The sequence below is a fragment of the Pseudomonas sp. GW456-12-10-14-LB2 genome (genome assembly GCF_002884345.1).
Taxonomy (GTDB): domain Bacteria; phylum Pseudomonadota; class Gammaproteobacteria; order Pseudomonadales; family Pseudomonadaceae; genus Aquipseudomonas; species Aquipseudomonas paraglycinae.
Genome location: NZ_POHV01000015.1, coordinates 108017 through 149362 on the forward strand (window position 1 = coordinate 108017; position 41346 = coordinate 149362).

Consider the following 41346-nt stretch of genomic DNA (forward strand, 5'->3'; position numbering starts at 1 on the left):
GTAGCCGTGTTGTTCGAGAAAGTGGGCGATCAGTGCGGCCAGCCGCTCATCGTCTTCCACCAGCAGGACTCTGCCAAAACCCAGGTTATCCATAACAACCGCCGCCAACCGCTTTGTGAAGTGGGCGACATTATGCGGGCATTCAATGGCGAGACGTTTATCGCAGGCAGCAAAAACCGGCCTCTGGGGCCGGTTTTCGTTGATGTTTCATACTCTTAAGAGTTTTTAACAATTCATGCCGCGACGGGTACGCCACTGTGGAAACGGAATTCCTCGTCCGGTGACTCGATCAGGTCCTGCTCGGCGGCGCGGACTTTCTCGATCACCTGGGCGATGTCCTTGGCGTCACCGTACTGGTAGGCCAGTTTCAGATAACCCTGGAAATGCCGGGCCTCGCTTTTCAGCAGGCCGAAGTAGAACTTGCCGAGTTCTTCGTCCAGATGCGGCACCAGCGCTTCGAATCGCTCGCAACTGCGCGCTTCGATAAAGGCGCCGACCACCAGGGTGTCGACCAGTTTCACCGGTTCGTGGCTGCGCACCACTTTGCGCAGGCTCGAGGCATAACGGCCGGCGTGCAGCTGGCGCAGTTCGATCTTGCGTCGCTTCATGATGCGCATCACCTGCTCGTGGTGCACCAGTTCTTCCCGGGCCAGACGCGACATCATGTTGATCAGATCGACGTGGGAATGGTACTTGGCGATCAGGCTCAACGCGGTGCTGGCGGCCTTGAACTCGCAGTTCTTGTGGTCGATCAGCAGGGTTTCCTGATCGGCCAGCGCGGCTTCAACCCAGGCATCAGGCGTGCGGCAACCAAGGAATTCGTGGATTTCGGGAAGGATCATGGGGCTCACGGTCAAAAGGTGTTCGAGCGAAGGGCGCCGATTATACCGGCCTGCCCGCAGACCACCAGCGGCCCGCGTTGATATGCATCAAGTCGCAGACGGATGCGCAGCAACTATAGTTGTGCAACGCCGTGCCTTTTCATTGCTGGAGACTCACTCATGCAAGCCATTCGCAGCATTCTGGTGGTCATCGAACCCGAACACGCGGAAAGCCTGGCGCTCAAGCGCGCCAAGCTGATCGCCGGGGTGACCCAGGCCCATCTGCACCTGCTGGTCTGCGACAAGAAGCACGATCACGCCGGTATGCTCAGCGTGCTCAAGGCCGCGCTTTTGGCGGACGGCTACAGCGTCACCACCGAACAGGCGTGGAACGAGAGCCTGCACGAAACCATCATCGACGTGCAGCAGGCCGAAGGCTGCGGACTGGTGATCAAGCAGCACTTCCCCGACAGCTCGTTGAAGAAGGCCCTGCTGACCCCGGCGGACTGGAAACTGCTGCGCCACTGCCCTACTCCCGTGCTGCTGGTGAAAACCGCCGGTTCGTGGAAGGACAAAGTGATTCTGGCAGCGGTCGACGTGGGCAATGCCGATGGCGAACACCGTCATCTGCACACCACGATCATCGACCATGGGTTCGACATTGCCAGCCTGGCCAAGGGGCATCTGCACGTGATTACCGCCCATCCGTCACCGATGCTGTCGGCGGCGGACCCGACGTTCCAGCTCAAGGAAACCATCGAGGCGCGCTATCGCGAGCAATGCCGGGCGTTTCAGGCTGAGTTCGACATCGATGACGAGCATTTGCATGTCGAGGAAGGTCCGGCGGACGTGTTGATTCCGTTCATGGCGCACAAGCTGCAGGCGGCTGTGACGGTGATCGGTACCGTGGCGCGCAGCGGTGTGTCGGGGGCGTTGATCGGCAATACGGCCGAACAGGTGCTGGATCAATTGGAGAGTGATGTGCTGGTGCTCAAACCGCAGGAGGTTGAAGACCATTTGGTCGAATTGGCGGTGAAGCATTAAGTATTGCGGCGCCGGTAAGGCCGTCATCGCTGGCAAGCCAGCTCCCACTGGGACTCAGGTGTGTCCAACATCGAGAGCATTACACCATCACTGTGGGAGCTGGCTTGCCAGCGATAGCAATAGGTCAGTCACCGAGGGCATCCTTGAGGAAACCGGGCGCGATGTAGCGCTGATAGTGCGCTTCCGACAGCAGGAAAAATTCCCGATCAATGGCATCGCGCAGTTCCGGCAGGTTCCAGTCGCGAAACTCCGGCAGCAATACCATTCCGTAGGCTTCCAGATTAATGATCACCCGCGCGCCCCGGGCGATCAGTTGATAAGCCCAGCAATATTCCGACTGATGCGGCACGAAGCGGATCTTGCGCTGTTCCAGTTGCAGACGCAGGCGCGCCGGGTCGAAGACCTCGACCTTGCTCGCCATCACTTGTGACAGCAATTGCTCAAGACGCAGCCACACCGCACGCTTTTCTTCCTCGTTGTAACCGTTCCAATGGATCACTTCGTGGTGGAAACGCTTGCAGCCACGGCACACCAGATCACCGTAAACGGTGGAGCAGAGGCCGACGCAGGGGGTCTTGATGGTCTGATTGGGCATAAATGGGCAGAACACTTGAAACGCGGAACAGGTCGGCATGTTAGCCCTTTGTCCGCCATTCATCACCCCTCAAACGTCAGGGGCAAGCGCTGGATCAAGGTTTGCCCGAGCCGCGCACAACGCAACCAAAGTCCAATAGAGCGCGACTTACCTTTAAATTTTTTTTGCCGTAGAATCAGCCAGCCTTTTTAGGCGCCAATGTCCGTTAGAAGCTGTTTTCAAAGCGTCACGAGCACAGTCGTTCCTTCAGAGCGGTGTTGGCGTAGGGTTTTTCCAGCGGGGAAAAGCCCAACGCCAACCCTCATCAGCTCCCCGTTCTGCAGGCGTAAAACTTTGAAAGCAGCTTCTGTAAGGAATGCCCGGTAATTCTGGCTAAGCGGCCCACAACGCCACGCAGCGCATGAGTACGAGCATTTCGGGATGAGCGTCCCGGACACCCATTTGGGACCACTGATGAGGGTAATAACTGTGCTTGAAGCCTACCGCAAACATATCGAAGAGCGTGCAGCCCTGGGTATCGTTCCCCAGCCGCTTAACGCCGAACAAACTGCAGGCCTGGTCGAGCTGCTGAAGAATCCTCCGGCTGGCGAAGAAGCTTTCCTCGTTGACCTGATCACCAATCGCGTACCACCAGGAGTGGACGAAGCCGCCTACGTCAAGGCCGGTTTCCTCTCCGCACTGGCCAAGGGCGAAGTCTCCTCCCCTCTGCTGGACAAGAAACGCGCTGTAGAACTGCTCGGCACCATGCAGGGCGGCTACAACATCGTGACCCTGGTTGAACTGCTGGACGACGCCGAGCTGGCACCAGTGGCCGCCGAAGAACTCAAGCACACCCTGCTGATGTTCGATGCCTTCCACGACGTGGCTGAAAAAGCCAAGAACGGCAACGTTCACGCCAAGGCCGTGCTGCAATCCTGGGCTGACGGCGAGTGGTTCAAGAAGCGCCCTGTGCTGGCCGACAAGATCAGCCTGCGCGTCTTCAAGGTGACCGGCGAAACCAACACCGACGACCTGTCCCCTGCCCCAGACGCCTGGTCGCGTCCCGACATCCCGCTGCACGCCCTGGCCATGCTGAAAATGGCCCGTGACGGCATCGTTCCGGACGAGCAAGGCAAGACCGGCCCGATGAAGCAGATCGAAGAAATGCGCGGCCAGGGCTTCCCTATCGCCTACGTCGGTGACGTGGTCGGTACCGGTTCCTCGCGTAAATCGGCGACCAACTCGGTCCTGTGGTTCTTCGGCGACGACATCCCTTACGTGCCGAACAAGCGCGCTGGCGGTTTCTGCTTCGGCAGCAAAATTGCCCCGATCTTCTACAACACCATGGAAGATGCCGGCGCACTGCCAATCGAGTTCGACGTATCGAACATGAACATGGGCGACGTGATCGACCTGTACCCGCACGCAGGCAAAGTCTGCAAGCACGGTACTGACGAAGTCATCACCACCTTCGAAATGAAGACCCCGGTCCTGCTGGACGAAGTCCGCGCCGGCGGCCGTATCCCGCTGATCATCGGCCGTGGCCTGACCGAGAAGGCTCGCGCCGAACTGGGTCTGCCAGCGTTCGACCTGTTCAAGAAGCCGGAAGCACCGGCTGAAAGCACCAAGGGCTTCACCCTGGCGCAGAAAATGGTCGGCAAGGCTTGCGGTCTGGCAGAAGGCAAAGGCGTTCGTCCTGGCACCTACTGCGAACCGAAGATGACCACCGTAGGTTCTCAGGACACCACCGGTCCAATGACCCGTGACGAACTGAAAGACCTGGCGTGCCTGGGCTTCTCCGCTGATCTGGTGATGCAGTCCTTCTGCCACACCGCGGCCTATCCAAAGCCGATTGACGTGACCACCCACCACACCCTGCCTGACTTCATCATGACCCGCGGCGGTGTTTCCCTGCGTCCGGGCGACGGCATCATCCACTCGTGGCTGAACCGCATGCTGCTGCCGGACACCGTAGGTACCGGTGGTGACTCGCACACCCGCTTCCCGATGGGCATCTCGTTCCCGGCCGGTTCCGGTCTGGTCGCGTTCGCCGCTGCCACCGGCGTCATGCCGCTGGACATGCCGGAATCGATCCTGGTGCGCTTCAAAGGCAAAATGAAACCTGGCATCACCCTGCGTGACCTGGTTCACGCCATTCCTTACTTCGCCATCCAGAACGGTCTGCTGACCGTCGAGAAGAAAGGCAAGAAAAACGCCTTCTCCGGCCGCATCCTGGAAATCGAAGGCCTGGAAGGTCTGACCCTGGAACAGGCGTTCGAACTGTCCGACGCCTCGGCCGAACGTTCGGCTGCCGGTTGCACCATCAAGCTGTCGAAAGAGTCGATCACCGAGTACCTGCAGTCCAACATCACCCTGCTGCGCTGGATGATCGGCGAAGGCTACGGCGATGCGCGTACCCTGGAGCGTCGTGCCCAAGCGATGGAAGCCTGGATCGCCAACCCGCAACTGATGGAAGCCGATGCCGACGCCGAGTACGCCGAAGTCATCGAAATCGATCTGGCCGACATCAGCGAGCCTGTGCTCTGCGCGCCAAACGATCCGGACGACGCCCGTCTGCTGTCCAGCGTTGCTGGCGAGAAGATCGACGAAGTGTTCATCGGTTCGTGCATGACCAACATCGGTCACTTCCGCGCTGCCGGTAAACTGCTGGATCAGGTCAAAGGTCAGCTGCCAACCCGTCTGTGGCTGTCGCCGCCGACCAAGATGGACGCTCACCAACTGACCGAAGAAGGCTACTACGGCATCTACGGCAAGGCCGGCGCCCGCATGGAAATGCCAGGCTGCTCGCTGTGCATGGGTAACCAGGCACGCGTTGAGCCGAACAGCACCGTGGTGTCGACGTCGACCCGTAACTTCCCGAACCGTCTGGGCGACGGCGCGAACGTCTACCTGGCTTCGGCTGAGCTGGCGTCCGTTGCTTCGATCCTGGGTCGCCTGCCGACCGTCGAGGAGTACATGGAATACGCTGGCAAGATCGACAGCATGGCGGCCGACGTTTACCGCTACCTGTCCTTCGACCAGATTGCCGAGTTCCGTGAAGCTGCTGCGAACGCCAAGATCCCTGTCGTTCAAGCCTAACGCTGCAACGCAATGAAAAACGCCGCCCATCGCGAGATGAGCGGCGTTTTTTTATGCCTGCCGGATGGGGCCTCGCCCCGCGCTGATCGTTCCCACGCTCCGCGTGGGAACGATCATCTTGGGAGCGAACCTGCCCGCGAAGATCGCAGGCACAAAAAAGGCCGACCCGCGAGGCAGATCGGCCTTTGTGTTTCACAAGATCAATCGGGATCTGGTGTTGAACCTCAAGCCGTCAGCGAATAGATCAACGCCGAAATCGCCACCAGACCCACTGCGGTGACAAACACGTTCGACATCTGCCCACGATAACGGGCCATCGCCGGCACTTTGCGGATCGCGTACATCGGCATCAGGAACAGGATCGCCGCGATGACCGGGCCACCGATGGTTTCAATCATGCCGAGGATGCTCGGGTTCAGGGTCGCCACGATCCAGCACACCACCAGCATGAACGCCGCCACGATGCGGTCCAGCGCCTTGGCGCCCGGACGCTTGCCGCTCTTGACGATCAAGCCCTTCAGGCCTTCGCTGGCACCGATGTAGTGGCCGAGGAACGACTTGGAAATCGCCACAAACGCAATCAGCGGTGCCGCGAACGCGATGGTCGGGTTGCTGAAATGGTTGGCCAGGTACGACAGGATCGACAGGTTCTGCGCCTTGGCTTCGGCCAGTTGCTCCGGCGACAGGGTCAGCACGCAGCTGAACACGAAGAACAGCACCATCACCACCATCAGCAGGTGCGCGCGAGACAGGATCTGCGAGCTGCGCTCATCCGCGTGAATGCCGTAACGACGCTTCTGGTCCACAGCAAACGCCGAGATGATCGGCGAGTGGTTGAACGAGAACACCATCACCGGAATCGCCAGCCACAACGTGTGCAGCAGCGCGGACGGTGCCGGCACTTGCGAAGCGGTGGTCAGGATGCCGCCGTTCCAGTGCGGAATCAGGTACACCGCCAGGAACAGCAGCGCGACGATGAACGGATACACCATCAGGCTCATGGCCTTGACGATCACTTGCTCGCCGCAGCGCACCACGGCCAGCAGGCCGAGGATCAGCACGAACGAAAGCAGCGCGCGCGGTGGCGGCGTGATGTGCAGTTGGTGCTCAAGGAAACTGGCGACCGTGTTGGTCAGGCCAACGCTGTAGATGAGCAGGATCGGGAAGATCGCGAAGAAGTACAACAGGGTGATCAGCGCGCCGGCCTTGATGCCGAAATGCTGTTCCACCACGTCCGTGATGTCGGCGCCTTCGCGACCGGAAAGCACGAAGCGGGTCAGGCCGCGGTGTGCGTAGAACGTCATCGGGAAGGCCAGCAGCGCGAGGATCACCAGCGGCCAGAAGCCACCCAGACCTGCGTTGATCGGCAAAAACAGGGTACCGGCGCCGATGGCCGTCCCGAACAGTCCCAACATCCAGGTAGTGTCATGGCGATTCCAGCTCGACAGTTCGGCTGGTGCTGCCGCCTCAAAGCGTTGTTCGACGCTATTGGCCTGATCATTCATCCGGTCGGATCTCCGCATTCCGGTCACTTGCCACTCGGTCAGGACGCGTCGGAAAAAACCGACAGACATGCTCCGGCCGAAACAGGGGCGCGATTCTCCGCGATAAATGAGCAGAAGCAAAGACTTAGCTGAGGAATTGTTGTACGGAGCAGATCGGAGGCTTGTCGCTTTTGGGAAAAAGCCTGTCGGCGCCAGATACGCGACATGTCGTTTTATGACATGCACCGGCGCCGAATGAGCCATGGGAAAGCCCGATCAGATCGATCGGGCCAATATGAAGCCGAGGAACATGCAAAAGATGCCCAGACCCATCAACCCCCAGATCGGGCGCATTTCTTTCCTGTCTTTGATACGTATTTTTTCGGCCCACTCATCGTGTTCCCGTTCCAGTTGTTCCATTCTGGCTTTGGCGTCATAGGTGCTCATGTTGATTTCCTTTTGAGTCATGTGTCTGAAGATTGCGAAAACGAACGCTCAAAACTTGAAAAAGACGCCTGCCAATGCCGCGCTTGCCGTCAACACGCCGGCCACCACCGCAACTGGATAAAAATACGTCTCCCACTTCAGCTTCTTCTGTTCCGCCATAAGCTTCTGCCGCTCAGCTATCAGTTTTCGCGTTTCGTTATGCAGCCTGTCGAGTTCCAGGTTTTCGCGGTTGTTCTGAAGCATTGGCCTTCCTTGGCTGATGGCAATTTCCGTCCGGATTACTGCTTCGTCATGAAGAACGCATCCCGTCCTGCTCTCTATAATTCCGCGCTTCTCACCCCGCCGTATAGCGGATGAATCCGGCAGCACTCGTAGGCAACATCCGTAAATCCCGCAGGACGGTGCGTCCATTTCCTAACGTTTTTAAACAACCTCACCGTCTGGCATTTTTCGGCTATACCCAATGGCGAATTGACTGACATCCCCGTCCAGTCCCCCCGCCTGTGGAGCCATCCCATGCCTCTCGTCCGCGTCGACATCAAGAAAAACTCGGACCCGACGTTCGCCAAACGCATTGGCGAAGTGATCTACGCCGCCCTGCGCAGCGAGATCAATGTGCCGGAACACGACAATTTCCAGGTGCTGGCCGAGCACGACGACCAGCACTTCGTCTATGACCCGCAATACCTGGGGATCCAGCGCAGCGACGGCATCGTGTTCATCCAGCTGACCATCAGCGAAGGCCGCACCGTGGAGATGAAACAACGGCTGTTCCAGACCATCGCGCGCAACCTGAACCAGCAACTGGCCGTGCGTCAGGAAGACGTGTTCATCAATCTGGTGGAAGTGAAAAAAGAGAACTGGTCATTCGGCAACGGCATCGCCCAGTACGTGACGTGATCCAGTGACCGCCAGCGCCGACATCACCTGACGAAGCACCCGCGCGCTCCCCGCATCAGCTCCTACACTGCCTGATGCGGGGCCGTGCCAGCCATTGCCAAACCGCTCTGGAATCAGCACTCTGAAGCGACTTTTGCGCCCGAATACCGACGATCACAGGAGCCGAGCAATGCCCGCCACCGTTCTGGTACTGGTTGAAACCATCAATGACTATTTGCCGATCCTCGAACGTCAGGGTTTTCACCTGATTCTCGCGCCGACCCCTGCCGAGCGCGCGCAAGCCATCGCCACCCATGGGGCAAGGATCGACGCAGTGCTGACCCGTGGCCCGCTGGGTTTATATGCTGAAGAAATCGCGGCCTTGCCCGCGCTGAAAATCATCTGCGTGATCGGCGCCGGTTACGAGCAGGTCGACCTGCAGGCCGCCAGCGACCGTGGTCTGACCGTGACCAACGGCGCCGGTGTCAACGCTTCGTCGGTGGCCGACCACGCCATGGCGATGCTGCTGGCGCTGGTGCGCGACATCCCGCGCTGCGATGCGGCGGTGCGTCGGGGCGAGTGGCCGAAGATCATGCGCCCGTCGCTGGCCGGCAAGCGCCTGGGCATTCTCGGGCTGGGCGCGGTGGGGATGGCGATTGCCAAACGCGCGGGCCTGGGCTTCGACATGGAGATCAGCTACCACAACCGTCAGGTGCGCAGCGACGTGCCTTACGCGTTCTGCTCGACCCCGACCGAACTGGCCCGGGCCTCGGACTTTCTGGTGGTTGCCACGCCCGGCGGCATCGGCAGCCAGCATCTGGTGACCCGCCCGGTGCTTGATGCCCTGGGGCCCAATGGTTTCATCGTCAACATTGCCCGTGCCAGCGTGATCGCCACTGCCGACTTGATCGCCGCACTGGAACAACGTCGAATCGCCGGCGCAGCGCTGGATGTGTTCGATCACGAGCCGCAAGTGCCCGATGCGCTGAAAAACCTCAGCAACGTGCTTCTTACCCCTCACGTCGCCGGGTTGTCACCGGAAGCCACCCAAGGCACCGTGGAGCTGGTGGGCAAAAATCTGGTGGCGTTCTTCTCCGGACAACCGGTGCTGACGCCGCTCCAGTTGCCGCCGAAACTCAACAACCAGCGCGTGCACTAAAGCACGCCGAGCAAGGTCCACAGACGCCGGGATTCGGCGTCTGCCGAAATCAGCTCGCCGAGCAACTCACTCAACGGCTTGTTGCCCCACTCCACCCCGCGCCGGATCAGATACGGCACCGGGCTGTGGGGTTCGGTGCGGGCCAGGTACTCGGCGATCAGCAGCAATTGCCGATAAGCCTCTTCTCGACTGGCCGGTTCGCGCGGCACTGGCGCGGCTTCGGGCGTGGCCGCGACAGACGCTTCAACCGGTGAGACTGCGACCGGCGCAGGCGGCGGTGCCGACAGTGGTTGTTGTGGGTGCATGGCGATGAACTCCTGAACCAGTATCAACAACGCTTGAAGGGTGTCCTGCAACGGCCCGAGCCCCGGCCCCTGATCTCCCAGATACGCATCGCACCAGGCATCGAGACGCTGCAGGTGTTGCAGGCTCAGCAGCAGATTGCCTTGATGGCGCAGCCAGAACGCCATGGGCGTGGCACGCACCTGCTCGATGAGTTTCTTGTGCTCGCTGCGCGCCGTTTCGGCCGACGCCTTGGCGCCTTTGGAGTCGTTGGCCTGCACCTGCCGCACCTGAATCCGCCGCCAGGTTTCGAGGGTGTAGCCCTCAAAATCGCTGTTGTTGGCGCCAAATAAAGGCACCCGGGTCAGCAACACTTCGCTGTAGCGACGCACTAGCCATTCCAGCGGAATCGCTCTCCACGACTGGTCACCGTCGTCGGCCTGCGGATGCAGATGTTCGGGATAGCGCTCACACAGACCGGCAATCAGCGCCAGACTGCCCGGCAGTCCATCGAGTGCCTGCAAATGCAGCCAGGCCTCGCCCAGCCAGGCACTGAGCATCAGGTCCTTGCTGCGCTCGAGCAATAACGTGGTGGTCAGCCGCTCGACTTCCGGCCAGTTGGCGCGTTTCAGGGTCGACTGCCAGACACCCGTGGGCAAACTCGCGTCGTCCTCGCGGCGCAGATCGCGCAACTGGTCGTACTCGCGCTCATAGCGCAGATCCGCACCACAGGGCGCGTCGTCGCTGATGGGCGCGAGCAACTGATCGATCAGGTCCGGCAACGGGGTCGATGGCAGGCTCACAAATCCTCCTTCTGGACTTCAAGGGCGGCGGTGGTGCCGGTCACCTGGAACGGTGAACGCGGCGCGCGGGTCGGCAATGGTGGAATCGAAAGCGGCAGTTTCGAGCCCTGGCTCATCAGCGACACGCGCACGAACATCCGGGTGAATTCGCTGGTGACGCTCTCGTTCTGCGCGGTAACCGGCAAACGCAGGCTCAACGGAAAATCGGTGTAATCCATGCTCGGCTGGCGCTGCACCGAGAAGTGCGCGCGCATCAGGCGCAGCAGCGACCACGGCCCGCCATACTCCCAGCCGGCCTCCAGATCACGCACCATCAGGTTCGGTTGCAGCGGATCGTTGACCGGGCGCTCCTTGCCGTTGCGCGCCCAGCGCAGGGTCAGACGGATCGGCTGGCCGGGCATCCAACGCAGGTTCGGCTGATCGGCAGCGGGATAGCTGATCTGCTGATTGCCGGCCAGCAAGCCCCAGGCAATCACTTGATCGGCGCCCTTCTCTTCTTCGCGGTCGGTGCGCCAGCGTACATCCAGCTCGACGCCTAGAATGCCGCTCTTGTCGCGCACGAACAGCGGTGTCAGCCAGACGCTGGCCTGTTTCACCCGGTTGAGAAAATCTTCTGCCGCCAGCCGCTCCGGGGTCTGGCTCAGGACCAGTCCGGCCTGGGCCACCGGCAAGCGCTTGTCGATGATTTCCAGAAAGTGCTGGACCCGCGCCGGGTCGGCATCCTGCGCCTGCACGCCGCTGGCAAACGGAAAGCGGTCGGCCAGGTATTGATTGAAGTAGGTGGCCAGCTCGTTCCACGCGGCGGCCGCCTGTTGCTGTTGCAGAAACTGGCAGCGTTGCAGGGCCGACTGTTGCAACTCCACCGCCCGCATCGCCAGGGTGCCGCGCCCGCCGGTCAGATTGGCGGTCTGCAACACCTGCACACAGGAGCCGGTGTCCATTTCAATGAAGTCGCGGCTGACCAGTTGCTCGATCTGCGCCGGCGAACTGGCGGGGTTGGAATCCTTGTACTTGAGCAATTCGTCATTGAGCGCGCTGAACTGGGTCACGCGCTCGTAATCCAGCGCCGACAGATTGCCCTGCTGGGTCTTCAGCCATTCCAGCGCCGGGGCGCGACGCTCGGTGATGCCGAGCATGGTGTTGAATTGCTGCTTGAGGCTCAGCTTCAGATCCTGCACATCGCTGGCGCCGTAGAGTTGCAGGCCAAGGTTTTTCGAGCCGTCCCACTGGCTGATTTCCGTGCGGCCACCGAACAGCGGCTGCGCGGTGATTTCATCCAGCCCGCCAACGATCTGCGCCATCGCCCGGCGGTTCAGCGCCCCTTGCAGACGTGCCGCCAGATCACTGCGATGGACTTCGATAAAGGCTTTTTGCAGGTTCATCGCCTGTACCGCCTGCACGTTGAACACCGCGTAAGGATGAGTCTGATCATCATGATCCTTGAGACTCAACCACATCGCTTGCGCGGCGGCGGTTTCGGCCGCTTGCAGCAATGCTTCGCGATAGGCCGGCGGAATGCGCGGCAGTTCTTCGGCAACGTAGCTTTTATAACTCGCGAAATAATTCAGCGATTCGTTGAGGTCATCGCCGTCCACGGTCTGGCCTTGCCGGTTGACGCTGTCCTGGCTGGCACGCAGGGCAATCGAAACGAAGTCACGTTTGAACAGCGCCTGCACCGCGTTGTTGAGCTTGACCACCTGATCCTGCAACGCCAGTTGCCCGCTGCCCTGCTGCACCAGCAGATTGCCCCGCGAACCCACCTGGGCGATCCATTGATCGCGAAAACTCTGCTGCAACTTGCCGGCCTGCGCATCGAGCTGCTGTTCGACCGCCGGGCCGAGCAATGAACTCTTGCGCACCTTGTCGAGAAACTCGCGATAACCCGGCACCAGCTCCTGACCCTTGCCGCGACTCCAGGTCGAGTTGGTCAGGGCGATCGCCGCTTGCAGGTCGTCGATCAGCGCGCGCAGGTCTTCCAGTTCGGTAAGGCTGTTGCCACTCCCGGCTTCAAGCTGTTCCAGATGCAACTTGAGGTAGCCGGCCTTGCTGACGAAGTTGTCGGCCAGAAAATACTGATCGAGCCAGCGCTCCATCAGCCCGGTGAAATTACTCACGATCAACGGCCGTTCAACGCTCAGATCCAGCGCCTGCAAGTCGCCGCCATCACTGGCTGCGAGCAGCCGGTTGTAGTAGGCGGCATGGGGCAAGGTGCCGGCGTTGAGGTTGAGTGACAGCGCGCTGTTGCTCAGCTGCGCCAAATCCTCCAGCGGCGTCCGCTGATTGTTCTGCACCTGAGCGAACAACTGGTTCTGTTGTTCCAGACGCAAGGCCCGCTCGACCAGATCCGTGGCCTTCTGATAATTCTGCCACTGCGCCGGGTCTTCGCTTTCGACGCTGGTGCGCCGGTCGGTGGCGCGGATCGCCTTGATTTTCGCGAGCTCCGCGACCAGCAGATCGTGCAGCGGTTGCAGCATGTGGCGCTGGGTCGACTTGAACACTTCCTGTTCGAGTCGCCCGTCCAGCGAGGAAAACCACGACGTCGGAAAGGCCAGCGAAACGTAGTGCCAGTGCGGCGCCCGTTCCAGCACCCGCCAGAAGTTCTGCACGTTGCGCCGGGTCGGCTCGACCCGATGCTCGTCGTCGGTGACCGTCACGTAATTCTTCTGTGCGCCTTGCAGCAGCCGCGCCAGTTCATGAGCGTCCTTGACCGATGCGTGCCAGACCCAGAGCATCGCCACCGCCCAGACCACACCGACCACCAGCGCCACCCCGGCGGTGACTCGCTGCCAGCGCTGGCGCAAGCGCAACAGGCGCGGCACGCCCTGGGCCAGCCCGCGTTCACCGACGATTCGCTGGCGCCACAACTGACGTACAAACGCACTTTGCTGCAGGCCGCTGTCATCGGCAGAAAAACCGTCCGGCGCATCGTCGGCCGGCTGATTGGCCGTCAGGTAAACGCCACGAAAACATGGCGCCTCGCCCTGAGCGTTGCCTTGAAACACCGGCTCCAGCACGTTCTGCAAACCGCGGCGCAGGATTTCCAGACGTTCCGGCAAGGCGTACAGATCCGCACTCAAATGCCCGGACAAGGTGCCGATTTCGATCACCGCTTCCGCCACCGCACGGTGCAACCGATCCAGCGCCTGATCGCTCCATTGCCCCTGCCACACCGCATCGCGGGCATAGGTCGACGACCAGCCCAAGGTGCAATCGCGGGCCTCGTCCGGCAAGGCGCTGATCAGTTCCTGAAATCCCGGCAGTTCTTCCAGCCCGGTGATGACCACGTACACCGGCAGGCTCAGACCAAAGCGCTGCAACAGATCGATGAAACGCCGACGCGCCGCCAGACCGAGCTGCGTGGCTTGCTCCAGATTGCTCAGCCGACTGACCGGTACCGTCCAGATCACCCCGTCCAGCGGCCGCTTGCTGCGCAGGCGCAGGATCAACCCGAGCAGGCGCCACCAGCCGCCGCGTTGCAGGTGCATGCCGTCTTCCGGCAGAAACAGCGCCTGCGGCACCACCAACACCGCGCCTTCGGAGTCCGACCACCAACGGCCGAACCACGCCGGTTTGTCGGTGGGTTGCAAACGCCACTGACTGGCGAGTTGCGCACCCTGGGTTTCATCGCCGAGCATCAGCAGCCACGGCATCTGATAACGGTCGTGGGCGCCCTGCTCCTGTTCCATGTGCCGCACGGCGGCGTAGAAACTGCGGATCGCCGCGCCGCTCTGGGTGCGCAGCCACCACACCGCCACCGCGATGATCACCAGCAGCAGGAGGATGGCGACCGCCCAGGCCACGATCGTCAGGGTACTCATGAGTCTTGCTCCGGCGCCGTCAGCGTGTCGGGCGCCTGCAACACCGGCTCCAGTTCCTGGCGGATGTCGCGCCACAGAAACTGCCCGAGCCCGGTCAGCAGCAGAATCATCGCCAGAATGCCCAGCGCCAGACGAAAGCCATCGGGCAACGCCGTGCGCACCGGCAACTGCAAGGGTGTCGCCAGCGAAGGCTGAACCAGTCGCTGACTGACAGCGGCGTAATCGGCCTCGTCCTGCCAGGCAAACGTGAACAGGGCCCGCCGCCATTTTTCCCGTTGCACCTGACCCTGCTCACCGCGCAGGCGTCCGTGGAAACCGAGGATCAGGCACTGCAAATACACGTTGGCCAGATCGCGAGTGGTGGGCTGCTGTTCATCGAGCAAGGTCTGGATCGCCGCCGGCACTTGCTCGCCGGCCTGACGGCTGGAATACAGTCGCGACTCCAGGGGTTTTTCCTGCCAGGCACTCTGGCCCGGCCACGGGCTGAACAACAGGGTCTCATCGACCAGCGCGACAAAGGCATACACCAACGCCTTGACCTGTTCGGTCGCCGAATCGCCCACTCGGGCAAACGCGGTGCGCCACAACCGTTGCGAAGCCTGGGTCGAGAGTTCGACCACGGTTTCGACCAGCGCCGCTTCGTCCTCGCTGTCCTTGGGCAACTGGCTCCAGTCCTGCGACCACTGCTGCCAGGTGTGGCGGAACGCACTGCTCAGCGGAGCGTCCTGCAACCCGAGGCTTGCGGCACTTCCTTGCGACATACGACGTTCCTTGTGTGATCAGGCACGTTCACTGTTCTGGGCGACAAACAACACCACTTGCCACGGACTGCTGGTCAGCCGGGTGGCCGGCGCGGCGATCATCAGCGGCAGTTGCGCATCGAACCAGCTACCTTCGGCGGTCACCACGAACAACCGGGTGTCGTCGCCGACGCTGTAGGCCACCTGCTCGCTGCGGCTCATGGCCTGATGCGTCAGACCGCTCATGCGTTGGCGGCTGAGCAAGGCAATGTGCGGCGCCGAAGCGATGATCGCGCCCCGCAACCATTCACCGGCCGCCTGCTCGCTGGCACCGTTGGGCATGCGCAGGCCGATGACCAGACGCTGGCTCGGTTGCTCGTCCGGCAACTGAATGGAAAAGCTCTGCTCGCCGCGCTCGAACGCGATGCTGCGGTAACCGGCGCGGATCAGTTCCAGGGTGTTTTCCAGCCAGTCGAGCAACGGTTCGTAACCACGCTGCAATTCGAGAAAATCCAATGGCGCAAAGGCCGGTACGCCCGCCAGCGGATCCAGCGCCGACCACGCACCGGCGAGTCCCAGCAGTTGCACATAAACACTTTGCGGATGAGCGACACGGCTGATCAGCGCCCCTTCCACTTCCGGCAACCGCGCCCACAACGCCGTCATCTGCCGGCGGATTTCCAGCGCGTCATCCTGATTGCCGGCCTGCAGCGCCTGGCGCAATCGCCCGCTGAGAAACAGGCACTTCTCCCGCGCCCGCGCGCAGAGCCCGGCCACCCGTCGACCCAATGGCGATTCCGGCAACAGGACCGGTGTCGGCGGCGTATACGGCAACGGCAGGAAACCGCCGCCCTCCTTGCGGATTTTCAGCAGCGGCAGGCAGATCGAATCGGCTTTGTTCAGTTGCGTACACAGCCGTGGATTGGGACGCCACACCGTGATCGATTCAGGAAATTCACCGCTGGTGAGATCCGGTAACGCCTCGCCGACCACCGATTGCAGACGCCCCTTGAGTGGTAGCAACTGTCCGGCGCGCCACAGCGGACTGATCGCCAGATAAACCGTCACCGTCGCATCGTCCGTGGCGTCGATCGCGGCAGCGACGTCCAGCTCCAGCGTCGGGTCAACGCCGACTTGCAGATTGACCGGCAAACCGTCCGGCATCGTCCCTTGCAACGACAGCACCCGCACCACCCCGGCGCTCATCGCCGACGGGTCGAACTCGATGTGGCTGATCCCGAAGAACCACGGATTGCACGCCTGAGCCAGATGCGCGCCGAGCGCCTCGGCCCGCAGGCCCTGTAACTGAAAATGCTGTGGCAGCAATTGCATGCCTTCATGCCAGCAGACCGCGTCAGGTAGCAGACTCATACGACTCCCTTCGACTGCACCGCGAACCGGCGGCGGACGGTGTGTTTCAGTTTTCCTTGCTGACCAGGCTCATCTCGCGACTGTCGAACTTGAGCCATGCATCGCTCTGATCGTCCAGCCGCAGGCGGTGCGCTCCGGGAGTGTTATAGCTGGCGAAGACCAAAAGTCCAGCCGCCCGCTTGCCCCCCAAAGGGAACGGCTGGCGGTCGATGAATTGCCCCGGCACCAGCTCCAGTCCCCACACGCTCATCAGCTGACGATAGTCGCGCTGATACTGCTCGCGCTCGGCAAACCACTGGCGGGCACTGATGCCCGACAGTTGCTTGAGCAGATCCGGATCGTTGACCGCGATGAAATCCACGGCGATCGGGGTGTCGTCATTGGCCTTGGGAGCGACGTCGAGGGTCAGGCTGTCGAGATCCACTTTCGGCCCGAAAAACGAACAGCCGGCGAGCAGCGCAAACCCGATCGTTAGAAAAAGTCGTGCAGACAAAATGAATTTTCCTTTTCGCCAGTCAGTCCAAAAAAGTTTTTCGCTTGCATTTTTATAGACCTGTTCTAGCGTCTTGGGTAGTTCGGTTCCTACAGCCGAATGAGGAAGGTTTGTCAAAGGAACGACAGGTCATCTGCCACCCTTTCTAACCTGTGGTCCAGCAAGGGAAAGCGATGAACGGGCCTCCCCGATGCATTGCGCCCGCTCATCGCATCGGAGTCCGCCGACATGGCAGAAAGTACCCAGCACAAGCTCGACCGGGTTCGCCCGCCCCGCGTGCAAATCACCTACGACGTCGAAATCGGCAATGCCATCGAGAAAAAGGAATTGCCGCTGGTAGTCGGCATCCTGGCCGACCTCTCGGGCAAGCCGCTCGAACCCTTGGCAAAACTGACCGAACGCCGTTTCACCGAAATCGACCGCGACAACTTCAACGACGTCCTCGCCTCCATCGCCCCCCGCGCCACGCTGCAAGTCAACAACACCCTCAGCGGCGACGACAGCAAGCTCAACATCGAACTCAACTTCAAGCACATCGACGACTTCGACCCGGTCAAGGTGGTGGAGCAAGTCACGCCGCTGCGGCGCCTGTTCGAGGCCCGCCAGCGTCTGCGCGACCTGCTGACCAAACTCGACGGCAATGACGATCTGGACAAGCTGCTGCGCGACGTCATCGCCAACACCGAAGGCTTGCAAGAGATCAAGTCGGCCCGCCCGGACACCGCTGTCCCGGCCGCTGATGCCGAAGCTCCGGCCGAACCGCAAGCCTGATCGTCCACCTGACCGAGGAAGAATTCGCCATGCCCGCCGCCGCCCAGAATCAAGCCAGCGAAAATGCTGCCGCCGAGACTTTATCCCTGCTCGATCGAATCATCGCCGAGGGCCGCATGGCCCATGACGACAGTCAGCAGGATTACGCCCGCGACATGCTCGCGGAATTCGCCACCCAGGTGCTCGACGAAGGCATGGCCATCGACAAGGACACTGTGGCGATGATCAACGACCGCATCAGCCAGATCGACGAGCTGATCAGCGCCCAGCTCAACGAAGTGCTGCACCACCCGGATCTGCAAAAACTCGAAGCGTCCTGGCGTGGCCTGCACATGCTGGTGCAGAACACCGAAACCAGCACCCGGCTGAAACTGCGCCTGCTCAACGTGACCCAGAAAGAGCTGCAGAACGATCTGGAAAAAGCCGTCGAATTCGACCAGAGCGCGCTATTCAAAAAGATCTACGAAGAGGAATACGGCACCTTCGGTGGCCATCCGTTCAGCCTGCTGGTAGGTGACTACACCTTCGGCCGGCACCCGCAGGACATCGGCCTGCTGGAGAAACTGTCGAACGTCGCCGCCGCTGCCCACGCGCCGTTCATTGCCGCCGCCAGCCCGCGCCTGTTCGACATGAACAGCTTCACCGAACTGGCGGTGCCGCGTGACCTGTCGAAAGTGTTCGAGAGCCAGGAGCTGATCAAGTGGCGCTCGTTCCGCGAAAGCGAAGACTCGCGTTACGTCTCCCTGGTGCTGCCGCACTTCCTGCTGCGCCTGCCTTACGGCCCGGACACTTCGCCAGTGGAAGGCATCAACTACGTCGAGGACACCAACGGCACCGACCACAGCAAATACCTGTGGGGCAACGCCGCGTGGGCGCTGTCGCAACGTATCACCGAAGCATTTGCCAAATACGGCTGGTGCGCGGCGATCCGTGGCGCTGAAGGCGGCGGCGCGGTTGAAGGTCTGCCGGCGCACACCTTCCGCACCAGCTCCGGTGATCTGTCGCTGAAATGCCCGACCGAAGTGGCGATCACCGACCGCCGCGAGAAGGAACTCAACGACCTCGGCTTCATCGCCCTGTGCCACAAGAAGAACAGCGACGTCGCGGTGTTCTTCGGCGGCCAGACCACCAACAAATCCAAGGTCTACAACACCAACGAGGCCAACGCCAACGCACGGATCTCGGCGATGTTGCCGTACGTGCTTGCGGCCTCGCGTTTCGCCCATTACCTGAAGGTGATCATGCGCGACAAGGTCGGCAGCTTCATGACCCGCGACAACGTGCAGACCTACCTCAACAACTGGATCGCCGACTACGTGCTGATCAACGACAACGCACCGCAGGAAATCAAGGCGCAGTACCCGTTGCGTGAAGCGCGGGTGGACGTCACCGAAGTCGCCGGCAAGCCTGGTGCCTATCGCGCGACGGTATTCCTGCGGCCGCACTTCCAGCTCGAAGAGCTGACCGCGTCGATCCGCCTGGTCGCGACCCTGCCGCCACCGGTAGCCGCCTGACCTGCCTGCGCCCGCAGGATTTCCTGCGGGCGCGCCCCTGTTTGCCTGGCACGACACCTTTCAGGAGTTTCAAGCGATGGATGCAATCATTCTCGACCTCGGCGGCGACATCAAAGGCGACAGCCTGCTCGAGGGTTACGCTGACAAGATCGAAGTCATGTCCTACAGCCACAACGTGGCGATGCAAGTCACCAACGACGTCAGCAACTCGGAGCGCACCTCCGGCAAGCCTCACGTCGGCGAGTTCACCCTGACCAAATTCGTCGACACCTCCACACCGTCCCTCAACGAATACTGCTGCGCCGGCAAGCCGATCCCGGAAGCCAAGATCACCATCGGCCGTAACGCCGCCGAAGGCAGCGGGCAACTGCTGCCGTTCATCATCTACACCCTGACCAACGTGGTGATTTCCAACGTCAGCGTCAGTGGCGGTACCGGCGGCAAACCGGTGGAAACCCTGTCCCTGAACTTCACCAAGATCAAATGGGAACTCACCGCGCAGAAAGACGACGGCACCAAGGAAGGCACAGCGGCCTCGACCTGGGACATGGCCGCCAACAAGCTCGTCAGCTAACCCGGCGGCGCGGCCATGGCAGGCACCGGCTTCCTTCCACCGCTGTTCGAACGCCTCGCCTCGAGCGAGGACGACGAGGCGCGGGAGTTCGATCGGCAGGATTTGCTCGACTCGGTGCACGCCGAGCTCGGGCGCCTGTTCAACACCCGCCGTGGCCCGCGCCCCCTCACCTCCCCGCCCAGCGTCATCGATTACGGCATCGCCGACTGGAGCGCCCTGCAACAACAACGCAGCGATGACCGGCGTCGTCTGGCGCGGGACATTCGCGAAGCCATCACCCATTTCGAACCACGCCTGCTGCTCGGCGAGGTTCAGGTCAATCCCCTGCCCGAGCACCCGCAGCGTTTGAGCATTCGCCTGACCGGTGAATTGCGCAGCGGCTCGCAGCACTGGCCGGTGGCATTTGTCATCGAGCCCGGCAACGAAGGGCTGGAGGTGCGCCATGAGCGACTCGATTGACCCGCAATTGCTCGACTACTACCAGCGCGAACTGACCTGGCTGCGACATGCCGGCGGACAGTTTGCCGAACGCTATCCGAAAGTCGCACGACGGCTGGAACTGTCCCCCGGCGAATGCCCCGATCCGCACGTCGAACGATTGCTGGAAGGTTTCGCCCTGCTCGCCGCACGCCTGCAACGGCGGCTGGATGACGACTACGCCGAATTCAGCGACGCGCTGCTCGAACAGCTTTATCCCCTGGCCATGCGCCCGTTGCCGTCGTGCGCGATCGTCCAGTTCGAACCGGACCCGAGCAAAGGCAACCTCGACGGCGGCTATCCCCTGCCCCGGGACACGCCGCTGTTCGTCACCACCAGCAAGGGCGAAAGCATTCACTTTCGCACCAGTGCTGCCGTGCGGTTGTGGCCGATAGAAATCAGCGAAGCCTTGTTGCTGGGCAGCGATGAGGCGCAGGCGCTAACTGGCGTTGCGCAGTCCCGTTCGGCGTTGCGTCTGAGCCTGCATTGCCTCGGCGACAGCCAGTGGTCGGAACTTGGCATCGAACAATTGCGCATTCACCTGGCCGCGTCACCGGTCGTCAACGCCAGCCTCTATGACCTGCTCGGCGCCCACGCGGTGCAGGTGCTGGCCGGCTCGCCGGGGAGCATTCCCGCCCGCGTGAAAGGCCTGCCGAAGATCATCGGTTTCGCCGACGACGAAGTGCTGCTGCCGGACGAAGACGGCGTGCATCCAGGTATGCGCCTGCTGGCCGAGTACTTCGCGTTCCCGGACAAATTCCACTTCTTTGATCTGCCACTGTCTGGCGTTTCGAGTGACAGCCAGACGCTGTATCTGTACATCGTTTTTGACCGGGCCCCGGCCGGCCGATTGCACTTGCAGGCCAGCGATATAGCGCTGGGCTGCGCGCCGGTGATCAACCTGTTCCCGCGCACTTCGGAGCCGCTGCGCCCGGACGGCACCCGCAGTGAGTATCGACTGATCGCCGACAGCCACCGGGAAAACAGCGTCGAGATCCACAGCATCCGCAGCGTGCGCGCCAGCTCCGCCAGCGGTGTGCAGCGGCTGCCGGCGTATTTCGGCAGCCAGCACAGCAGCGGTGACCGGCAACGTTACTGGCATGCGCGGCGGGTCAACGGGCAGACGCCGAACCGGCTCGGCAGCGATCTGTTGGTCAGCGTCGTCGACACCCGTTTCGAACCGCAGACCGATCTGCCCGATTACAGCCTGACCGCCGAACTGCTCTGCACCAATCGGCATCTGGCCCAGAGCCTGCCCGCCGGTACACCGCTGGGTTTCGAACGGCCGGGCCCGGTGGCGTGGGCACGCCTGCGCAATCCCCCGAGCCCGCAGAGCCTGCCGCGTCTGGACGGTGATTCGCGCTGGCGGCTGGTCTCGCAACTGACCCTCAATCATCTGTCGCTGGTCGAAGGGCCGCAGGCACTGGATGCGCTGAAGGAAATCCTGACCCTGCACAACCTGCGCGATGAAGCCAGCGCCCTGCGCCAGATTGAAGGTCTGCTGAGTCTCGGTTGCGAACGAGTAATCGGCCATGTCGGCGCCGACGCCTGGCGCGGCTGGCGCAACGGGCTTGAAGTGCAATTGCAGCTTGATCCACAGCATTTCGTCGGCAGCAGCGCGGTGTTGTTTTCAGCGGTGCTCGCGCAATTCTTTTCGGTGTACGCCACGGCCAATCGCTTTGTGCGCACGGTGCTCATGCAGGCAGACAAGGAGGTCAAGGCATGGCAACCCCAAGCCGGCATGCCCCTGTCGCTCTGACCCTTAGCCAGCGCCTGCGCCGTGATCCACAGGCGTTCGAATGGTTGCAGGCGTTGCTGTTGCTGGAGCGCGAACAGCCCCAGGCCGACGCCCTTGGTTCGGGTACATCGCCACAGGCCGAAGTGCTGAAATTGCGCGGGCCGCTGACGCCGTTGTTCGCCGCCAGCCAGATCGAAAGCCTGGAAGAAAACCCCGGTGAACCGCTGACCCTGAACTCGCCGATGTTCGGCCTCGGCGGCCCCGATGGCCCGCTGCCTTACGCCTATCAGGAATGGCTGCAACAACGTGCGCGAGCCAAGGATCATGCGCCCGCCGAGTTCCTCGACCTGTTCCAGCATCGGCTGCTGAGCCTGCTGTACAAGGTGATGCGCAAACACCGGATCGCCCTCGGTTTCACCACGCCCGGCGCCTCGCCCGTGCAGGCGCAATTGCGGGCGCTGACCGGTTTGCTGCCAAAATCCTTGCAGGAACGCCAGGCGATTCCCGACTGCGCCGTTCTGGCCTGCACCGCGTTGTACGCCGATGGCCGCCGGTCATTGGCGGGGTTTGCGGCGATTGTCCGTGAGCAGTTTTCCGTGGCGGTGGAACTGAGCGCTTACGAGGGGGCGTGGCGTGAGATTCCACGTGCCAGCCGCAGCGTCATGAAGGCCGGCGGACGCAATCTGCAGCTCGGCCGCAGTGCTGTCGCCGGTACTCGGGTCTGGGATGAACATGCCGGAATTCGTCTGACGCTGGGGCCGCTGCCATCGACGCAGGCCGCGCGATTCCTGCCGGAAGGCGAAGCGCATCCGGCACTGGCCAGCCTAGCTGCGCTGTATTTCGGCCCGGATCTGGACGTGAAACTGGTGCTGCTGGTACGCGGTGCGGGGCCGCTGCAACTCGGCCGACAAACCCCGGCCCTGCTGAGCTGGAACGGTGGCCTGCAACGCCAGACCAGCCTCGCCGTGCAACGGATCGAAACCCGCCTGCGTCAGCTGGAGATTACCTGAAATGGAACTGGCCAGCCTGATCGGACGCCTCAACCCGGACAACCGCCGCGCCCTCGAACGTGCCGCGCAACGGTGTTTGCAGCGCGGGCATCACTTTGTCGAGATCGAGCATCTGTTGTTGGAACTACTCGATATCGAGGGCGGCGATTTTGCTTTCCTGCTGCCGCGCTTCGGGCTGGAGCGTGATGCGCTGACGGCGGAGATCAACAAGGCGCTGGACCTGTTCAAGTCTGGCAGCACCCGCACGCCTGCGCTGTCTTCGCACACGCTGGGATTGCTGGAAGACGCGGTGGTGCAGGCCAGTGTATTGGGCATCGACAGCATTCGTTCCGGCTTGCTGTTGCTGGCGCTGATCGATCGCGACGAACGCCGCAGCCTGCTGCTCAACAGCGCGTCGTCATTGCTGCGAATTCCGAAAGAAGCGCTGCGCGCAAACCTGCTGGAATGGACGGCAAACTCCCGTGAGCACGTAGGCCCGCGCTCTGTGTCTTCGGGGAGTCCAACGCCACGGCAAGACTCGGTGCTCGATCAATACACCCAGGATCTGACCGCCGACGCCCATGCCGGGCGCATCGACCCGATCGTCGGTCGCGATGGCGAAATCCGCCAGTGCGTCGACATTCTTCTGAGACGCCGGCAGAACAACCCGATTCTGGTCGGCGCACCCGGAGTCGGCAAAACTGCCGTGGTCGAAGGCCTGGCACTGCGCATCGCCGCCGGGGATGTGCCGCCGTCGTTGCAGGAAGTCAGTTTGCGGGTGCTCGACCTTGGTTTGCTCCAGGCCGGGGCCGGGGTCAAAGGCGAATTCGAACAGCGGCTCAAAGGTGTGATTGACGCGGTTCGCAGCGCCGACAAGCCGATCATCCTGTTCATCGACGAGGCCCACACGCTGATCGGCGCTGGCGGTGCCGAGGGTGGCAGCGACGCGGCCAACTTGCTCAAACCCGCGCTGGCCCGAGGAGAGTTGCGCACGCTGGCCGCGACGACCTGGATGGAATACAAAAAATATTTCGAGAAAGATCCGGCCCTCGCCCGCCGCTTCCAACTGGTGCAGGTGGAAGAGCCGGACGAAACCACCGCCGTGGAAATGCTACGTGGCGTCGCCGCCAAACTCGAACAGCATCACGGCGTGCAAGTGCTGGATGCCGCGATCCACGAAGCGGTGAAACTCTCGCACCGCTACATCTCCGGCCGCCAGTTGCCGGACAAGGCCATCAGCGTCCTCGACACCGCCTGCGCCCGGGTCGCCCTCGGCCAGCACGACGTGCCGCCACCGCTGGAGAGCCTGCGCCACCGTCAGCAAAGCCTCAAAGAAGAAGTTGAACGCCTGCGCCGGGAACAGGCCACGGGGCTTGATCACCGCGAGCGCATCACCCTGCTGGAAAGCGAATCGAAGACCAACGTCCAGGCCATCCGCGAACTTGAAACCCGCTGGAGTGAAGAGCGCGTGGCGGTGCGTGAACTGCTCGACACTCGCCGCGAATTACTTGACCTCAGTGAACGCGCCGACAGCGACAAACCGGATGAAGCCACCGACAGCCGCATCGATCACCTCGCCGCCGAACTGCTGCGCCTGGAAGCCGGGCTCGATGCGATTCGCCAGGACGATCCGCTGGTGCCCGAACAGGTCGACGGCAAAACCGTCGCCGCCGTGATCGCCGGCTGGACCGGCATCCCCGTCGGCAAAATGCTCGCCGACGAAGCCCACGCCGTGCGCACCCTCGGCACACGCATGGGCCTGCGAGTGATGGGCCAGAGCACTGCGCTCAACACCATCGCCCAACGATTGCAGGCCTATCGTGCGGGTCTCACCGATCCGCAAAAACCGGTTGGCGTGTTTCTGCTGGTCGGCCCCACGGGCGTTGGCAAAACCGAAACCGCGTATGCGCTGGCCGATGCCTTGTACGGCGGCGAACGCAACCTGATCAGCATCAATCTCTCGGAATATCAGGAAGCCCACACCGTCAGCCAGCTCAAGGGCGCACCACCCGGCTATGTCGGTTACGGCAGCGGCGGCGTGCTGACCGAAGCCGTGCGGCGCAAACCGTATTCGGTGGTGTTGCTGGATGAAATCGAAAAGGCGCATCCGGATGTGCTGGAAGCGTTTTACAACGTGTTCGACAAGGGCTTGATGGAAGACGGGACGGGGTTGGTGGTGGACTTCAAGAACACCGTGATGCTCGCCACCAGCAATGTCGGCGCCGAGTTGCTGCTCGATACACCGACTGCACAACTCGGCTCGGAAGCCTTCAACGAAGCACTGCACAAAGTCCTCCTGCAAGCCTTCCGCCCGGCGTTTCTGGCACGCATGACGGTGGTCGCGTATCGGCCGCTGGATGAGCAGACGCTGGAAGGGATTGTGTTGGCGAAGCTGGAGAAATTGCGCGGCCGTTACAAGGCTGCGACGGGCAAGCAGTTCGAGTTCGATTCGGGAATTGTGAAAGCGGTGCTCGCCAAATGCAGTGCGGCAGGCGCGCGGGATGTCGAGAACGTGCTGATGACGCAGGTGACAGGGAAATTGGCGGAGTGGGTGTTGGAGTAAATGACGTACTGTCATTGAAAGCTAAAAAAATACAGGAGTTAATGGAATGCCGTTACCCAGCGCGCCTCAACAGAGACCTGTTATCAACGTTTTGTCACCGCACAATCCCAACCATCTCTGCATCCTCAGTGTTGTGCTGGGTGTCATCGGGCAGCATGTCACCACCAAGAGCCCGGAAGAGGTACAGGCCTACACTCACCCTGGTGAAAGTACCATTTATGTTGCAGCGAACAAAAATGGCGAGTCATTGATTGCCGCCTGTGAGGTGCTTCTAACCGCCATACACCCCGGTGGTAGTAATGCACTCATGGAAGCGGCCAGAATTCTCCATGTGTTGTTCTCGGAAACGGACCGAGTGATCAATCAGAACATCCCGGAATACGAGTTGCAGGAAAGCTGGCTGAAGAGCAATCAGGTTGGTAATAAAAATGGCAATTGGGCGACAGACGAAAACTCCAAACTGGTCAGATGGAAGTTTCTCGATCGCGCGCCGATCATTCCTGACACCAAACTTTACGTTACCAACATGCCCAGCAAGACCGCGGAGGAAAAGGCAAAGGTCGCCGAAAAAATTCTTGAATTGACCTACAACCCCCGCCTCAACACCAAACAACTCAATAACCTATTGAATTTGGTCAAGGCATTCAAAGAGCAGAAACCATTGCCACGTACGGTGGTGCTGAGCCCGATAACAAAAATAACCAACACTCCTCCAACACCGCATGCCCTGCAATATGTAGAGAATGATGGCTACCATGCGGAAATTTCGCTGATGCGAGCTTTGATTATCGGCAGTGGCTTCAAACCCGTTATCAAGGGAAATCTGGGCGGTAAAAAAGCCGCATGCGCAAAGTGCAGTGCCTGGTTCAGCAAGGTTAAAACGCTGTCGGCGAACCAGATTGATCCTTCTTTTCCAAACGAAGCTGAATTCGGTAATTTGCGGCCACAACGACAATCACCTACCAATTGGGCGGCGCCAAAGTTCTCCCCCCACGTTTTTTCCTCGACTGACTTCACTGTTTTCAAAACGGTGTATGAAGGTGCCGGCAAGGTCACGACAAGCGCAGAAGAAGAACTCATGGAATTCACTTGAGGCTGGTCAGCCCATCACAACAGAGTCGCCAACGTCTACGTTCAGGGAATTTAGGGGATTTAAGGGGACAGATTTATTTATGCGAAACAAATAAATCCGTCCCCTTCAGGAGAGCAGCAAGCCTATTGGTAAATTTTCAAGATTGCAGGCCTTTAACGGGACTAACGCCAATGCCATTGAATCCGGAATACAAATCCACCACTGTCAACGTAAACGGTAGCAACGTCACGGTGCCTCTTTATGCAAAGGCAACTTTGACATCGACCAACATGACCGGCGGCTCGGGTCCGGATCAGTCCTTGCGACCACCGGGATTCGTGTCCGGTACTTGCCCGGAACATCATCAACGAGGGCATCTGATTGGAAACAAGCTGGGCGGCAGCGGAACCGATCTTCGGAATCTGGTAACACTGACCGAAGGTAGCAACCATCCAATCATGTATGAGTACGAAGCCATGGTTTACGAGTACGTGAAGAAGAATCCCGGGATCGAGTTTGTGTATCAAGTCACCGCACAGTACGACACCACGCGCTACTTGGTTGCGCAAGTTGCACCCGGTGGTTCGACATCCGGGGCTGCCAACAATCCTTACTGCCCGCTTCCCTGCCCGGAATCTTTACGAATCGACTTTTTCTACGCAGAAGCACCTGGAAAGTTGAATTACCCATTGATATATCGGGTTTTGACGGAGCACGGTGAAGGCTGGAACACTGGACCGCTCTATATTCTCAACGGCGTGTACAAGTTTCACGAAGGTAGCCCGAAACATGTCGCCCAAGGCTGCTGGGCATCGTGAGGTGACTATGAGCTTCGATATTTTCCCGACACTCGAACACGAGATAAGGCTGAGCCCTCCTGAGCGCGCGGTCACACTGATCGCTGCCTGCAATACCAATGAAATCGGCCGATTCAATGTTCGTGAAACCGTCTATCAAACACTCATTGGTTCCAGACCCGAACAGCGAAAAACTCAGTCCTGGATATTTACCTCCAGTGTGATCCGCGCACAGACGGACAGCCGCGATCGGGTCATGGTGTTTGTCAGCGTCAAGAAAAAATATTTGAAAAAAGTATCTGACTCACTCAATGGATGGAGCTGCCCCCACGGGACGCCAATGCAGGTCATCAAAGTTCAACATGGCATCGCATCCTCACAACTTGTTTTTGCGAATTCTTGATCGGAGGCAATGCGGATGCCCCGCTCCACCGACAGCAACACTACGCTCTCCCTCACCGCCACCTCGCTGTCGGCGCTTTACCCTGAGTCGCTCTCCGGTGAGGAAACCCTGAACAACCTCGGCGTTCAAACCCTCAACGGATTGAATGACGGTACCTCGCTCACCCTCACCAGCGCCGTTGCCACCCACGTCACCACCACCCTGCACAACGACGCTCAATTGCGCCCGTTCGATGCCTTGGTCGCTGAAATTCGCCAACTGCCTGCCGATGCCACCGCCGAGCGCTATCAGTTGGTTTTAAGACCGTGGCTCTGGTGGTTGACCCTGGCCAGCAACAACCGGGTATTCCAGAACCTCGCCACCTCCGACATCGTCACCACAATCTTCAAAGCTCACGGTTTCACCGATTTCAAACTCTCACTGACCGGCAGTTACACCCCACGTGAATACTGCGTGCAGTACGGCGAAACCGATTTCGCCTTCGTCTCGCGCCTGCTGGAGGAGGAAGGCATTTTCTGGTTCTTCACCCACGAGGACGGCAAGCACACGCTGGTGCTGGGTGATAGCAACGATGCTTTCGTACAGATCCCCAACGGGCCGAAGGTCAAGTATCTGGGTCAGCAATTGGGTGAGCGCGAGCTGCACGGCATCCGCTCAGGCCAGGTGTGTCTGCAAGCGGTGGCCGGGGTGTACAAGGCGACGGATTACGAGTTCACCACGCCGACCACTTCACTCTATGGCCAGGCCGAAGCCGTGGCCGGGCCGCGTTCGATCTATGAGCATCCCGGCGGTTACAACGCCAAGGCTCGGGGCGATGCGTTGACCAAGCAGCGGGTCGACGGTTTGCGCAGTGAAGAGAAACGCTTTGTTGGCGAGAGCGACTGTCGCTGGCTGATTCCAGGCCACTGGTTCACCCTCGACGGCCACGAAGACGCGAGCCTGAACATCGACTGGGTCGTCACTCGGGTGACCCATGACGCCAGCCACGAAAGCTATCGCAATCGCTTCGAGGCGATCCCCAAGGCCACGCCGTTTCGTCCGCAACGCCTCACGCCCAAACCGCGCATGCACCCGCAGACCGCCATCGTAGTCGGCAAGTCCGGCGAGGAAATCTGGACCGACGAATACGGCCGGATCAAGTTGCAGTTCCCGTGGGATCGCGACGGCAAGAATGACGAAACCAGTTCCTGCTGGGTGCGCGTGGTGCTGCCGTGGAGCGGCAAGGGCTTCGGCATGCAGTTCGTGCCGCGGATCGGTCAGGAAGTCATCGTGACCTTCATCGACGGTGATCCGGATCGGCCGCTGGTCACCGGATGCGTGTACAACGGCGACAACGCCCTGCCCTACGCCTTGCCGGCGAACCAGACCCAATCCGGGATCAAGACCCAATCGTCGAAGGGCGGCGGTGGTTTCAACGAACTGCGTTTCGAGGACAAGAAAGACGCCGAAGAAGTGTTCCTGCAAGCGCAGAAAGATCTGAAGATCAACGTGCTCAACGACACCACCGCCACCGTCGGCCACGACGAAACCCTCACGGTGCAGAACGCCCGCACCCGCACGGTCAAGGAAGGCGACGAAACCGTGACGCTGGAGAAAGGCAAACGCAGCGTGACGATCCAGACCGGCAGCGACAGCCTCGATGTGAAGGACAGCCGCACCGTGAAGGTCGGCGCCGACCAGAACCACAGCACCGGCGGCAATTACACCGATAAGGTCACCGGCGACTACAGCCTGACGGTGGACGGCAACCTGACGATCAAGGTCAGCGGCACCCTCACCCTGCAAAGCGGCGGCAGTTTCACGATCCAGAGCGGTGCAGATCTGGCGACTTCGGCCAGCACTTCGATCACCCAGAAGGCCGGCACGGCCATGACCAATCAGGCCGGTACTTCACTGGACAACAAGGCCGGAACCACGCTGACCAACGACGCCGGCATCAGCCTGACCAACAAGGGCGCTGCCTCACAGACCGTGGACGGCGGCGGCATGCTGACCATCAAGGGCGGGCTGGTGCAGGTCAACTGACAAGGAGAAGCCATGGCGATCACACCACTGGATCTGCAGCAGGATGACAAACACCTCAAGGGGCGTTTGCAGGACGGTCAACTCGATGGCCCGTTGAACATCAAGGATGACGGGCGCCCGCAGGCGGATCTGAATTACAGCCAGGGCGAATTGCAGGGCACGTCCCTGCTCTATCACCCCAATGGCAAGGTTTCGGCGCAGATGCCGTTTGTGCGTGACAAGCTGCAAGGTATCGCCAGTTTCTATGCGCCCGAAGGCTGGTTGCAGCGCAAGGCCAGCTATCGGCGCGGGTTGTTGCATGGCGAGGCGTTCAATTACTTTCCGGACGGGCAAGTGGCGGAGGCCGAGTTCTATCGCGATGGCGTGCGTGAGGGGCGCTATCAGCGCTTTCATCCCAACGGCAAGCCGGCGGTGGATGCGCGTTATCTGAATGGGCAGTTGATGGAACCGGAGCAAGGGTTTGCCGAGGACGGGCGGCCGCTGGATGCCGATGGCAAACCGATTTCCCGGGTGCGCTGGTGGTTTCGCAAATGGACGGATCCGGCGCAGGCCTGACTCAGGGAATCAGCATCTGCATCTGCCCCGGCATCACGATCTTGATCACCCCCGCCCAGTTGCACATCAACGTGCTGTTGGCATCGATCGCCGGCATCCCGCCCAGCAGCAAGGTCGGCGCACCGCCGGGGATCCACGGCGTGGCGGTCGCCGGAATGCACGGCATCGGCGTCAGTACACCCAATGCTGCAGCCGTGGCGGCGGCGACCATCGGGTTGGCCATGCTCATGCACATGCCGAACGTGGTGACGTTGACCAGCGGAATGTGATCCATGATGTTCGCCGCCGGCATCCCGCCGGTCAGCGTGCGGTTGACCGGCAGCACGTTGAGCACTGCCGGTGCGGCACCGAAACTGCATTGCAGGGTGGCGCTGGCACAGACTTGCGGGCAGCCCATTTCAAAGCTCCTTCGTGAACAAGGCATACGCGCTAAACCTTAGTCGCCAGCGGCCCCGCGCGCACATTCCCAAAGGTGATTATCGTCCAACACGCTAACCTATAAGACCGAACCGCGCTTGTGACGACCCGAGCGCGCCATTAGATTAGCCAATGATGTCTGGCCTCCAAAATAAGCAGAAGGGATAAGCATGGCGCTTACTGACCAGTCCACCCGTATCCGCTCTGGCGAAGAACTCGATGCCAGCCTGATCGATCCGTACCTCAAGGCGCACATTCCGGGCCTGACCGGCACGCCGCAGATCAGCCAGTTTCCCGGCGGCGCGTCGAACCTGACCTACCTGCTGGAATACCCGGACCAGGAATTCGTCCTGCGCCGTCCGCCGTTCGGCCACAAAGCCAAGTCCGCCCACGACATGGGCCGCGAATTCCGCATCCTCAACCAGTTGCGCGATGGCTTCCCGTATTGCCCGAAAGCCTACGTGCACTGCACCGACGATTCGGTGATCGGCGCCGAGTTCTACGTGATGGAACGGGTCAAGGGCATCATCCTGCGCTCGGACCTGCCGCCGGAACTGGGCCTCGACCCGGCCAAAACCGAAGCCCTGTGCAAGAGCTTCATCGACCGTTTCGTCGAACTGCACCGCGTCGATTACAACGCCTGCGGCCTCGGCGATCTGGGCAAACCGGAAGGCTACGTCGCCCGCCAGATCAAAGGCTGGAGCGAGCGTTACGAAAAAGCCCTGACCCCGGACGCACCGCACTGGGAACAGGTCAAAGCCTGGCTCAACGACAAGATGCCGGCCGATCACCCGACCTCCAGCATCGTGCACAACGACTACCGCTTCGACAACGTCATCCTCGACCCGAAAAACCCGATGCAGATCATCGGCGTGCTCGACTGGGAACTGACCACCCTCGGCGATCCGCTGATGGACCTGGGCAACACCCTCGCCTACTGGATCCAGGCCGACGACCCGGCACCGGTGCAACTGATGCGCCGCCAGCCAAGCCACGCGCCGGGCATGCTGACCCGCCGCGAATTCGTCGACTACTACGCCGAGCGTTCGGGCATCCAGATCGACAATTTCGACTTCTACTACACCTACGGCCTGTTCCGCCTGGCCGGCATCGTGCAGCAGATCTACTACCGCTTCTTCCATGGCCAGACCCAGGACAAACGCTTCGCGCAGTTCATTCACATGAACAAACTGCTGGAGCAGATGAGCCTGCAGGTCATTGCCAAATCCAGCCTCTGATGACGGCGTTATAACAAGGCTTACTACAAGGGAATCCCATGTCCAAGACTCAGTTGTTCGACCTCGACGGCAAGATCGCTTTCGTCTCCGGCGCCAGCCGTGGCATCGGTGAAGCCATCGCCAAACTGCTGGCCCAGCAAGGGGCCCACGTCATCGTTTCGAGCCGCAAACTCGAAGGCTGCCAGCACGTGGCCGACGCCATCATCGCCGCCGGCGGCAAGGCCACAGCGATCGCCTGCCACATCGGCGAAATGGAACAGATCAGCCAGGTCTTCGCCGGGATCAAGGAACAGTTCGGGCGCCTGGACATCCTGGTCAACAACGCCGCGACCAACCCGCAGTTCTGCAACGTGCTGGACACCGACCTCGGCGCCTTCCAGAAAACCGTCGACGTGAACATTCGCGGCTACTTCTTCATGTCGGTGGAAGCCGGCAAACTGATGCGCGAAAACGGCGGCGGCAGCATCATCAACGTGGCGTCGATCAACGGCATTTCGCCGGGGATCTTCCAGGGCATCTACTCGGTGACCAAAGCCGCCGTGATCAACATGACCAAAGTCTTCGCCAAGGAATGCGCGCAATTCGGCATCCGCTGCAACGCCCTGCTGCCGGGCCTCACCGACACCAAATTCGCCTCGGCCCTGGTGAAGAACGACGCCATCCTGAAACAGGCCCTGACGCAGATCCCGCTCAAGCGCGTAGCCGACCCGAGCGAAATGGCCGGCGCCGTGCTGTACCTGGCGAGCGATGCCTCGAGCTACACCACCGGCGTATCGCTGAACGTGGACGGCGGTTTCCTGTCCTGATCCGCTTCTGACGCAAAACAAAAGGCAGCCCAAGGGCTGCCTTTTTCATGCCTCCAGCACCTTCGGCAACTGCCAGCCAAAATGCACCGACAACAACCGCAACAACAAACACGCCGCCCCCGCCAGCAACGCAGCCGCCACCGGCGGCACACCCAGCCTGCGCCCGACAATCAACACCGCCGCACCGACAAACGCCGAACTGGCATACAGATCCGCCTGCAACACCACCGGCACCCGCGCCAGCACAATGTCACGCAGCACCCCGCCGCCGACCCCGGTAATCGTGCCCATCAGCATGGCCACAAACGGCGAGATCCCGAAATTCAACGCCTTCTGCGCCCCGGCCACCGCAAACAACGCCAGCCCCGCCGCATCCAGCACGATCAGCGTCGAACCAGACCAGCCCAGCACCCGCTCATGAAAAACAAATGCCACCCCGCCCATGGCAAACGCCAGCGCCGGATAGCGCCAGTCCGCCACAGCCTTGGGCGGCGTCGCACCGATCAACAGATCACGCGTCACCCCGCCACCGAGCGCAACGATGAACGCAATCACCATCACCCCGAGCAGATCAAGCTGACTGCGCATCGCCGCAATCGCGCCTTCAACCGCAAACACCGCCGTGCCGACCAGATCGGCCACCAGCACAATCCACTCGACCCGCGCCTTCACAGGCGCCCGGCTTATTGAGTGACGCAACGGGTCTTGGTGATGTGTCGAGTCACTTGCCCGTCGGCATACGCATCACCGGCGACCTCGGTATTTTCCATGACCTGACAAGTCCGCTCAGGCGGCGGAGGCGGTGCTGCCGGCGGAGGGGGTGGAGGACTGGCGCAACCACTGAGCAGCACCAGACCGAAAGCCGACAACAACGAAAAACACACGCGTTTCCCAGGATTGTTCATAGGATGACCCGCGATGAATGGAAGAAAACTCCCGTCGCCGAGCAGGACAACGCCCGGTTATGGAAACCGAACCACTCATTCCTTATAGACCAGTGGGGGGTGAGTGCCAGTGAAATGGTGGGATTGGGGGGAATTGGCTGTCGATTTTGGGGTGGGTTTACAGAATGGATCGTGGGTTCCGAAAAATCGAGGACAACCTCAAGAGCCAGCCCTCACCCCAGCCCTCTCCCGGAGGGAGAGGGAGCCTACGGAGTTGTTCATTCGAGTTACATCGACCTGAACCATCGAGGCGAACTCAAGCTTTGAAGAGCACACAAGTCGGCTTCGCGCCCCTCACCACTCACCACGATGAGCGTTAGCTCGAGTACCGCTTTTGATCGCAGGGCCCGTCGGCAGGCTGAGTGGAGGGATTGATCCGGGGGTGGGAGCGCAGCGACCGTTTGGCGAAGCCAAACACATCGAGAGGAGGTGCAGCGAAGCAAACCGTAGGCGATGCCCCCGGATCAATCCCGGAGCGAAGGCACACCGAGCCAAAGCGAGGTGCCGAACGTCAGGGTAAAGCCTTTTGGGTTACCTTTTCGGCGTTTGGAAAAGGTGACTCGCCGTAAGGGCGAAACCGCCAGCGGCTGCACCCGAAGAACCGGATATTCACCCAAACCGAACAAAAACCTGGTCGGCCCAAAGGCCGCCAAGTTCAACTGGGCGATCGCAAAGAATTACTCTCAAGCTCATACCGCAACTCACCAATCAAAGCATCCACCGCCTCCGGAGTTCGCAAGGCACCAAGACTCAACCCACTAATCACCAGATCCACCCGCCCCGAAACCGGCTCATAAAGCTTCACAGTCAGCGAATGATCCCCATCCACCACACACTCACAAGCCAACGGCGAAAAACTACGCTCAAGCCGAGCCCGCAACTGCGCCAGATAAATCATCGCGCCAGCTCCACACAACAAGACTCAAAAACCGACAACACATTCATAAAGGGCTGATCCATTAGCAGGTTCCAAAAAGACACGATCACCAAAAAAATGCATCGCACCTCAACAGACTAAGAACACCCCGCCCGATCAAACACCCGAATTTGCACCCCATGAACTAGTGCATTTGCACCTTACCGCTGCCCCCGACCGCCCCCCGAAAACAACCCACGCTCGCGAGCCCAGACAATCGCCTCGCTGCGACTGTGCACATCCAGCTTCGAATACACCGTCGCCACATGATTGCGCACCGTGTTCGGCGCCAGCTTCAGCCGCGCAGCAATCTCCTTGTCCGCCAGCCCCTCACAGATCAGCGCCAACACATCACGCTCCCGGGCCGTCAGATCGGTGAACGACACGCTCGGCAGCTGCGGCGAGTTGACCTTCTTCACATTGGCCAGCTTTTCGATCAACGTCCGACTGAACCAGGATGCATCCTTCATCACCTCTTCAATCGCCGCCACCAGCTCAAGCTCGGTGCGCTTGCGCTCGGTGATGTCCATCAGCACCAGCAGATAGCACACCGCGTCTTGGATGTTGACGGTGTCGGCGGACATCGCGCACTCCAGCAGCTCGGCGTCTTTCCTGCGGATCCGCATATCGACGCGGTCAACGCGGCCGGTTTTCTCCAGTGCCGCCAGTAACCGGGCGCGTTCCGCCGGTTCATCGATGAAGTCCAGTTGCGCGACGGTCTTGCCGAGCACGTCGTCGCTCTCGTAAGCCAGGGTATCGAGAAAGGCCTGATTGACGTCGATCAGCCGCTGCTCATCGGCGCTGCAAATCAGGATCGGTACCGGCGTCAGGCGAAAGGCCTTGGCGAACCGCTCTTCACTCTGGCGCAGGGCGACTTCGGCCTTATGCCTGAGCTCCATGTCGACGAACGAGAACAGCATGCAATCCTCGTCATTGAGCACTAGCGGCTGCCCCGCGACGATCACCTGTTTAATGCCACCGTCTGGCAATCGCAGCTCGGCCTGCATCTGCGGGATCGTCGCGACATCGCGCAGGCGCTGGATCGCCAGGTCCTTGCGCTCGGCCTGTTCGAGAATATCCAGCTCATAGGTCGAAACGCCGATCACCTGATCGCGGGTGTAGCCGGTCATTTCCAGAAAACCCGGATTGACTTTGATGTAACGCAGATCGCTGAGGCGGCAGATCACCGCCGGCGCCGGGTTGGCGTTGAAGGTTTTTTCGAAGCGCTGCTCGGCGTTGGCCCAGTCGGTGACGTCGCTCATGATCAGCACCAGCGACTCGATGTCGCCGTCGCGATCGGTCAGCACCATGCTGCGCACGCTGTGCACCCAGGTACGTTCTTCATCGCTGCGCGAGGAAACCTCCACCAGCACATCACTGAACGTTTCCCCGGTCGCCACACGGCTGATCGGGTATTGCTCCGGCGTCAATGTGTGGTTGTTGCGATACCGCAGGTTGAAGCGCTCGACGTATTCCCCGGCGTTGTTGCCCAGCTCGCCGATCCGGCTGACGCCATGCATCGCCAGCGCGGCTTCGTTGGCCCAGAGAATCGTCTGGTCAAGTTCCAGCAGAATCACCCCGTCGGACAGCCCGGCAATGATCTGCTGCAACTGACGGCGATTGGTTTCGGTGGTCAGGACGTCCCGGCTCATTGGTTCTCCACAAGTTCGCGCATGTGAAGTTTACGACCGCAGGCGGTTGTGATCGTGCCGGGCAACTTTGCCCCTGATTACCGCGATGATTGATCCACCAGCTCGCGCAGCGTATCGAGAAACAGCTTGAGCACCGGCGAGGCATCGTCCGCCCGATACGTCGCGTACAACGGCACTTGCGGCAGCGCCGGGGTCAGGCGCCGGAACACCAGCCCGGCGGGAGCCAACTGCTCGATCGATGCGGGTAACAGCGCCACGCCAAACCCGGCGCGCACCAGACTGAGCAAGGTCTGCACCTCGATCACCTGCTGGCGGATCTGCGGAGTGAACCCGGCCTGAATGCAGCACTGATAGAGAAAATTGGCGAACCGCGACTGCTTCAATTCCAGCGCCACAAACGGCTCCTGCGCCAGATCAGCCGGCGCCAGCACCTCGCGTCGGGCCAGCGGGTGATCCTGCGGCATCACCACATGGATCGGTTCATGGATCAGCAATTCATTGCGCAATTGCGGGTCGTCATAACCGACGCGGAACACGCAGGCGTCGATGCGCTTTTCCTTCAACGCCTTGACCTGCGCCGCCGGGGTCATCTCATGCAGCCGCCAGGTCACCTGCGGGTAGCGCTCGCGAAACAGGTGCAGCGCCTTGGGCAGCACGCCGACCATCACCGAACTGATCATGCCGATTTCCAGCTCGCCGAGTTGCCCGCGCCCGGTCTGGCGGGTCAGATCCAGCGCCCGTTCGAGTTGCTCGAACACCAGCGGCGCCTGCTCCTTGAGCATCTGCCCCGCCGCTGTCAGCTCGACCCGATGATGGCTGCGCTCGAACAGCGGCGTGCCGAGCTCCTCCTCCAGCAAACGGATCTGCTGGCTCAGCGGCGGCTGGCAGATGTGCAGCCGTTCGGCGGCGCGACCGAAGTGCAACTCATCGGCCAGGGCCATGAAGTACCGCAGCAAACGCAGGTCCATGGCGACTTACCCCAGGTTCAGTGGCGTGGAACGCTGACGCACCCCGGTCAGGCTGAACAGCGCATTGGCAATCGCCGGAACCACCGACGGGCTGCCCAGCTCCCCGACGCCGCCCGGTTTGTCCGGCTGGCCGTCGAGCACGAGGATGTCCACCGGCGGCATGTCCGACATGCGGGTGACGCGATAATCGTGGAAATTGCTCTGCACCACTCTGCCCTGCTGGATGTCGAGACGATCGAATAGCGCGTGGCCGAGGCCCCACATCAATCCGCCGTAAATCTGCTCCTCGACCCCGCCGGGCGACACCGCCAGACCGCAATCGACCACACAGGTCAGCTTCTCGACCCGCACCTTGTCGTCCACTTTCGCGACCCGCGCCACCACGGCGATGAAACTGGTGTAGCCCTGATTGGTGGCGATCCCCAGCGCCGTGTCCGGCGGCAGTTTCTGACCCCAACCGGCGCGTTCAGCGGCCTGCTTCAGCACCGCCAAATGCCGTGGCCGCTCCTGCATGTTGGCCAGCCGGAACGCCAGCGGATCTTCACCGGCCGCATGGGCCAGTTCATCCATGAAGCTTTCCACGGCGAACACGTTGGGAATGAAGCTCACCGAGCGATACCAACCGCTGGGCACGTTGCTTTCGTGCCTGACCCAGTTCAGCTCCAGATGCGGCGGACGGTAGGCAAAGTCCCACGCGGTGATCGCTTCGGTGGTGCTGTAATCCATGTGATCCGGACGCTCGAAATAGCCCGGCTCCCACTGTTCCGGCGAGGCCGGAGACACTCCATGCAGTTGCAGCGCGGTGAGTTTGCCCTGGGCATCCAGTGCGCCTTTCGCCCGATGAAGCGTGGCCGGGTGATAGAACAGCGCATGCATTTCGTCTTCGCGGCTGTTGAGCAGTTTCACCGGCACACCGGTTTTCTGCGCCAGATACGCCACTTCGAACAGCCAATACTTGGCTTCCCGCGCACCGAAGCTGCCGCCGGATACCAGCTCATGGATGGTGACCTTGTCCTTGCCGATGCCGCACACAGTCTGCGCTGCTTCCAGTGCCGACGACGGCACCTGCACGCCACCCCAGTAGGTGATTGCCTTGTCCTTGAGCTGCGCGGTGATGCAGATCGGCTCCAGCGGGTTCTGCACCTTGTAGGGCATCGTGTAATCGGCTTCGAGCAGCTTCGCCGCACCCGGCCATTGTCCGGCGACATCGCCCTGGGCCATGGCTTTGACGGTTTGCGTTGCCGGGTCGCTGATCGCTGCGATCTGTGCCTTGACCAGTTCGGCACTGTCGAAACCGGCCAGCGGGGAATCGCTCCATTTGATCTCCAGCAACTTGCGTCCCTGTTGCGCGGCCCAGAACGTTTCGGCCAGTACCGCGACGCCTTCGAGGTTGCCACCGAGCACGTCCGGCCGACCGGGAATCGCGATCACCTTGCGCACACCCGGCACCTGCAACGCGGCCGCCGAATCCACCACGACAACCTTCGCGCCCACTACCGGTGCGCGTTGAATCACCGCCACCAGCATCCCCGGCAACTGCACGTCGATGCTGTACTTGAAGCGTCCGCAAACCTTGGCCGCCGCATCGCGTTTGTGGCGCAGTTTGCCGATGTACTTGAACTGCGCCGGATCCTTCAGGATGACGTTGGCCGGGGCCGGCAGATGCGCCGCCGCGCCGGCCAGTTCGCCGTAGCCGAGGCTGCGTTTGCTCGATGCATGCACGACCCGGCCTTCTTCGGTAGAGCAACTGTCGGGGCTGACTTTCCACTGCTGCGCCGCCGCACTGATCAGCAGCGCCCGCGCCGTGGCGCCAGCCATGCGCAGGCGATCGTATTCCAGTGAAACGCTGGTGCTGCCGCCGGTGGAGAAGACTTTCCAGACCGGATGAATGTAGGTGTCGAAGAACGGATCTTCCGGGGTGATGACCTGCACGGTCATCGGGTTGACGTCCAGTTCCTCGGCCACGCACGCGGCCAGCGCCGTCTGGGTGCCGGTGCCGGAATCGTGCTTGTGCACCACCAGTTTCACCGTGCCGTCGGGCAGCACGCGCACCCAGGCGTTAGGTTCGAATTCAGTGGCCGAGGTTTTCGCTTCAGTCGCCGCCGCACCGGAAGGCAGGTACAGCGCAATCGCCAGACCGGACGCCACCGTTACCGCCTGCTTGAGAAACACTCGGCGCGAGGGTTCATGAAGCGTGCCGTCGATCAGGCTCATCACGCCTCCTTCGGCGTATTCGCCGCACGTTTGATCGCCTTGTTGATCCGCCCGTAAGTGCCGCAGCGGCAGATATTCCCGGACATGGCGTTGCGGATCGAGTCGTCGTTGACCGGTGCACCGGTGTTGAGCAGCGCGGCGGCGGACATGATCTGCCCGGATTGACAGTAGCCGCATTGCGGCACATCTTCGGCGACCCAGGCCAGTTGCAGCGGATGGTTTTCGCTGGGCGACAGGCCCTCGATGGTGGTGATGCTGTGGCCCGCGACGGCGGCCAGCGGCAACTGGCAGGAACGCACCGCGACGCCGTTCAGGTGCACGGTACAGGCACCGCACAGGCCCATGCCGCAACCGAACTTGGTGCCGGTGAGTTTCAACTGATCACGCAACACCCATAACAAGGGCATGGAGGGGGACGCCTCATCCAGCTCGCGTCGTTCGCCGTTAACCGTGAATGCAATCATTGTCAGGCTCCAAAAGAGCGGCCCGTCTTTGTGCGGGCCTGGTGACCGATTATTGGAACCCCCGGCAACGCGCGGCCAGCGACGATTTCTGCCAACCGGTGTAAGCAGGACTAACAACATGTACAAGCGATACCCGTCGGTGCAGTCCATGAGCGCGTTCATTCACGCAGCGCGCAGCGGCAGTTTTTCCAGTGCCGCACGCAAGCTCGACCTGACCCACAGCGCGATCAGCCAGCAGATCCGCGCCCTGGAAGACTTCATTGGCCAGCCGCTGTTCGTGCGCGAAGGCGGCGGCAGCAACCTGACCGACGCCGGGCAGCTGTTTGCCAGCGTGCTGTCGGATGGCCTGGCGCAGATTGACCGGGCGCTGTCCTCGGTGAAAAACCGCAGCGTGGCTCAGCGGCTGACCCTGGATGTGGACAGCGAACTGGCGCAGAGCTGGCTCAATCCACGCCTGCCGCAATTGCTCGACGGATTGCCGGCTTACGAAGTGACAATCCTGTCGATGCCGCGCAGTGATCGCAGCACGTTCGAACGGGTGGACCTGTCGCTGCGCTATGGCTATGGCGATTGGGATGATTGCGAGATGACCCAGATTTGCGGGGATCGGGTGTTGGCGGTGGCGTCTCCGGCGTTGCTTGAGCGGCAGGGTTTGCAGGTGCCACTGAGCCCGGCGCAGATTCTTGAACTGCCACTGTTGGGGTATACGCGCAGGTCGTGGATTCCGTGGCTGGATGCGGCGGGGATGACACCGACCGAACCGCCGGCGCGGGTGATTTTCGATAATGCGGCGAATCTGATTGCGGCGGCTGAAGCGGGTGTTGGTGCGGGGCTGGTGCGTGGATTACTGGCTGCCGATGCGTTGCGCAGCGGGCGGCTGGTGGCGTTGAACGAGGCGCAGATTGCGGCGCATTACAACCTGTATGCGGTGTGGCCGCATGGGCAGGCTGAGCGGGTCGCGCCGGTGGTTGAGATCATCAAACAGTTGGCTCTGAGTACGCTTGAGAATGCTGCCCTCACCCTACCCCTCTCCCAGAGGTAGAGGGGACCGATCGGGGGATGCTCAAGAAGTCCGCCGACCTGAATCTGCTTTACCGAATCCATAATCGACTGGATCTTTCAGGTCGATGTACAGCGCAAGACACCTCGGTCAGTCCCCTCTCCCTCCGGGAGAGGGCTAGGGTGAGGGCAGGCTTTTGATCTTCCCCTATATCCCAGAAGTATCACCACCCCAC

General features: G+C 61.2%; 37 protein-coding genes (1 of these 37 running past the window's edge). 19 read left to right on the forward strand and 18 right to left on the reverse strand.

The window, feature by feature from the left end; translation table 11 throughout:
* Positions 1–93, reverse strand: the 5' end (the start) of a protein-coding gene (locus tag C1X29_RS13005; protein ID WP_064380497.1) for a response regulator. The gene continues 615 nt to the left of window position 1, outside the view; 93 of the gene's 708 nt are visible here — the first part of the coding sequence; its start codon is at positions 91–93; its stop codon lies beyond the left edge, outside the window.
* A gap of 140 nt (positions 94–233) precedes the next feature.
* Complete coding sequence (locus C1X29_RS13010; RefSeq protein ID WP_064597504.1) at positions 234–842, reverse strand: tRNA-(ms[2]io[6]A)-hydroxylase; 609 nt, start codon at positions 840–842, stop codon at positions 234–236.
* Between the two features lie 159 nt (positions 843–1001).
* On the opposite strand from C1X29_RS13010, the gene C1X29_RS13015 reads away from it, so the two are divergent.
* A complete protein-coding gene (locus C1X29_RS13015) occupies positions 1002–1865 on the forward strand; it encodes a universal stress protein (protein ID WP_085602794.1) in 864 nt (287 codons plus the stop codon).
* Between the two features lie 124 nt (positions 1866–1989).
* On the opposite strand, the gene C1X29_RS13020 is transcribed toward C1X29_RS13015, so the two are convergent.
* Positions 1990–2460 (reverse strand): DUF1289 domain-containing protein, encoded by a 471-nt coding sequence (locus C1X29_RS13020; RefSeq protein WP_039767141.1) that lies wholly within the window; start codon positions 2458–2460, stop codon positions 1990–1992.
* Between the two features lie 468 nt (positions 2461–2928).
* On the opposite strand from C1X29_RS13020, the gene acnB reads away from it, so the two are divergent.
* A complete protein-coding gene (gene acnB, locus C1X29_RS13025) occupies positions 2929–5538 on the forward strand; it encodes a bifunctional aconitate hydratase 2/2-methylisocitrate dehydratase (protein ID WP_041475328.1) in 2610 nt (869 codons plus the stop codon).
* A gap of 224 nt (positions 5539–5762) precedes the next feature.
* On the opposite strand, the gene C1X29_RS13030 is transcribed toward acnB, so the two are convergent.
* The 3 genes from C1X29_RS13030 to C1X29_RS13035 form a co-directional block, all read right to left on the reverse strand.
* Positions 5763–7043 carry an HAAAP family serine/threonine permease gene (locus tag C1X29_RS13030; RefSeq protein ID WP_064597506.1) on the reverse strand — a complete coding sequence of 427 codons (1281 nt, stop codon included), beginning with the start codon at positions 7041–7043 and terminating at the stop codon, positions 5763–5765.
* Between the two features lie 255 nt (positions 7044–7298).
* Positions 7299–7469: a hypothetical protein gene (locus C1X29_RS29420; protein ID WP_007958834.1), complete on the reverse strand. Its 171-nt coding sequence runs from the start codon at positions 7467–7469 to the stop codon at positions 7299–7301.
* 48 nt (positions 7470–7517) lie between these two features.
* Positions 7518–7712 (reverse strand): hypothetical protein, encoded by a 195-nt coding sequence (locus tag C1X29_RS13035; RefSeq protein ID WP_007958836.1) that lies wholly within the window; start codon positions 7710–7712, stop codon positions 7518–7520.
* A gap of 273 nt (positions 7713–7985) precedes the next feature.
* On the opposite strand from C1X29_RS13035, the gene C1X29_RS13040 reads away from it, so the two are divergent.
* Together C1X29_RS13040 and C1X29_RS13045 are read left to right on the forward strand one after the other, a co-directional pair.
* Complete coding sequence (locus C1X29_RS13040; RefSeq protein WP_102717611.1) at positions 7986–8369, forward strand: tautomerase family protein; 384 nt, start codon at positions 7986–7988, stop codon at positions 8367–8369.
* 169 nt (positions 8370–8538) lie between these two features.
* A complete protein-coding gene (locus C1X29_RS13045) occupies positions 8539–9507 on the forward strand; it encodes a 2-hydroxyacid dehydrogenase (protein WP_085746105.1) in 969 nt (322 codons plus the stop codon).
* On the opposite strand, the gene tssA is transcribed toward C1X29_RS13045, so the two are convergent.
* The 5 genes from tssA to C1X29_RS13070 are packed head-to-tail and all read right to left on the reverse strand — an operon-like array spanning position 9504 to position 17014.
* Positions 9504–10592, reverse strand: a complete 1089-nt coding sequence (tssA, locus tag C1X29_RS13050; RefSeq protein ID WP_102717612.1) for a type VI secretion system protein TssA — start codon at positions 10590–10592, stop codon at positions 9504–9506. The genes C1X29_RS13045 and tssA overlap by 4 nt on opposite strands.
* Entirely contained in the window at positions 10589–14410 is a 3822-nt protein-coding gene (locus C1X29_RS13055) for a type VI secretion protein IcmF/TssM N-terminal domain-containing protein (RefSeq protein ID WP_102717613.1), read from the reverse strand. The genes tssA and C1X29_RS13055 overlap by 4 nt, the downstream gene beginning before the upstream one ends.
* Positions 14407–15171 carry a DotU/TssL family secretion system protein gene (locus C1X29_RS13060; protein ID WP_102717614.1) on the reverse strand — a complete coding sequence of 255 codons (765 nt, stop codon included), beginning with the start codon at positions 15169–15171 and terminating at the stop codon, positions 14407–14409. The genes C1X29_RS13055 and C1X29_RS13060 overlap by 4 nt, the downstream gene beginning before the upstream one ends.
* An 18-nt stretch (positions 15172–15189) precedes the next feature.
* Positions 15190–16521: a type VI secretion system baseplate subunit TssK gene (gene tssK / locus C1X29_RS13065; protein WP_102717615.1), complete on the reverse strand. Its 1332-nt coding sequence runs from the start codon at positions 16519–16521 to the stop codon at positions 15190–15192.
* 46 nt (positions 16522–16567) lie between these two features.
* Complete coding sequence (locus C1X29_RS13070) at positions 16568–17014, reverse strand: hypothetical protein (protein WP_039767163.1); 447 nt, start codon at positions 17012–17014, stop codon at positions 16568–16570.
* A gap of 228 nt (positions 17015–17242) precedes the next feature.
* On the opposite strand from C1X29_RS13070, the gene tssB reads away from it, so the two are divergent.
* The 12 genes from tssB (at position 17243) to C1X29_RS13130 (ending at position 30492) form a co-directional block, all read left to right on the forward strand.
* Positions 17243–17785 carry a type VI secretion system contractile sheath small subunit gene (tssB, locus tag C1X29_RS13075; protein ID WP_007958861.1) on the forward strand — a complete coding sequence of 181 codons (543 nt, stop codon included), beginning with the start codon at positions 17243–17245 and terminating at the stop codon, positions 17783–17785.
* A 29-nt stretch (positions 17786–17814) separates the two neighbouring features.
* Positions 17815–19299, forward strand: a complete 1485-nt coding sequence (tssC, locus tag C1X29_RS13080; RefSeq protein WP_007958864.1) for a type VI secretion system contractile sheath large subunit — start codon at positions 17815–17817, stop codon at positions 19297–19299.
* Positions 19300–19375: 76 nt separating this feature from the next.
* Positions 19376–19873 carry an Hcp family type VI secretion system effector gene (locus C1X29_RS13085; protein WP_007958866.1) on the forward strand — a complete coding sequence of 166 codons (498 nt, stop codon included), beginning with the start codon at positions 19376–19378 and terminating at the stop codon, positions 19871–19873.
* A gap of 15 nt (positions 19874–19888) precedes the next feature.
* Positions 19889–20332 (forward strand): type VI secretion system baseplate subunit TssE, encoded by a 444-nt coding sequence (gene tssE, locus C1X29_RS13090; RefSeq protein ID WP_102717616.1) that lies wholly within the window; start codon positions 19889–19891, stop codon positions 20330–20332.
* Positions 20316–22109: a type VI secretion system baseplate subunit TssF gene (gene tssF / locus C1X29_RS13095; RefSeq protein WP_102717617.1), complete on the forward strand. Its 1794-nt coding sequence runs from the start codon at positions 20316–20318 to the stop codon at positions 22107–22109. Before tssE ends, tssF begins: the two co-directional genes overlap by 17 nt.
* Complete coding sequence (gene tssG / locus C1X29_RS13100) at positions 22073–23098, forward strand: type VI secretion system baseplate subunit TssG (protein ID WP_102717618.1); 1026 nt, start codon at positions 22073–22075, stop codon at positions 23096–23098. The genes tssF and tssG overlap by 37 nt, the downstream gene beginning before the upstream one ends.
* A gap of 1 nt (position 23099) precedes the next feature.
* Complete coding sequence (gene tssH, locus C1X29_RS13105) at positions 23100–25640, forward strand: type VI secretion system ATPase TssH (RefSeq protein WP_102717619.1); 2541 nt, start codon at positions 23100–23102, stop codon at positions 25638–25640.
* A 46-nt stretch (positions 25641–25686) separates the two neighbouring features.
* Positions 25687–26733: a hypothetical protein gene (locus C1X29_RS13110; protein ID WP_085746096.1), complete on the forward strand. Its 1047-nt coding sequence runs from the start codon at positions 25687–25689 to the stop codon at positions 26731–26733.
* Between the two features lie 170 nt (positions 26734–26903).
* Positions 26904–27530, forward strand: a complete 627-nt coding sequence (locus C1X29_RS13115; protein WP_102717620.1) for a DNA/RNA non-specific endonuclease — start codon at positions 26904–26906, stop codon at positions 27528–27530.
* Between the two features lie 7 nt (positions 27531–27537).
* Positions 27538–27912 carry a hypothetical protein gene (locus C1X29_RS13120; RefSeq protein ID WP_007958880.1) on the forward strand — a complete coding sequence of 125 codons (375 nt, stop codon included), beginning with the start codon at positions 27538–27540 and terminating at the stop codon, positions 27910–27912.
* A gap of 15 nt (positions 27913–27927) precedes the next feature.
* On the forward strand, positions 27928–29937 hold the full coding sequence (gene tssI, locus C1X29_RS13125) for a type VI secretion system tip protein VgrG (protein WP_102687016.1): 2010 nt from the start codon (positions 27928–27930) through the stop codon (positions 29935–29937).
* Positions 29938–29949: 12 nt separating this feature from the next.
* Positions 29950–30492: a toxin-antitoxin system YwqK family antitoxin gene (locus tag C1X29_RS13130; protein WP_102717621.1), complete on the forward strand. Its 543-nt coding sequence runs from the start codon at positions 29950–29952 to the stop codon at positions 30490–30492.
* 1 nt (position 30493) lies between these two features.
* On the opposite strand, the gene C1X29_RS13135 is transcribed toward C1X29_RS13130, so the two are convergent.
* Positions 30494–30889, reverse strand: coding sequence for a DUF4280 domain-containing protein (locus tag C1X29_RS13135; RefSeq protein ID WP_007958887.1), 396 nt, complete (start codon positions 30887–30889; stop codon positions 30494–30496).
* Between the two features lie 190 nt (positions 30890–31079).
* Here C1X29_RS13135 and C1X29_RS13140 point away from each other — a divergent pair, with 190 nt between their 5' ends.
* Both C1X29_RS13140 and C1X29_RS13145 read left to right on the forward strand, forming a co-directional pair.
* A complete protein-coding gene (locus C1X29_RS13140; RefSeq protein WP_102717622.1) occupies positions 31080–32147 on the forward strand; it encodes a phosphotransferase family protein in 1068 nt (355 codons plus the stop codon).
* A 38-nt stretch (positions 32148–32185) separates the two neighbouring features.
* Positions 32186–32953, forward strand: a complete 768-nt coding sequence (locus C1X29_RS13145; RefSeq protein ID WP_064380507.1) for an SDR family oxidoreductase — start codon at positions 32186–32188, stop codon at positions 32951–32953.
* Between the two features lie 45 nt (positions 32954–32998).
* Here the strand turns inward: C1X29_RS13145 and C1X29_RS13150 are convergent, their stop codons facing one another.
* The 6 genes from C1X29_RS13150 to C1X29_RS13180 form a co-directional block, all read right to left on the reverse strand.
* Entirely contained in the window at positions 32999–33595 is a 597-nt protein-coding gene (locus C1X29_RS13150; protein WP_254778409.1) for a trimeric intracellular cation channel family protein, read from the reverse strand.
* 957 nt (positions 33596–34552) lie between these two features.
* Positions 34553–34795, reverse strand: a complete 243-nt coding sequence (locus C1X29_RS13160) for a DUF1652 domain-containing protein (protein ID WP_084776931.1) — start codon at positions 34793–34795, stop codon at positions 34553–34555.
* Between the two features lie 179 nt (positions 34796–34974).
* Complete coding sequence (locus C1X29_RS13165; protein WP_085746091.1) at positions 34975–36465, reverse strand: helix-turn-helix transcriptional regulator; 1491 nt, start codon at positions 36463–36465, stop codon at positions 34975–34977.
* Positions 36466–36542: 77 nt separating this feature from the next.
* On the reverse strand, positions 36543–37433 hold the full coding sequence (locus C1X29_RS13170) for a LysR family transcriptional regulator (RefSeq protein ID WP_102717624.1): 891 nt from the start codon (positions 37431–37433) through the stop codon (positions 36543–36545).
* Between the two features lie 6 nt (positions 37434–37439).
* The gene (locus C1X29_RS13175; RefSeq protein ID WP_102717625.1) at positions 37440–39647 is read right to left on the reverse strand and encodes a xanthine dehydrogenase family protein molybdopterin-binding subunit; all 2208 of its coding nucleotides are present in this window, start codon (positions 39645–39647) and stop codon (positions 37440–37442) included.
* Positions 39647–40111, reverse strand: coding sequence for a (2Fe-2S)-binding protein (locus tag C1X29_RS13180; RefSeq protein WP_102717626.1), 465 nt, complete (start codon positions 40109–40111; stop codon positions 39647–39649). Before C1X29_RS13180 ends, C1X29_RS13175 begins: the two co-directional genes overlap by 1 nt.
* Before the next feature lie 118 nt (positions 40112–40229).
* Between C1X29_RS13180 and C1X29_RS13185 the strand changes: the two genes are divergently transcribed.
* Positions 40230–41153 (forward strand): LysR substrate-binding domain-containing protein, encoded by a 924-nt coding sequence (locus C1X29_RS13185; RefSeq protein ID WP_102717627.1) that lies wholly within the window; start codon positions 40230–40232, stop codon positions 41151–41153.
* Positions 41154–41346: the final 193 nt, after the last annotated feature.

What these genes read in the sequence shown, in the direction of transcription:
- tssH (WP_102717619.1), top strand. Translation starts at nt 23,100, where the DNA reads ATGGAACTGGCCAGCCTGATCGGACGCCTCAACCCGGACAACCGCCGC.
- tssE (WP_102717616.1), top strand. Translation starts at nt 19,889, where the DNA reads ATGGCAGGCACCGGCTTCCTTCCACCGCTGTTCGAACGCCTCGCCTCG.
- C1X29_RS13170 (WP_102717624.1), bottom strand. Translation starts at nt 37,433, where the DNA reads ATGGACCTGCGTTTGCTGCGGTACTTCATGGCCCTGGCCGATGAGTTG.
- C1X29_RS13055 (WP_102717613.1), bottom strand. Translation starts at nt 14,410, where the DNA reads ATGAGTACCCTGACGATCGTGGCCTGGGCGGTCGCCATCCTCCTGCTG.
- C1X29_RS13010 (WP_064597504.1), bottom strand. Translation starts at nt 842, where the DNA reads ATGATCCTTCCCGAAATCCACGAATTCCTTGGTTGCCGCACGCCTGAT.
- tssG (WP_102717618.1), top strand. Translation starts at nt 22,073, where the DNA reads ATGGCAACCCCAAGCCGGCATGCCCCTGTCGCTCTGACCCTTAGCCAG.
- C1X29_RS13015 (WP_085602794.1), top strand. Translation starts at nt 1,002, where the DNA reads ATGCAAGCCATTCGCAGCATTCTGGTGGTCATCGAACCCGAACACGCG.
- C1X29_RS13160 (WP_084776931.1), bottom strand. Translation starts at nt 34,795, where the DNA reads ATGATTTATCTGGCGCAGTTGCGGGCTCGGCTTGAGCGTAGTTTTTCG.
- C1X29_RS29420 (WP_007958834.1), bottom strand. Translation starts at nt 7,469, where the DNA reads ATGAGCACCTATGACGCCAAAGCCAGAATGGAACAACTGGAACGGGAA.
- tssB (WP_007958861.1), top strand. Translation starts at nt 17,243, where the DNA reads ATGGCAGAAAGTACCCAGCACAAGCTCGACCGGGTTCGCCCGCCCCGC.
- C1X29_RS13040 (WP_102717611.1), top strand. Translation starts at nt 7,986, where the DNA reads ATGCCTCTCGTCCGCGTCGACATCAAGAAAAACTCGGACCCGACGTTC.
- C1X29_RS13130 (WP_102717621.1), top strand. Translation starts at nt 29,950, where the DNA reads ATGGCGATCACACCACTGGATCTGCAGCAGGATGACAAACACCTCAAG.
- tssI (WP_102687016.1), top strand. Translation starts at nt 27,928, where the DNA reads ATGCCCCGCTCCACCGACAGCAACACTACGCTCTCCCTCACCGCCACC.
- C1X29_RS13175 (WP_102717625.1), bottom strand. Translation starts at nt 39,647, where the DNA reads ATGAGCCTGATCGACGGCACGCTTCATGAACCCTCGCGCCGAGTGTTT.
- C1X29_RS13185 (WP_102717627.1), top strand. Translation starts at nt 40,230, where the DNA reads ATGTACAAGCGATACCCGTCGGTGCAGTCCATGAGCGCGTTCATTCAC.
- C1X29_RS13035 (WP_007958836.1), bottom strand. Translation starts at nt 7,712, where the DNA reads ATGCTTCAGAACAACCGCGAAAACCTGGAACTCGACAGGCTGCATAAC.
- tssC (WP_007958864.1), top strand. Translation starts at nt 17,815, where the DNA reads ATGCCCGCCGCCGCCCAGAATCAAGCCAGCGAAAATGCTGCCGCCGAG.
- tssF (WP_102717617.1), top strand. Translation starts at nt 20,316, where the DNA reads ATGAGCGACTCGATTGACCCGCAATTGCTCGACTACTACCAGCGCGAA.
- C1X29_RS13110 (WP_085746096.1), top strand. Translation starts at nt 25,687, where the DNA reads ATGCCGTTACCCAGCGCGCCTCAACAGAGACCTGTTATCAACGTTTTG.
- C1X29_RS13060 (WP_102717614.1), bottom strand. Translation starts at nt 15,171, where the DNA reads ATGTCGCAAGGAAGTGCCGCAAGCCTCGGGTTGCAGGACGCTCCGCTG.
- C1X29_RS13135 (WP_007958887.1), bottom strand. Translation starts at nt 30,889, where the DNA reads ATGGGCTGCCCGCAAGTCTGTGCCAGCGCCACCCTGCAATGCAGTTTC.
- C1X29_RS13180 (WP_102717626.1), bottom strand. Translation starts at nt 40,111, where the DNA reads ATGATTGCATTCACGGTTAACGGCGAACGACGCGAGCTGGATGAGGCG.
- C1X29_RS13145 (WP_064380507.1), top strand. Translation starts at nt 32,186, where the DNA reads ATGTCCAAGACTCAGTTGTTCGACCTCGACGGCAAGATCGCTTTCGTC.
- C1X29_RS13045 (WP_085746105.1), top strand. Translation starts at nt 8,539, where the DNA reads ATGCCCGCCACCGTTCTGGTACTGGTTGAAACCATCAATGACTATTTG.
- C1X29_RS13115 (WP_102717620.1), top strand. Translation starts at nt 26,904, where the DNA reads ATGCCATTGAATCCGGAATACAAATCCACCACTGTCAACGTAAACGGT.
- C1X29_RS13030 (WP_064597506.1), bottom strand. Translation starts at nt 7,043, where the DNA reads ATGAATGATCAGGCCAATAGCGTCGAACAACGCTTTGAGGCGGCAGCA.
- C1X29_RS13140 (WP_102717622.1), top strand. Translation starts at nt 31,080, where the DNA reads ATGGCGCTTACTGACCAGTCCACCCGTATCCGCTCTGGCGAAGAACTC.
- C1X29_RS13165 (WP_085746091.1), bottom strand. Translation starts at nt 36,465, where the DNA reads ATGAGCCGGGACGTCCTGACCACCGAAACCAATCGCCGTCAGTTGCAG.
- C1X29_RS13120 (WP_007958880.1), top strand. Translation starts at nt 27,538, where the DNA reads ATGAGCTTCGATATTTTCCCGACACTCGAACACGAGATAAGGCTGAGC.
- C1X29_RS13020 (WP_039767141.1), bottom strand. Translation starts at nt 2,460, where the DNA reads ATGCCCAATCAGACCATCAAGACCCCCTGCGTCGGCCTCTGCTCCACC.
- C1X29_RS13085 (WP_007958866.1), top strand. Translation starts at nt 19,376, where the DNA reads ATGGATGCAATCATTCTCGACCTCGGCGGCGACATCAAAGGCGACAGC.
- tssK (WP_102717615.1), bottom strand. Translation starts at nt 16,521, where the DNA reads ATGAGTCTGCTACCTGACGCGGTCTGCTGGCATGAAGGCATGCAATTG.